General features: G+C 59.4%; 54 protein-coding genes and 2 pseudogenes (1 of these 56 cut by a window edge). 28 read left to right on the forward strand and 28 right to left on the reverse strand.

The window, feature by feature from the left end; all coding sequences use genetic code 11:
- Window positions 1-26: 26 nt before the first annotated feature.
- Together ACNAZS_RS24690 and ACNAZS_RS24695 are read left to right on the forward strand one after the other, a co-directional pair.
- Window positions 27-966 (forward strand): annotated as a pseudogene (locus tag ACNAZS_RS24690) (FAD:protein FMN transferase); the annotation flags it as partial.
- Between the two features lie 19 nt (window positions 967-985).
- A complete protein-coding gene (locus ACNAZS_RS24695; protein WP_415793192.1) occupies window positions 986-2,371 on the forward strand; it encodes a sulfite reductase subunit alpha in 1,386 nt (461 codons plus the stop codon).
- Between the two features lie 60 nt (window positions 2,372-2,431).
- On the opposite strand, the gene ACNAZS_RS24700 is transcribed toward ACNAZS_RS24695, so the two are convergent.
- Window positions 2,432-3,445 carry a zinc-dependent alcohol dehydrogenase family protein gene (locus ACNAZS_RS24700; protein ID WP_415793193.1) on the reverse strand — a complete coding sequence of 338 codons (1,014 nt, stop codon included), beginning with the start codon at window positions 3,443-3,445 and terminating at the stop codon, window positions 2,432-2,434.
- A gap of 93 nt (window positions 3,446-3,538) precedes the next feature.
- Here ACNAZS_RS24700 and ACNAZS_RS24705 point away from each other — a divergent pair, with 93 nt between their 5' ends.
- The gene (locus ACNAZS_RS24705; RefSeq protein WP_415793194.1) at window positions 3,539-4,396 is read left to right on the forward strand and encodes a LysR family transcriptional regulator; all 858 of its coding nucleotides are present in this window, start codon (window positions 3,539-3,541) and stop codon (window positions 4,394-4,396) included.
- A gap of 192 nt (window positions 4,397-4,588) precedes the next feature.
- Here the strand turns inward: ACNAZS_RS24705 and clpB are convergent, their stop codons facing one another.
- Complete coding sequence (gene clpB, locus ACNAZS_RS24710; RefSeq protein ID WP_415793195.1) at window positions 4,589-7,186, reverse strand: ATP-dependent chaperone ClpB; 2,598 nt, start codon at window positions 7,184-7,186, stop codon at window positions 4,589-4,591.
- 262 nt (window positions 7,187-7,448) lie between these two features.
- Here clpB and ACNAZS_RS24715 point away from each other — a divergent pair, with 262 nt between their 5' ends.
- Together ACNAZS_RS24715 and ACNAZS_RS24720 are read left to right on the forward strand one after the other, a co-directional pair.
- Window positions 7,449-8,177: a helix-turn-helix domain-containing protein gene (locus ACNAZS_RS24715; RefSeq protein WP_415793196.1), complete on the forward strand. Its 729-nt coding sequence runs from the start codon at window positions 7,449-7,451 to the stop codon at window positions 8,175-8,177.
- Window positions 8,174-9,352 carry a hypothetical protein gene (locus ACNAZS_RS24720; RefSeq protein ID WP_415793263.1) on the forward strand — a complete coding sequence of 393 codons (1,179 nt, stop codon included), beginning with the start codon at window positions 8,174-8,176 and terminating at the stop codon, window positions 9,350-9,352. The genes ACNAZS_RS24715 and ACNAZS_RS24720 overlap by 4 nt, the downstream gene beginning before the upstream one ends.
- Here the strand turns inward: ACNAZS_RS24720 and ACNAZS_RS24725 are convergent.
- The 5 genes from ACNAZS_RS24725 to ACNAZS_RS24745 form a co-directional block, all read right to left on the reverse strand.
- Window positions 9,336-9,590: a DUF3820 family protein gene (locus ACNAZS_RS24725; protein ID WP_415793264.1), complete on the reverse strand. Its 255-nt coding sequence runs from the start codon at window positions 9,588-9,590 to the stop codon at window positions 9,336-9,338. The genes ACNAZS_RS24720 and ACNAZS_RS24725 overlap by 17 nt on opposite strands.
- Entirely contained in the window at window positions 9,571-10,170 is a 600-nt protein-coding gene (locus ACNAZS_RS24730; protein WP_415793197.1) for an NUDIX domain-containing protein, read from the reverse strand. The genes ACNAZS_RS24725 and ACNAZS_RS24730 overlap by 20 nt, the downstream gene beginning before the upstream one ends.
- Before the next feature lie 66 nt (window positions 10,171-10,236).
- On the reverse strand, window positions 10,237-10,563 hold the full coding sequence (locus ACNAZS_RS24735; RefSeq protein WP_415793265.1) for a hypothetical protein: 327 nt from the start codon (window positions 10,561-10,563) through the stop codon (window positions 10,237-10,239).
- Window positions 10,564-10,631: 68 nt separating this feature from the next.
- Window positions 10,632-10,823: an oxidoreductase-like domain-containing protein gene (locus ACNAZS_RS24740; RefSeq protein WP_415793198.1), complete on the reverse strand. Its 192-nt coding sequence runs from the start codon at window positions 10,821-10,823 to the stop codon at window positions 10,632-10,634.
- A 3-nt stretch (window positions 10,824-10,826) separates the two neighbouring features.
- A complete protein-coding gene (locus ACNAZS_RS24745) occupies window positions 10,827-11,249 on the reverse strand; it encodes an organic hydroperoxide resistance protein (protein WP_415793199.1) in 423 nt (140 codons plus the stop codon).
- Between the two features lie 209 nt (window positions 11,250-11,458).
- On the opposite strand from ACNAZS_RS24745, the gene ACNAZS_RS24750 reads away from it, so the two are divergent.
- The 5 genes from ACNAZS_RS24750 to ACNAZS_RS24770 all read left to right on the forward strand — a co-directional run bounded on the left by ACNAZS_RS24750 (window position 11,459) and on the right by ACNAZS_RS24770 (window position 15,854).
- Window positions 11,459-11,713: a hypothetical protein gene (locus ACNAZS_RS24750; protein ID WP_415793200.1), complete on the forward strand. Its 255-nt coding sequence runs from the start codon at window positions 11,459-11,461 to the stop codon at window positions 11,711-11,713.
- Between the two features lie 12 nt (window positions 11,714-11,725).
- Window positions 11,726-12,142, forward strand: coding sequence for a DUF2946 family protein (locus ACNAZS_RS24755; protein ID WP_415793201.1), 417 nt, complete (start codon window positions 11,726-11,728; stop codon window positions 12,140-12,142).
- A 56-nt stretch (window positions 12,143-12,198) separates the two neighbouring features.
- Window positions 12,199-13,602 carry a PepSY-associated TM helix domain-containing protein gene (locus tag ACNAZS_RS24760; RefSeq protein ID WP_415793203.1) on the forward strand — a complete coding sequence of 468 codons (1,404 nt, stop codon included), beginning with the start codon at window positions 12,199-12,201 and terminating at the stop codon, window positions 13,600-13,602.
- A gap of 149 nt (window positions 13,603-13,751) precedes the next feature.
- The gene (locus tag ACNAZS_RS24765; RefSeq protein ID WP_415793205.1) at window positions 13,752-14,864 is read left to right on the forward strand and encodes a porin; all 1,113 of its coding nucleotides are present in this window, start codon (window positions 13,752-13,754) and stop codon (window positions 14,862-14,864) included.
- A gap of 111 nt (window positions 14,865-14,975) precedes the next feature.
- Window positions 14,976-15,854 (forward strand): spermidine synthase, encoded by an 879-nt coding sequence (locus tag ACNAZS_RS24770; protein ID WP_415793206.1) that lies wholly within the window; start codon window positions 14,976-14,978, stop codon window positions 15,852-15,854.
- A gap of 105 nt (window positions 15,855-15,959) precedes the next feature.
- On the opposite strand, the gene ACNAZS_RS24775 is transcribed toward ACNAZS_RS24770, so the two are convergent.
- Window positions 15,960-16,856, reverse strand: a complete 897-nt coding sequence (locus tag ACNAZS_RS24775) for a DMT family transporter (protein WP_415793207.1) — start codon at window positions 16,854-16,856, stop codon at window positions 15,960-15,962.
- A gap of 71 nt (window positions 16,857-16,927) precedes the next feature.
- On the opposite strand from ACNAZS_RS24775, the gene ACNAZS_RS24780 reads away from it, so the two are divergent.
- The gene (locus ACNAZS_RS24780; RefSeq protein WP_415793208.1) at window positions 16,928-17,866 is read left to right on the forward strand and encodes an MBL fold metallo-hydrolase; all 939 of its coding nucleotides are present in this window, start codon (window positions 16,928-16,930) and stop codon (window positions 17,864-17,866) included.
- 149 nt (window positions 17,867-18,015) lie between these two features.
- On the opposite strand, the gene ACNAZS_RS24785 is transcribed toward ACNAZS_RS24780, so the two are convergent.
- Both ACNAZS_RS24785 and ACNAZS_RS24790 read right to left on the reverse strand, forming a co-directional pair.
- On the reverse strand, window positions 18,016-19,419 hold the full coding sequence (locus ACNAZS_RS24785; protein ID WP_415793209.1) for a HipA domain-containing protein: 1,404 nt from the start codon (window positions 19,417-19,419) through the stop codon (window positions 18,016-18,018).
- Window positions 19,416-19,772: a helix-turn-helix domain-containing protein gene (locus ACNAZS_RS24790; protein ID WP_415793210.1), complete on the reverse strand. Its 357-nt coding sequence runs from the start codon at window positions 19,770-19,772 to the stop codon at window positions 19,416-19,418. The genes ACNAZS_RS24785 and ACNAZS_RS24790 overlap by 4 nt, the downstream gene beginning before the upstream one ends.
- Before the next feature lie 296 nt (window positions 19,773-20,068).
- On the opposite strand from ACNAZS_RS24790, the gene ACNAZS_RS24795 reads away from it, so the two are divergent.
- From ACNAZS_RS24795 to ACNAZS_RS24810, 4 genes are all read left to right on the forward strand, one after another.
- On the forward strand, window positions 20,069-21,571 hold the full coding sequence (locus ACNAZS_RS24795) for an ABC transporter substrate-binding protein (protein WP_415793211.1): 1,503 nt from the start codon (window positions 20,069-20,071) through the stop codon (window positions 21,569-21,571).
- Window positions 21,572-21,591: 20 nt separating this feature from the next.
- Window positions 21,592-23,391, forward strand: a complete 1,800-nt coding sequence (locus ACNAZS_RS24800) for a gamma-glutamyltransferase family protein (RefSeq protein WP_415793266.1) — start codon at window positions 21,592-21,594, stop codon at window positions 23,389-23,391.
- A 239-nt stretch (window positions 23,392-23,630) separates the two neighbouring features.
- Window positions 23,631-25,664, forward strand: a complete 2,034-nt coding sequence (locus ACNAZS_RS24805; RefSeq protein ID WP_415793212.1) for a hydantoinase/oxoprolinase family protein — start codon at window positions 23,631-23,633, stop codon at window positions 25,662-25,664.
- Between the two features lie 29 nt (window positions 25,665-25,693).
- Complete coding sequence (locus ACNAZS_RS24810) at window positions 25,694-27,415, forward strand: hydantoinase B/oxoprolinase family protein (protein WP_415793214.1); 1,722 nt, start codon at window positions 25,694-25,696, stop codon at window positions 27,413-27,415.
- Here ACNAZS_RS24810 and ACNAZS_RS24815 read toward each other — a convergent pair.
- On the reverse strand, window positions 27,373-28,296 hold the full coding sequence (locus ACNAZS_RS24815) for a LysR family transcriptional regulator (RefSeq protein ID WP_415793215.1): 924 nt from the start codon (window positions 28,294-28,296) through the stop codon (window positions 27,373-27,375). The two genes, ACNAZS_RS24810 and ACNAZS_RS24815, sit on opposite strands and share 43 nt — an antisense overlap.
- A gap of 116 nt (window positions 28,297-28,412) precedes the next feature.
- Here ACNAZS_RS24815 and ACNAZS_RS24820 point away from each other — a divergent pair, with 116 nt between their 5' ends.
- From ACNAZS_RS24820 to ACNAZS_RS24835, 4 genes are read left to right on the forward strand one after another with little or no spacing between them, the layout of a single operon-like run.
- Entirely contained in the window at window positions 28,413-29,402 is a 990-nt protein-coding gene (locus tag ACNAZS_RS24820; RefSeq protein WP_415793217.1) for a Bug family tripartite tricarboxylate transporter substrate binding protein, read from the forward strand.
- 44 nt (window positions 29,403-29,446) lie between these two features.
- Window positions 29,447-30,577, forward strand: coding sequence for an NAD(P)/FAD-dependent oxidoreductase (locus ACNAZS_RS24825; RefSeq protein WP_415793218.1), 1,131 nt, complete (start codon window positions 29,447-29,449; stop codon window positions 30,575-30,577).
- Complete coding sequence (locus tag ACNAZS_RS24830; protein WP_415793219.1) at window positions 30,570-30,878, forward strand: (2Fe-2S)-binding protein; 309 nt, start codon at window positions 30,570-30,572, stop codon at window positions 30,876-30,878. Before ACNAZS_RS24825 ends, ACNAZS_RS24830 begins: the two co-directional genes overlap by 8 nt.
- A complete protein-coding gene (locus ACNAZS_RS24835) occupies window positions 30,875-32,329 on the forward strand; it encodes an FAD/NAD(P)-dependent oxidoreductase (protein WP_415793220.1) in 1,455 nt (484 codons plus the stop codon). The genes ACNAZS_RS24830 and ACNAZS_RS24835 overlap by 4 nt, the downstream gene beginning before the upstream one ends.
- A gap of 31 nt (window positions 32,330-32,360) precedes the next feature.
- Here ACNAZS_RS24835 and ACNAZS_RS24840 read toward each other — a convergent pair whose 3' ends face one another.
- Entirely contained in the window at window positions 32,361-33,170 is an 810-nt protein-coding gene (locus ACNAZS_RS24840; protein WP_415793221.1) for a hypothetical protein, read from the reverse strand.
- 182 nt (window positions 33,171-33,352) lie between these two features.
- On the opposite strand from ACNAZS_RS24840, the gene ACNAZS_RS24845 reads away from it, so the two are divergent.
- Window positions 33,353-33,934 carry a TetR/AcrR family transcriptional regulator gene (locus ACNAZS_RS24845; RefSeq protein ID WP_415793222.1) on the forward strand — a complete coding sequence of 194 codons (582 nt, stop codon included), beginning with the start codon at window positions 33,353-33,355 and terminating at the stop codon, window positions 33,932-33,934.
- Window positions 33,935-33,973: 39 nt separating this feature from the next.
- Here the strand turns inward: ACNAZS_RS24845 and ACNAZS_RS24850 are convergent, their stop codons facing one another.
- Together ACNAZS_RS24850 and ACNAZS_RS24855 are read right to left on the reverse strand one after the other, a co-directional pair.
- Window positions 33,974-34,906, reverse strand: a complete 933-nt coding sequence (locus ACNAZS_RS24850; protein WP_415793223.1) for a PhzF family phenazine biosynthesis protein — start codon at window positions 34,904-34,906, stop codon at window positions 33,974-33,976.
- A gap of 122 nt (window positions 34,907-35,028) precedes the next feature.
- Entirely contained in the window at window positions 35,029-35,733 is a 705-nt protein-coding gene (locus ACNAZS_RS24855) for a GntR family transcriptional regulator (protein WP_415793224.1), read from the reverse strand.
- Window positions 35,734-35,837: 104 nt separating this feature from the next.
- Between ACNAZS_RS24855 and araD the strand changes: the two genes are divergently transcribed.
- The 4 genes from araD (at window position 35,838) to ACNAZS_RS24875 (ending at window position 40,120) form a co-directional block, all read left to right on the forward strand.
- Window positions 35,838-37,571, forward strand: coding sequence for an L-arabinonate dehydratase (gene araD / locus ACNAZS_RS24860; RefSeq protein WP_415793226.1), 1,734 nt, complete (start codon window positions 35,838-35,840; stop codon window positions 37,569-37,571).
- Between the two features lie 51 nt (window positions 37,572-37,622).
- Complete coding sequence (locus tag ACNAZS_RS24865) at window positions 37,623-38,342, forward strand: ribonuclease activity regulator RraA (protein ID WP_415793227.1); 720 nt, start codon at window positions 37,623-37,625, stop codon at window positions 38,340-38,342.
- A gap of 140 nt (window positions 38,343-38,482) precedes the next feature.
- The gene (locus ACNAZS_RS24870; protein WP_415793228.1) at window positions 38,483-39,472 is read left to right on the forward strand and encodes a Bug family tripartite tricarboxylate transporter substrate binding protein; all 990 of its coding nucleotides are present in this window, start codon (window positions 38,483-38,485) and stop codon (window positions 39,470-39,472) included.
- 159 nt (window positions 39,473-39,631) lie between these two features.
- Complete coding sequence (locus tag ACNAZS_RS24875; RefSeq protein ID WP_415793229.1) at window positions 39,632-40,120, forward strand: VOC family protein; 489 nt, start codon at window positions 39,632-39,634, stop codon at window positions 40,118-40,120.
- A gap of 60 nt (window positions 40,121-40,180) precedes the next feature.
- Here the strand turns inward: ACNAZS_RS24875 and ACNAZS_RS24880 are convergent, their stop codons facing one another.
- Window positions 40,181-41,017 carry a class II glutamine amidotransferase gene (locus ACNAZS_RS24880; protein ID WP_415793231.1) on the reverse strand — a complete coding sequence of 279 codons (837 nt, stop codon included), beginning with the start codon at window positions 41,015-41,017 and terminating at the stop codon, window positions 40,181-40,183.
- A 132-nt stretch (window positions 41,018-41,149) separates the two neighbouring features.
- Window positions 41,150-41,572, reverse strand: coding sequence for a VOC family protein (locus tag ACNAZS_RS24885; protein WP_415793232.1), 423 nt, complete (start codon window positions 41,570-41,572; stop codon window positions 41,150-41,152).
- A 182-nt stretch (window positions 41,573-41,754) separates the two neighbouring features.
- Between ACNAZS_RS24885 and ACNAZS_RS24890 the strand changes: the two genes are divergently transcribed.
- Window positions 41,755-42,801 carry an NADP(H)-dependent aldo-keto reductase gene (locus tag ACNAZS_RS24890; protein ID WP_415793233.1) on the forward strand — a complete coding sequence of 349 codons (1,047 nt, stop codon included), beginning with the start codon at window positions 41,755-41,757 and terminating at the stop codon, window positions 42,799-42,801.
- Window positions 42,802-42,862: 61 nt separating this feature from the next.
- On the opposite strand, the gene ACNAZS_RS24895 is transcribed toward ACNAZS_RS24890, so the two are convergent.
- Complete coding sequence (locus ACNAZS_RS24895; protein ID WP_415793234.1) at window positions 42,863-43,585, reverse strand: haloacid dehalogenase type II; 723 nt, start codon at window positions 43,583-43,585, stop codon at window positions 42,863-42,865.
- 169 nt (window positions 43,586-43,754) lie between these two features.
- Here ACNAZS_RS24895 and ACNAZS_RS24900 point away from each other — a divergent pair, with 169 nt between their 5' ends.
- Window positions 43,755-45,368 carry a thiamine pyrophosphate-binding protein gene (locus tag ACNAZS_RS24900; protein ID WP_415793235.1) on the forward strand — a complete coding sequence of 538 codons (1,614 nt, stop codon included), beginning with the start codon at window positions 43,755-43,757 and terminating at the stop codon, window positions 45,366-45,368.
- 88 nt (window positions 45,369-45,456) lie between these two features.
- Here the strand turns inward: ACNAZS_RS24900 and ACNAZS_RS24905 are convergent.
- The 6 genes and pseudogenes from ACNAZS_RS24905 to ACNAZS_RS24930 form a co-directional block, all read right to left on the reverse strand.
- The coding region (locus ACNAZS_RS24905; RefSeq protein WP_415793236.1) for an Ldh family oxidoreductase at window positions 45,457-45,886 on the reverse strand (430 nt) is incomplete at its 5' end.
- Between the two features lies 1 nt (window position 45,887).
- A pseudogene (locus ACNAZS_RS24910) lies at window positions 45,888-46,467 on the reverse strand (Ldh family oxidoreductase); the annotation flags it as partial.
- 27 nt (window positions 46,468-46,494) lie between these two features.
- Window positions 46,495-47,424 carry a hydroxyacid dehydrogenase gene (locus ACNAZS_RS24915; protein ID WP_415793237.1) on the reverse strand — a complete coding sequence of 310 codons (930 nt, stop codon included), beginning with the start codon at window positions 47,422-47,424 and terminating at the stop codon, window positions 46,495-46,497.
- A 63-nt stretch (window positions 47,425-47,487) separates the two neighbouring features.
- Window positions 47,488-48,501: a Bug family tripartite tricarboxylate transporter substrate binding protein gene (locus ACNAZS_RS24920; RefSeq protein ID WP_415793239.1), complete on the reverse strand. Its 1,014-nt coding sequence runs from the start codon at window positions 48,499-48,501 to the stop codon at window positions 47,488-47,490.
- An 88-nt stretch (window positions 48,502-48,589) separates the two neighbouring features.
- Entirely contained in the window at window positions 48,590-49,765 is a 1,176-nt protein-coding gene (locus tag ACNAZS_RS24925) for a UxaA family hydrolase (protein ID WP_415793240.1), read from the reverse strand.
- A 43-nt stretch (window positions 49,766-49,808) separates the two neighbouring features.
- A complete protein-coding gene (locus ACNAZS_RS24930; protein WP_415793241.1) occupies window positions 49,809-50,090 on the reverse strand; it encodes a UxaA family hydrolase in 282 nt (93 codons plus the stop codon).
- A 172-nt stretch (window positions 50,091-50,262) separates the two neighbouring features.
- On the opposite strand from ACNAZS_RS24930, the gene ACNAZS_RS24935 reads away from it, so the two are divergent.
- Complete coding sequence (locus tag ACNAZS_RS24935; protein ID WP_415793242.1) at window positions 50,263-51,021, forward strand: GntR family transcriptional regulator; 759 nt, start codon at window positions 50,263-50,265, stop codon at window positions 51,019-51,021.
- 42 nt (window positions 51,022-51,063) lie between these two features.
- On the opposite strand, the gene ACNAZS_RS24940 is transcribed toward ACNAZS_RS24935, so the two are convergent.
- The 3 genes from ACNAZS_RS24940 to aceA all read right to left on the reverse strand — a co-directional run bounded on the left by ACNAZS_RS24940 (window position 51,064) and on the right by aceA (window position 54,298).
- The gene (locus tag ACNAZS_RS24940; RefSeq protein WP_415793243.1) at window positions 51,064-51,825 is read right to left on the reverse strand and encodes an ABC transporter permease; all 762 of its coding nucleotides are present in this window, start codon (window positions 51,823-51,825) and stop codon (window positions 51,064-51,066) included.
- A 2-nt stretch (window positions 51,826-51,827) separates the two neighbouring features.
- Entirely contained in the window at window positions 51,828-52,748 is a 921-nt protein-coding gene (locus ACNAZS_RS24945) for an ABC transporter ATP-binding protein (RefSeq protein ID WP_415793244.1), read from the reverse strand.
- Between the two features lie 224 nt (window positions 52,749-52,972).
- Window positions 52,973-54,298, reverse strand: coding sequence for an isocitrate lyase (gene aceA / locus ACNAZS_RS24950; protein WP_415793245.1), 1,326 nt, complete (start codon window positions 54,296-54,298; stop codon window positions 52,973-52,975).
- 403 nt (window positions 54,299-54,701) lie between these two features.
- Between aceA and queF the strand changes: the two genes are divergently transcribed.
- Complete coding sequence (gene queF / locus ACNAZS_RS24955; RefSeq protein ID WP_415793246.1) at window positions 54,702-55,523, forward strand: NADPH-dependent 7-cyano-7-deazaguanine reductase QueF; 822 nt, start codon at window positions 54,702-54,704, stop codon at window positions 55,521-55,523.
- Between the two features lie 19 nt (window positions 55,524-55,542).
- Here the strand turns inward: queF and ACNAZS_RS24960 are convergent, their stop codons facing one another.
- Window positions 55,543-56,835: an MFS transporter gene (locus ACNAZS_RS24960; RefSeq protein WP_415793247.1), complete on the reverse strand. Its 1,293-nt coding sequence runs from the start codon at window positions 56,833-56,835 to the stop codon at window positions 55,543-55,545.
- Window positions 56,835-56,944, reverse strand: partial view of a CDP-diacylglycerol--glycerol-3-phosphate 3-phosphatidyltransferase gene (pgsA, locus tag ACNAZS_RS24965; protein WP_415793248.1) — the end only. 463 nt of this gene lie beyond the right edge of the window; only the last 110 of its 573 coding nucleotides appear in the window; its start codon lies beyond the right edge, outside the window — the gene reads right to left on this strand; its stop codon occupies window positions 56,835-56,837. Before pgsA ends, ACNAZS_RS24960 begins: the two co-directional genes overlap by 1 nt.

Genomic DNA, 56,944 nt, shown 5'->3' on the forward strand with positions numbered 1-56,944 from the left:
GCGGCNGCCTGCCTCACGACCCCCGNGGCGCTGGCGGGCGCCACGATGGGGACCACGTGGTCGGTGCGGTTGGCGCTGCCCGCTCAGATGACAGCGGACGCTGCCCGCGACGCCATCCAGCAGGCCCTGGACAAAGTCGTCGCGCAAATGAGTACCTGGGACGAAACATCTGACCTGTCGCGCTACAACCGATCGACATCATCGGGTTGGGTCTCGTTACCTGAGGAGTGTCTCTATGTTCTGCGGCACGCCTTGCAACTGGCCGCCGACACGCGGGGCGCCTATGACCCGACCATCGGCCCACTCGTCAACGCCTGGGGATTCGGACCACCGCCCTACGCCAGCGAGCCTCCCTCCGAGGACACCATCCGGACGTTGCAGCAACGCTGCGGCTGGGAGCGTATCCGGCTGGACAACGCAACCGGACGCGCCTGGCAACCTGGCGGCGCCTATCTGGATTTGTCCGCCATCGCCAAGGGCTACGGGGTGGATCTGGCCGCCCAGGCCCTGAACGCGCTAGGTATCGAGGACTACCTCATGGAAGTCGGGGGAGAACTTCGTGCCCGTGGCCAACGCCCGGACGGACATCCCTGGCGCGTCGCGATCGAGGTCCCCGACGGCACCGACGATCACGCCCTGTCATTGATCCTGTCGGATCGCAGTATCGCCACATCGGGAGACTATCGACGCTATCGCGACAGTGACACACGCCGATACGCGCACACACTGGATCCGCGCACGGGACGCCCCATCATCAATGGCGTGGCGTCGGTAACCGTCATTCACGCACACTGCATGCAAGCCGACGCGCTGGCAACGGCCCTGACGGTATTGGGCGAACGCGATGGCCTGGACTATGCGCGCCGCCACGGCTTGGCGGTGCTGTTCATCTTGCGCGATGGGCAGCACCTGCGCCTGGCCGCCAGCGAAGCCTTTGCCGCGTTTGCGGCATCGGCCAACCAATAGCGCAGCGGTCCCTATCGTCATGTCCCTTTCCCCCACCCATCGCCTGCTGTGTGCCTGCTGCCTCATTGCCGCCTGGCTACTGCTGTGCCTATGGGCATGGCGCCAGACCCGCCAACGTCACGCGCAACAAAATCAGGCGGTCCGCGATCTGGCAGCGCCGATCACAAACCGAACCATCCTGGTCGCCCACGCCAGCCAAACCGGACAGGCCGAGGCACTGGCCCATCAGACCGCCGAGGCCCTGCGCCAGGGCGGCCTGCCAACACGCATCGCTGCCCTGGGACAGTTGAACTTGCCCCTGTTACGCACCTATCCCAGCCTGCTGATCGTTGCCAGCACCTACGGCGAGGGAGACCCACCTGACAGCGCGGCCGCTTTCGTGGACACGCTCATGACAACCCGTGGGGCAGACGCGCTTGAAGGCCTGAATTACGCGGTACTCGCGCTGGGCGACAGCGAATACCCGCATTTCTGCGGTTTTGGCCGCGAACTCGACACTTGGCTGCGCGATTGTGGCGCCACGCCGCTCTTTGACCGGGTCGAGGCCGACAACGCCGACTCGGCGGCCCTGCGGCACTGGCAACACCATCTCGGTCTGCTCACTGGCCGCAGTAACCTGCCCGACTGGGAAACGCCCAGCTATCGCCCGTGGCGGCTCACGCAGCGCACCTTGCTCAACCCAGGTAGTCAGGGCGACCCGTGCTTTCACCTGATCCTGACCCCGCCCGACGGCACCGATGCGCTGTGGCAGGCCGGCGATATTGCCGAGATCGGCCCACGGGACGCACGCGGCGGCACGCTGCTGCCTCACCGCGAATACTCCATCTCTTCTGTACCCACCGATGGCGCCGTTCATCTGCTGGTGCGGCAAATGCACCATGACGATGGCCGCCTGGGCCTGGGCAGCGGCTGGCTCACATACCTCGCGCAACCGGGCGATGTCATCGATCTGCGACTGCGTACCAATAGCAATTTTCATCTGCCCGCCGATGACCGTCCCTTGCTGCTGATCGGCAATGGCACTGGCCTGGCCGGGTTGCGCGCCCTGCTCAAGGCTCGCATCGCCGCCGGCCATCATCGCAATTGGCTGATCTTTGGAGAACGGAACGCGGCGCATGACTGGTTTCACCGCGAGGAAATCGAAGGCTGGTCGAACGCCGGCAAACTCCAACACCTGGACGCGATCTTTTCACGCGATACCCCGTCCCGAAAGTACGTACAGCACCACTTGCTCGAGGCAAGCGGTGCTGTACGGGATTGGGTTCAAGCCGGCGCCAGCATCTACGTGTGCGGCAGCCTGCAAGGCATGGCCCAGGGCGTCGATGAAGCGTTGACCGATATCATCGGTGTACAAGGATTAGCCACGTTACGTCACGACAACCGATACCGACGCGACGTGTACTAAGACCACTGACAGGCACCGCCGCGATGCTACGAGCACTTATCGATGTCACACGTAGTTGACTTAGTTGTGAATCAAACCGATTTTCCCAAAATGAGCCCCGGCTTCTAAATAACGAATTGCTCCTGCAACATCAGTCCAAGGGAAAGTACGATCGATCACCGGATGTAGGTCATTTGCTTCAATCGCGCGATTCATCGCCTCAAATGATTCACGTGAACCAACCGGAATGCCTCTAACCACAATCTGCCTTGTAAAAATGTCAAGTGGATTGATGCTTCCTTCTTTCCCGCCAAGATAACCAATAACGTTGATTTGACCACGTCTTGCACATGCCTTCAGTGATTGCTGAAAGCTGCGTGGCCCGCCGACTTCAATTACGTGGTCAACACCACGACCTTCAGTCACCTCAAGAACGGCCTCGCTCCACTCAGGGCTTTTCCGGTAATTTATTCCCACAAAGGCGCCAAGTGCTGCAGCACGCGTCAATTTTTCATCACTGCTAGATGTGACAATGACCCGAGCACCGCTCGCATGAGCAAACTGCAGCGCAAAGAGCGAAACTCCCCCCGTTCCTTGCACTAAGACCGTATCACCCGCCTTGATCGCCCCTTCCGTCACGAGAGCATGCCACGCAGTAACGGCTGCACAAGGCAAAGTCGCGGCCTCCACGTCCGTAAGATTCTTAGGTGTAAAAACCGCTGCCTGCTCATCAAGCACTGCATATTCGGCAAGTAACCCATCGACCGGACCGCCACGCTGGTAAGACGCCTCCGCCATGCGGAAAGAGCCACCCACCCAACGTTGCCAGAACGTACTGCAGACCCGATCTCCAACCTTAAAGCGCGTGACATCGTCGCCAACCGCTACCACCTCACCGACACCATCCGACAGAGGGACAAGCGGCAAGTTAAATGCAGTGTGATAGGTTCCGTTGGCAATCTCGACATCACGATAGTTCAGCGCTGTAGCGCCAACGCGAACAAGGATTTCCTGTCGACGCGGGGTGGGTATCGGCCGCTCCACGAGCGTGAGATTGTTAAGACCAGGGCTATTCTGAAGCACGATCGCTTTCATCAAGACCTCTCAGTGAGTTCGATACCCAAAGTATCGCCTTGCCCTAAAAAATATCCTAATGCATAATTAAATACATAATTATGCGAGTTATGCATGTTTGACGAATTACGGACATTCATCCTATTTGCTGAAGAAGGCTCCATCCAGAGGGTGGCACAAAGGATCCCACTGACGCAGCCCGCAGTCAGTCGTCAGATCCAGAGGCTGGAGCAAACGCTTGGAATTCAGCTATTAGATAGACGGCAGAAGCCATCGACACTCACGCCGATGGGGAAGGAGGTTCTGAGCCGAGGCAAGGAGGTACTGGAGTCTTTCGAAAAACTGAAGGCCATTGCTGCGCCCCCCGAACCTGAGGGTGTATTTCGGCTTGGCCTCGCCAATGGCCTCGCACATGAAGGATTGGCAGAAAGTTTCGCCGCGGTCATTTCGCAATTTCCTCGCGTCTCACTTCGTCTGAAATCCGGATGGAGTGATGAACTTGCCGAGCAACACAAACGGGGACGCCTTGATGCCGCCATTGTCCTATCCGATACGGCGTGCTTCCATGACGCTGAGCAGATAGGAGAAGAAGAATTGATTGTGGTGGGATCAAGCGATCTCGCTACCGGTGCAGAAGAAAATGCGCAACTCGGCTGGATATTAAGTCCAGAACCTTGTGATGCTCGGCGCTGCCTCACTGGTAAATTAGCTCAAAATAAACAATCACTGATCATTGCAGCCGAAATCGAGCATGCAGGACTACAAATGGGACTTATACGCCAAGGGCTCGGACTCGGGCTGATGCCAAAGCGTTTTCTCGATCAAATAAAATTATATGGACTCAAAGAAATCGATGTAGGTATTGGCAATCTTCATCTCGGCATATTGATACTGCGTTCGCCACATCCCAGCGCAATGTCAAAAGTGGAAAATGCGATTGCAGACAGAACTCGAGGTTTCATAACAAAATAACTAACCGATAAATACCAACTACGAGGGGCACCTGGGAATGTGCCGCATTTCTACCTGCGGACTTGGTCAGTTTGATTTTGGTTGTGACGGACTTCAGCATAGACCAGCCGAACTCAGTGGCGGAGTCGGCAAGAAATAAAAAAGGGCAACGCGAAACCACGTTGCCCTTTTTCACTACAACGATTTAAACAATCATTGCAGCGTCCGTGTAAACACGAACTTGCCGTCTTGCCAATCCACTGGCACCACATCGCGTGGCCCGAACTCACCTTCGAGAATCAGCTTGGCGACCGGGTTTTCGATCTGTTGCTGGATCGCGCGCTTCAAGGGTCTAGCACCGAACACGGGATCAAACCCGGCACGAGCCAACTCGGTCAACGCGGCGTCGGTGACTTCCAGGCGCATTTCCTGACGCTCCAGGCGATCCGCCAAGCGTTTGAGCTGAATCCGTGCGATCGACTCAATATGCTGAGCCTCCAGCCCGTGGAACACCACGACCTCGTCGATACGGTTCAGAAACTCGGGGCGGAACGACTGCTTCAACTCGTCCCAGACCACTTCCTTGATCACCTCGTAAGGCTGACCAGCCATGCTCTGAATGTGTTGCGAACCCAGGTTGGACGTCATCACGATCACCGTGTTGCGAAAGTCCACGGTACGCCCCTGGCCATCGGTCAAACGGCCATCGTCCAACACTTGCAACAACACGTTGAACACATCAGGATGCGCCTTTTCGACCTCGTCCAGCAAGATGACGCTATACGGTTTGCGACGGACAGCTTCCGTCAAATATCCACCTTCTTCGTAGCCCACATATCCGGGGGGGGCACCAATCAAGCGAGCGACCGAGTGCTTTTCCATGAACTCACTCATGTCGATACGAATCAGGTGCTCTTCGGAGTCGAACAGGAAATCCGCCAACGCACGCGTGAGCTCGGTCTTGCCCACGCCCGTGGGGCCCAGGAACAAGAATGAACCATAGGGACGTGAGGGATCAGCCAGACCGGCGCGTGAACGGCGGATCGCATCGGACACCAACCGTACCGCCTCGTCCTGGCCCACCACGCGCTTGTGCAAATAGTCTTCCATTTGCAGCAGCTTTTCACGTTCGCCCTGCATCATCTTGGCGACAGGAATACCCGTTGCACGTGACACCACCTCGGCGATTTCCTCGGCGCCCACTTGCGTGCGTAACAAACGCGGTTTACTGGCATCCGATGGCTCGCCTTGTTGCTCGGCCGTGTTCGCTGCGCTCAAACGCGCCTCAAGCTCAGGTAGTTTGCCGTACTGCAGCTCAGCCAACTTGTCGAACTGCCCCTTACGTTGCAGCTCTGCCATCTCGGCGCGCACATGATCGATTTCTTCCTTGATTGCCTGCGTGCCTTGTACGGCTGCCTTTTCCGCTTTCCAGATTTCCTCGTAGTCGTTGTACTCGCGTTGCAATTTTTCCAGCTCTTCTTCGATGGCGGCCAGACGGCGCTTGGAACCATCATCGGTTTCCTTGCGCACAGCTTCGCGTTCGATTTTCAGCTGAATAATGCGGCGATCCAGGCGATCCATCACCTCGGGCTTGGAGTCGATCTCCATGCGGATGCGCGCACCGGCCTCATCGATCAAGTCGATGGCCTTGTCGGGCAAAAAGCGGTCCGTGATGTAGCGATGCGACAACTCGGCCGCCGCGACGATGGCCGGGTCGGTAATCTCGACGCCATGGTGAATCTCGTAGCGCTCTTGCAGACCGCGCAAAATAGCGATGGTCGACTCGACATCCGGTTCGTTGACCAGCACCTTTTGAAAACGACGCTCCAGCGCGGCATCTTTCTCGATGTATTTGCGGTATTCGTCCAGTGTCGTCGCGCCAATGCAATGCAGCTCGCCACGCGCCAAGGCCGGCTTGAGCATATTGCCGGCATCCATGGCGCCTTCGGCCTTGCCCGCGCCCACCATGGTGTGTAGCTCATCGATAAAGACGATGTTTTGACCATCGTCGAGCGAAAGCTCTTTCAGTACGGCTTTCAGACGCTCTTCGAACTCGCCACGGAACTTGGCCCCGGCCAACAGCGCCGCCAAATCCAGCGACAGCACCCGCTTGCCCCGCAGGGTCTCGGGAACCTCGTCATTCACAATACGTTGGGCCAACCCCTCGACGATGGCGGTCTTGCCCACACCGGGCTCGCCAATCAAGACGGGGTTATTTTTGGTGCGGCGCTGCAGGATCTGAATAGTACGGCGGATTTCATCGTCGCGGCCGATTACGGGATCCAGCTTGCCCTCTCGGGCACGCTCGGTCAGATCCATCGTGTACTTGGCCAGGGCCTCACGGTTGGACTCGCCTTCGGCGCCAGACACGTTCTCGCCGCCGCGCACGGCGTCGACGGCGGCCTCAAGGGCCTTTTTCTGCAGGCCCGCATCGCGCAGAATCGTGCCCGTCTGACCTTTGTCGTCGGCCAGCGCCAACAAAAACAGCTCGCTGGCAATATACGTATCACCACGGCGAGCGGCTTCCTTGTCCGTACGCGTAAGCACGGCTTGGAGATCGCGGCTGATTTGCACGTTGTCATTGCCCTGCACCTGCGGCAACGACTTCAGCGCGCCCTCCAGGGCGGCCGTCACACGGTTGACCGCCACGCCGGCGCGCGCCAGCAGGCTACCCGCACCGCTGTCCGTATCGGATAACAGCGCCGAGAGCACGTGTACCGGCTCGATATAGGGATGATCATTGCGGGCGGCCAGGCTTTGCGCGTCGGCCAATGCCTGCTGGAATTTCGTAGTAAGTTTGTCGAATCGCATAACAGTCGTCATTTAGGCTTAGAGGGGAGCCTGACCGAAACAGATGCGCGGCGGGCTCGATGACCTACATATGCTGACGCCAGGAGGTTTTTTCAAGATGAGACAGTACAGTATGTAACAATCATCGTGAATAATCCCGTACAGACCATTGCAGCCGGCCGGAAATCAGCGCTTCGTTCGCGAAGCCTACAATACCAAGTCCAGCAGTCGTTGTGCACCGTCATCGTTTCACCGTATCTGGCCGCTGGCCAGCCTGACCCTTATGCAAAAACGTGTCCTTGTGTCGCCAGAATCACCCAACTGCTCGACATGCGTGCTCGGTCATGTTTGCGTTCCCATCGGAATGGCGGCCGCCGATGTCAAACAACTGGATGACCTCGTCGAGGAGCGCCTGCGCCTGCCCAAAGGCGCGTCGCTGTATTCCCCGACAGAGCCGCTTGATGCCATCTACAGCGTGCGCTACGGCAGCGTCAAAACCCAAACCGAAGACGCCGCCGGTCGTATACAGATTACCGGCTTTAACCTGCCGGGGGAAATGATCGGCCTGGACGGCATGATGGAAGGCCAACATGTCTCGAGCGCCCTGGCTATGGAAGACTCCGAAGTCTGCGTCATCCGCCTCGCGCAAATCGACCACATCGCCAGCCACTTGCCCTCATTACAGCATCAGATGCGCCGCTTGATGAGCCGTGAACTCGGCCGGTCATACCAGGTACTGGCCTCACTGGGCAGCATGCGTTCCGAGCAACGGCTCGCGGCCTTTTTGCTCAACCTATCCGAGCGCTATGCCACACTGGGCTATTCGTCGACGGAATTCGTGCTGCGCATGAGCCGCGAAGAAATCGGCAACTATCTGGGCCTGACCCTCGAAACCACCAGTCGCGTATTTTCGAGGCTTTCGCGTGAAAACCTGATCAGTACCCACCAGCGGGAAGTCCGCCTGTTGGATATCCCCGCCCTGAATCAGATAGCGGGGCAAAAAAGTTGCTGAGCCTGGCGCGCCCTTCACGCCGCCTTGTCGGTGGCTCTCGCCTGCCGAAGGTTGCCGCGGGCAGCCTGGCGCTGGCCCTGTCCTTGCCCACCGCTAACGTCGTTGCCCAGACACCGCTGCCGCCGCCGTATAACTACGACGAGCCGCTGCCCAAACCCCCCAGCCCCCTGCCCGACTGGCAAGCGCTGATATTGGGCTCGACCCGGCAAAGCTACCGAATGCCGGTCTACGCCAACCGCAACCTGGCCGACGGCCTGAAAGACATCCGGCGCGTCATCGTGGTGTTGCCCAGCGCCCGGCGCAAGGCCGGACAACACTACCAAGATATCGCCCCCCTGGTCACCCGCGACCCGGATCGCAAGGCCGACACGCTGATCCTGGCGCTGGAATTCCCGACGTCGATCGATGCTTCCTTTACGGGGTTTCCGGCCTGGCGCAAAGCCAGTTGGGAAACAGGCGGGGAAAGTGTGCAGTCCGCGGACCGGCCCGCACCGATGAGCGCCTTTCAAGTGCTGGACGATATCGTTCTGCGACTCACCGACCGCCAAGAACTGCCCGCGCTAACCGACATCGTACTGGCGGCGCACGGCAGCGGCGCGCAATTGCTGCAACGCTATGCCGTGTTAAATGACCTGGACGGCATGGTGCGCCGCCACGGATCCGGGCTGCGTTACGTCGTGGCCAACGCGCCTTCCTATCTGTATCTCACCGACGAACGGCCGCGCCGTAATCGCGCGGGCTACGCGCCCTATGAGCGCGGCATCTGCCCCACCTATAACCAGTATCCGTACGGGCCTCAGCAGCTCCCGCCCTACGCACAGGATCCCGCTTCGGCCAGCCTCTACGTACGCTACGCCGCCCGCGACGTGGTCTACTTGCTGGGCAGCGCTGATAACAATCCCGAAGGGCGCGGGCTGGACAAGCATTGCGGCGCCATGGCCCAGGGGGCAACCCGGTTGTCGCGCGGGCAGGACTATCTGCGCTACGACCACCTGCTAGCCAACCGCGGCAATCAGCCCATCAAACTGATGCATGTTCAACAACACGTCATGAAAGTAGGGCACGACGCGGCGGGTATGTTCCGTTCAGAGTGCGGCACGCGCGCTTTATTGGGTGATGATGCCCAAGCGGCGGATCGCGCCGCCACCTGCGAAACCATCACGCCGTTGCCTTGAGCGGCACACGGGGTTTGCCGCCCGCGGCCTGTTGCCGCAAAGGCTGCAGCAACCCTGTCAGGCCGTTGTGATCCAACTCGTGCATCAAGGCCAGTAAACGGCCCATCTGACCTGGCGGAAACCCCTTGCGGGCAAACCACGCCAAATACGGCCCCGGCAGATCGGCAATCAGCCGACCCTTGTATTTGCCGAATGGCATCTCCAGCGTGACCAGACGCTCAAGGTCTTGCGCGTTCAACATTATGCTGCCAATCCAGCGGCCATTGTCCGGCCAGCACATTTTGCAACCACAGCGTACATGTCAGCGTCTTGGCGTCCGTGACGCCGCCCGCTCGGCAAGCCTCGAGCAGCTCGTCAGGCGTTGCGGTGCACACCTCCAAGAACTCGTCCTGGTCCAGTTGAGCAGGCCCTGCCACCAAGTCTCGCGCAAAATAGATATGGAGAATCTCGGTGGAATAAGCGATCGCCAAATGAATGACGCCAGCACGAGCCCACTGTCTGGCCGTATAGCCGGTTTCTTCGAGCAACTCGCGTTGCGCGCAAGCTAGCGGGTCTTCACCTGGATCGAGCTTACCCGCCGGGAACTCGGTCATGACCTGCCCCACCGGATAACGAAACTGCCGCTCCATCAAGACACGGCCATCATCGAGCAGCGGAATAATCACGACGGCGCCCGGGTGCACGATGTACTCGCGTGTCGACGTACCACCGTCAGGCAGGCGTACCGTATCCCGACGCGCCTTGAGAAAACTCCCCTCACACAGAGACTGACTATCGACCAGCGTTTCGGTCAGGTGCACATCATCAGAAGCATTCATGGGCGGCAAAAAGTAAACAAAGGGAAAACGGATCGCGTCGCGTCCCGGAGCTTAGCATTCGAAGGGTTACTGTTGACGACGCGTCTCAAGCTCGCGCAAGCAGGCTGCAACCTCGGTCTGCAGTTGCACATTGCTGATCGCCTCGCGGTCAGCCTTGCTGCGGCATCGCTTGTACTGATCCAGGCTTTCGGGCGTATCACGGACCGCCCCCGACGACGCGGCGCCGGCAGCGGGCTGCTCGGTAATGCGCAGAGTGGAAGGCGGCGAAGAACTGCTTTCGTGCGAGGGGAAACTGTATTCCTGAGTCTGAGCCTGAGTCTGCGCTTGCGCCATCCCCATTGCCCCCATCAGGCATGCCAAAGCCGTCAAACCAGACGCCGCCATCGTTTTCATCATGATGTCATCCTTATCGGTTTTCCTGCGGGTGCCCGCATAAGCCTCCGCAAACGTCTATCGTACCGTCAAGCCGCCGAGTGCCGCGCGCGCCAGGCGCGCAGTTGTTCGCGGTACTTGTCCATTTCGTCGTTGTACAAATCGTAAATGCACGGATCACAACCGCTTTGACAACACTCGTAGGGTTCCGGAGCGATGGGAGGGATCGGCTCCGGGTCGTCAACGGGCGCCGTCGGCAATACGGGATCATCGACGGCCACTATTTACACCACCGTCAGCGTGACATCAATGTTGTTGCGGGTGGCATTGGAGTACGGGCACACGATATGGGCCCGTTGCACCAGGTCTTCGGCCTGCTCGCGGGCCATGCCGGGCAAGGAAATCTTGAGTTCCACCTCGATGCCGAACCCGTCTGGGATCTGGCCGATGCCGACTGTACCGTCAATCGACACGTCCGACGGGATCTCGATCTTGTCGCGGTTAGCCACGAACTTCATGGCCCCCAGAAAGCAAGCGGAATAGCCTGCGGCAAAGAGCTGCTCGGGATTCGTGCCCCCGCCCGCGCCACCCATTTCACGCGGCACGGCCAGTTTGACATCCAGAATATTGTCCGACGACACGGCGCGGCCATCGCGGCCACCCGTTGCTTTGGCATGAGCACGGTAAACGATTTTTTCAATAGACATGACAGGTCTCCTTTCAGGAATCAAAGATAAGAAAAACACGGATTTCATCAACCCACTGCGCATCGGGCATCGCCGACCGTGCACACCGTCTGCACCGCGATCGCCCACTACGCTCACAACCGTTCTACCCTACTACAAGAACATTGCACATCCGTAAAATAGACGGATCCTTCACCTTACCCCTTTTTTTACTTTCCGAAAGGCATCCCATGGAAACTGAACTCGACGGCCGCTTGCTTGCTCTGCGCCAGACGGTTGCACTGGCCCTGGCACTCTCGACGCGCAGCAATCCGCAGGCGACGGAACTGGCCCTGGAAATCCTGGCCGACTTCAGGGCCGCCACCGACAATGCCCCGACCGACAGCCCATTCGATCAGCCGCCCTGGACAGCGGGCGCGCAAGACGAACTGGACCAGATCGCGCACCTGGTGCGCGCATTCACGCAACAGACGGGTAACGAGTAACATTACAACATTATGCGTCCCGCCAACCGTGCCCTCACATCGATACGCTACCGCGCCGCCATCTGGTTGGCGTTGTGCGTATTCGCGTTAAAGGCACTGGTTCCGCAAGGATTCATGCCGGGATCCGATCCCAGTACGACGCTCATCCAACTCTGTTCGGCAGCCGGCCCGATCTGGATAGCAGATCCGTCCGTCTCCGGCCACGATCATCACCCGCCGCACCAAGACGCTCAGCACGCGGAGCAATCCGCCGTCTGCGCGGTGGGCGCCGCTCTGGCTGCGCTGCCTCTGCTATCCTCCCCGCAGGGCTTGATTCCCACGAGCACCGTCACGCGACGTGCCGTCGCGCGTGCCCCGCCCCCATTTGCCACCGCTTCTGCCCTTAGTGCACCGCTCGGTGCACGCGCCCCGCCGCTCTACCTCAGTTAGTGCTTGACACCCCATCGCTCCTGGCGATGGCCCAGCCCTTTCTGCCGAGAGTTCCCATGCCCTCCCTTCCCGACACGATCCGTCATGTCGACGCCTATCGCGCCGTCTGGCGTTGGCATTTCTATGCCGGCCTCCTGGTACTGCCCTTTCTGATTTTGCTAGCTATCACCGGGGGGCTATACCTTTTTCACCAAGAAATCGAAAACGCCTGGTATCGCGACCTGAAACAAGTGCAGGTCGCCACCACGCCGACGTTAGCGCCTTCAGCCCTGACGCAGTCGGCCCAGCGAGCCTACCCCGGCACGCTGGCCAAATACCTGCCACCCGCCGCCCCCGATAAAGCCGCACAGGTGGTCATCAAGCCCGACACGGGCGACAGCCTGAGCGTCTATGTCAACCCCTACGATGGCCATGTCCTGGGCGCGCTCCCCGAGCGCGGTACCCTCATGTGGACCATACGCCGGCTGCACAGCCTGGATTACTTTGGCCCCATCGCCAATGGAGCCATCGAGATCGCCGCCGGCTGGAGTGTTCTACTGGTCCTGACCGGCCTGTACCTCTGGTGGCCACGCGGACGCAAACAGGGCGTGATCAGCATACGCGGCACACCGGCCAAACGCGTGTTCTGGCGCGATACGCACGCCGTCACCGGCGCGGTCGCGGGCTTCTTTATTCTATTTCTGGCGGTCACCGGCATGCCCTGGTCACTGGTCTGGGGCGCCAAGGTCAACCAATGGGCCAACGGTAACAACTTCGGTTATCCCGCAGGCGTGCGCGTGGCCCTTCCCATGTCCGACGAGCACCTCGCGCACATGGGCCAGACCTCCTGGTCGCTAGAACAAGCTCGCATGCCCGAATCTGCCCCCTCACACGCCATGGGCGAGCCTATCGGGCTAGATGCCGCGGTCCGTGCGTTTAACCGGTTGGACTTGGCGCCCGGCTACGCCATCAACGTACCGCAGAGCCCCACAGGCGTTTACACCGCGTCGGTCTATCCCAACGACCTCGTCCGTCAACGTGTCGTGCATCTGGATCAATACAGCGGCCAACCCCTGCTGGACATGAGCTATGCCGACTATGGCCCTTTGGGCAAGGCGCTGGAATGGGGCATCAACGTACACATGGGGCAAGAGTTTGGCCTGGCCAACCAACTGATCCTGGTTGCCGCTTGCCTCGCCATGGTGTTGATGAGCATCGCGGCGGCGGCGATGTGGTGGAAACGGCGACCGACGGGCAGTCTTGGCATTCCGCCCATGCCGGCCGCGCGCGGCGCACTGCGCGGTGTGATGGTCTTGATGATTATTGGCGGGGTTATTTTTCCGCTGGTAGGCGCCTCGCTGCTGGTGATGTTGGTGCTCGATCTCATCGTGCAGCGCCTGACGCGCCGCGATACCCGACGTGTCCCCAGCGCACCCGTCGAGTCTGCCCTTGAACATCGGCCGTCACGTTCCAATTCGTGAGGGATGACTACTTTTAGCTGCAAAATCCGCTGTTTAAAGAATCGGTAAGTCCCCTTGCTTTACCATGGGCGCACCAGAGATCACTCGCAAAGCAGCCCGACCGCTCTGCGTCGTCATCTCTGTTTTCTAATTCAACGGAGAATCCCCTTATGAAGAAAAAGACGCTACTCGCCACGGCCCTGCTGGCAGCTTTCGCAGGCGCCGCCCAGGCAGAGACGTCGGTCACTCTCTATGGTGTCATCGACACCGGTATCGGCTACAACAAGATCAAGGGACCGGGTTATAGCGGCAGTCGCATCGGCATGATCAACGGCATCCAGGCTGGTTCGCGCTGGGGTTTGCGTGGCTCCGAAGACCTGGGTGATGGTCTGCGAGCCATCTTCCAAGTGGAAAGCGGCTTTGATTCAAGCGACGGCAACAGCGCACAAAATGGTCGACTGTTCGGCCGCCAGGCTACCATCGGCTTGGCCAACGACAGCTGGGGCAGCCTGGAATTCGGCCGTCAGACCAACATGTCCTCCAAGTACCTGGCTGACATCGATCCTTTCTATACCAGCTACACCCAATCCAACCTGGGCCTGGGCTTTAGTGCTGCCAACACCACACGTTGGGACAACATGGTGATGTACCGCACCCCATCGATGAGCGGGTTTGAACTGGGCGTGGGCTATTCGTTCAACGTTGACGACAACAACAGCGACCAGACCGGCTTTCGTACCGCCGACAATACCCGCGGCATCACCGCTGGCCTGCGCTATCTGAATGGTCCGCTGAACGTCACCCTGACTTACGATCAACTCAACGGCAGCAACAGCAGTTCTAGCATCGACAATGACGCGACACCTCGCCAGTATGCGGCCGGCATCACGTACGATTTCGAAGTCCTGAAACTGGCAGCCGCCTACGGCCGCACCACCGACGGCTGGTTCACCGGGCAGGACTTGGACTCCGGCACGCCGTTCAGCAATGAGTTGGGCTCGAACCGCTTCGTAGACGGCTTCAAAGCCAATTCGTACATGGTTGGCGCGACCGTGCCCATTGGCGGCGCCAGCAACGTGTTTGCTTCGTGGCAACGGGTGGACCCGTCCAATGATCGCCTGACCGGAGGTGACTCCACCATGAACGTATGGAGCGTGGGTTACACCTACGATCTGTCCAAGCGCACCAACCTGTATGCCTATGGTTCGTACGGTAAAGACTATGCCTTCATCGACGGTCTGAAGAGCACGGCCGCAGGTGTCGGCATTCGCCACCAGTTCTAAAGCGGCATAGGCATCACGAGGAGCCTATCTCGCCACGCGGCATGAGGAGATGGATCGCCAACCGCCCAAAGCGTCTTATGATGAGACGAATTCCCCTGGTCACACCCTATCATGCCAAGCGCTTGTCCCCTCCTCGTCTCACGCCTCATAACCGGGTTCGCTGCGCTGCTGCTCTCGCTAGCGGTGTACGCCGAACCCCGGTTATTGCATAGCGAGCCATCGCCTTTCGGCAAAATCCTGGTCTTCGAAGACAATGGCGAACGCTGCCTGAATTTCAATTCCGTCACCGACCTGGGCCGACAAACCTGCATGGATATACGGCACCCTGATGCCTTGGTATTTTCCTACACGCGCATGATGATCAGCGCGTTGTTCGTCCATCCCAGGCCCCAGCACATCCTCATCGTCGGTTTGGGTGGCGCCAGCCTGCAAAAAACATTAGCCAAGCTCCTGCCCGAAGCCACCATCGACACCGCGGAAATCGACCCTGGCGTCGCACGCGTGGCCAAGGAGTACTTTGACTATCGTCCCGGCCCCAAGCAACGGCTATTCCTGGAGGATGGGCGCCTTTTTATCGAAAACGCCCATCGGACAGGACAACAATACGACATGGTTCTGCTGGATGCCTTTGATGTCGACTACGTTCCACGGCACTTGATGACGGTCGAGTTTCTGGAGCATGTCAAGGCCATTCTAAAAATCGATGGCGTCGTCGTCGCGAACACGTTCACAAACAGCGACCTATACGAACAAGAGTCGGCAACCTACGCTCACGTATTCGGGCCGTTCTTCAACCTGCGGCAAGGCAATCGCGTTATCGTGGCTACCCGCGAAGCGTTACCCGATCCGGCCACGCTTAAAGATAATGCCCGCGCAGTGAAGGACAAGCTGGTTCCCTTTTCTGTCGACGTGGAACGAGAGCTCGACAGATATGCGCACATTCAAACCCAAGGCACGGCAAAAGTGATCAGAGACCCTGCGCGTGAGTAAACCATGCTGGCGGAAACTATGCGCTTACTGACCGACAGTACGACTGAACACCCATACTGCACCTTTTTTGAGAGCCGATGAACACGCAAAACAGCAGGAAGCAATTTAAGCGTTTCGCTTGTTGATTGGCCGGGTTTCACGCCACGCGATATACAACCCGCTGCCGACGATGAACGCCGCCCCGAGGCTGTCGTGGACATCGGGGGTATCTTGCCACACCATCCAACCCAGCAAAGATGCCCACAACAATCCGGTGTAATCAAATGGGGCGACCACCGATGCCGGCCCGATGCGAAAACCTTGCGTAATAAAGGTAAGGCCGAGCGTGCTAAATAGCGCGATTCCCGCAAAGTACGGCCAATCAGACCACTGCGGCGGCGTCCAGAACGCGGGCACCACAACCGCGCTGCAGACCAGTTGACCGACCACGATATACAACGTAGTCGTGAGCATGCTTTCGGCTGCCCCAATCGCTCGAGAGGTCAACATCATGACGGCATACAACGCCGCCGTCGCCAGTGGCAGCAGCGCCGCCACCTGAAAGCTGGCCGCACCGGGGCGAACAATCACCAACACCCCGGCAAAACCCGCCGCGACCGCCAACCAACGAGCTCCGTCCACACGCTCCTTTAATACCAGCACTGATAGTGCCGTGACAAATAATGGCGCGGAAAATGCGATCGCGATTGCCTCGGCCAAAGGCAGCGATTGCAAACTCAGATAGAAAAACGACGCCGAAATAATATTGATCGCGCCACGCACCAGATGCAGTCCCAGATGACGCGACCGCAGCGCACGTCGTCCGCCCAACGCCACGACCAGTACGAAAACCACCGGAAAAGCGATCGCCGCGCGTAGAAACAGGAGCTGTACCGGGCTGTAATACTGTCCGACCCACTTGGCCAGCGCATCACTGCAGGTCAAAAACAGAATACCCACGGACACGCAGGCGATACCGGCCAGTGGCGTTGCGTTAGTTGAGGCGCTGCGGGGGAACTGCATGAGGACATCTCGGTGTTAGGGTGGCAAAATCAGGCAATAATGGCTATCCGTCAACTCGCGGGGGCAGAAAAATGACGACCCGAATCCTGGATGACGCGCTGGATATCGCAACTGCGATCGTACAGCGTACGCTGCGTGGTGAGATACCGCGCCCGGAGATCCATTCTTTTTTTGATCCCGATACCTACACCGCCAGCCACATTGTGCGCGACCCAGGCGGCAATGCCTGCGCGATCATCGACAGTGTGCTCGACTTCGACTATGCCAGCGGTCGCACGACCGAGACGTCTGCCACGCGAATCGCCGACTATGTCACGGCGCACGCTCTGCAAACGCAGTGGGTGCTAGAGACGCATGCCCACGCGGACCATCTCTCCGCCGCACCCCTGCTTGTCGAACAGCTGGGAGGTCGACTGGCCATCGGGAAACACATCATCACGGTACAAAATGTGTTCGGCAAAATCTTCAACGCGGGGTCCGAGTTCGCTCGCGATGGCCGGCAGTTTGACCTGTTATTCGAGGACGGAGGCACGTTCGAAATTGGTGGCCTGCAAGGCATCGCTTTGCACGTCCCCGGCCATACACCCGCATGCATGGCCTATGTGATCGGCGATGCCGTCTTCACCGGCGACACCCTGTTCATGCCGGACTACGGGACTGCGCGTTGTGATTTCCCCGGCGGAGACGCCACGACGCTTTATCGATCGATCCAACGCCTTCTCGCGCTACCCGATGCCACCCGCGTCTTTGTCTGCCACGACTACAAAGCGCCGGGACGGGACGAGTACGTCTGGGAAACCACCATAGCGGCGCAGCGCGGCGCAAACATCCACGCCCATGAGGGCATCGACGAACAGACATTCGTAGCGATGCGTGAAAAACGCGACGCCACACTGTCTATGCCCAAACTACTGATTCCGTCCATTCAGGTCAACATGCAAGGCGGGCGATTACCCCCACCGGAAGACAATGGCGTTCGTTACCTGAAACTGCCGTTGAATATGTTGTGATCTGATCGCCCAGGCTGAGCTCAGTCTTTTTTCACTACAGCGCGAGCGCCTGGTCACCCAAAAACGGCGCCCCTTGCGGGACGCCGTGTGCGGGTACGGAACTCAAGCATCCAAATGGAGCTGAAAATACCTGGACTCGCATGGGCTGGTCACTCACGCAACAACGCCGTATTGACCTTCGGAATTTCCTGCGCTATGGCCATCAGACGCTTCGCTTGATTTACGATGAACTCGGAAATTCTTTGCACCAAATCACATTCCTCGCCAACATAGACGTCAGACTTGGCAAGCTGCGGTGCCAAGCGCATTGCAGAAGACGCGAGACGCCGAATCTCGCGCACCAGCTGCAAGGCAGGCGTATTGGTCCTATAAGCAAAATCTGCCAGGGAAAAAGGCATGATGTCCTCGATCCGAAAATCGTCCCCATAGGCCATCGCTAACTCATGAGAGATGGATTTCTCATCATACGTGCAGACAGAGACCAGATCGTAAAGCGGTGCAGGCGCGAGGCCGGAGGGCCGGACAAAAAATGAAAGATTCTTTCCGTGCGCGTCGCTATTGCCGAGCAACAAGTTCAGCACAGCCCAGCGCAGCATAAACTGGCGTGCCTCGGCGCCAGCACTCACCACCATCTTGCTATCGGCAGTGGTTTTGTCCAGTAAAGCGAATAGGCGAGCAAAGCTGACGCCCTCCCGGATATTCCGCACATCCCGATTGCTGCCGAAGTTGCGTTCATATTTGTAGTCGACGGGCAGATCGACTGCCTGACATCCATCGATAACATGCTGCCGCAAGACTGCTTTCGCCGTATTCGGCCTGTCCTCGTTCCACACGATTTTCCGGTCGAATCGCTCTATGAGCAAGATAGGGTCCGGGATGCGCCGAATACTGACTGGTGCGACGGGCAGCGTCATCAGCCGCGCCAGTGTCATGCAGAAATGCTCATTGGCCACTAGATGAGGAGTATTGGGATTTAGTGACTCCGGCTTGAGAAGATGAGATGAGTTCAGCGAGCCATCTACCAGCGAGAGACTGTCACCTTCGACCAACACCTGCAGTTTGTCCTGATAGCCTGCCAGGGATAGCCTGACCTTGCCGTCCCAAATAGGAAATGGCATCAGATCACGTTTTCTTATACGATCACTCAACTCGTCATCGCAGACAGGACGACGTACTGCCTCTTGCTGCTGCGCCCGGATTTCGCGCGTCAATTGTTCCTCGTCAGCATCGAGTGCCATGAAACTAAAGGCGCCTACGGGTTCTTTGCCCAATGCCCGAATCAGCCCAAAAATATTGCTCTTAGAAATCTGCTCGGTAGCTGAGATGATGTCTAAAACGCGACCTTCGGGTAGAAGATTCCCGAGGAAGCGTTGCACAGACCCTGGGTTGTCCGGCTCACGATCTAGCGCAATAGCAGGAGACAAGTAGAACCTATCTCGAGATGCCATCCAAGATGGATAATAGCGAAAACCGTAGCGGTTCTCGAGTGGGTCGAACGTGAGTTGCCCTACCGGGCTGTCCTGTGTACAGACGTGGAGGATGTGCTGCGTCATGGTTTACCCCCCCGGATAGGGGACGGGTACGATTTGAAATAACTCACCGCGTCAGACCACGATTGGAAACTTTCCGCTCGACCGTCGGGCGGCAGGAGTACCGTTTCATCGTTCGTGGCCACTGCCATCGTCAACCCCAACCCAGCCAGAATGCGAAGCAGGCGATCCGTACCGACAGCGCCACCATTTTCCAAGCGTGACAGCACACTGGGCGCAACACCACACGCGTGCGCCGCATCGTCAATCCGCAGAGCCAGCGTTAGCCGACGGTGGCGAATGAGTGTGCCAAGCGCCCGCAAGTCATTGACTTGCGGGCTAGGCCGAGCTCCGGGTACCGACAGCGAACGTGCCATAGTTTCTTTTGGGAAAATTTCCGAATAAGGAAATTTTTAGAGCAAAAACGATCAAATGTCAATAATTTCCCAATTAGAAAACAATACCGTCGCCCGCAGCCGTAAGGCCATTTATTACCGAATAAAGAAATAATCGATGACCGAGTTGATTGCAGAGCATGGGGAGACGGTATCGCACAATGGCCGCTTGCCCCCCCCGTCAGAAGTAGAATCTTCTCATTCACGACATCGCCACGACTGGGTACAGACTCACTCGATTCGGCGTCCTGTTGGTATCACTCAATAAAGGACTTTCCATGCGTAGCCTCTGTCTCGCCCTGGTCGCCGCCGGCTTGTTTGCCAGCACTGCCGCCACCGCTCAAACCACGATGCGCATTGGGCTCCAAGATGATCCCGACGTACTGGACCCGGTCCGCGCCCGTACATTTGTCGGTCGTATTGTGTTTGCGTCCCTGTGCGACAAACTCGTCGATATTTCCCCCGATCTGAAAATCGTGCCGCAATTGGCCGAGTCATGGAAAACCAGCGATGATGGTTTGACGCTGACGTTTACGCTGCGCAACGGTGCTTTCTATCATGACGGCACGCCCATCGATGCCGCATCGGTCAAGGCGAATCTGGATCGCGCCATGACACTGCCCGACAGCAACCGCAAGAGCGAACTCGTCTCGGTCGCCAGCGTAGAGGCGCCCGACGCGCGTACAGTCGTGCTGCGCCTGAAACAACGCGATGCCTCGCTGCTATCGCAGCTCTCTGATCGCGCGGGCATGATGTTGTCGCCGGCGACGTTTGATAAAGAACCCGGCCGCAATCCCGTTTGCTCGGGGCCCTACAGGTTCAAGGAGCGTGTCCAGAACGACCGAATCGTGCTCGATCGCTTCGACAAGTACTGGGACAAAGACAATTATCATTTTGATCAGGTCGTCTTCACGCCGATGCCTGACACCACCGTACGCCTGAATAATCTGCGCTCGGGGGGGCTGGATATCGTCGAACGTATCGCACCCAGCGATACTCAAGCAGTGAAATCAGATACGAACTTGCGACTGGCGCCGGTAACAGGCCTGGGTTATCAGGCCATCTCGATCAATATTGCCAACGGTGCGCGCGCCAACAATCCGTTAGCCAAAGACAAACGGGTGCGGCAGGCGCTGGATCTGGCCATTGATCGCGACGTCATCAACCAGGTCGTCGGCGAAGGCATGTTTCAACCGGCTTATCAGCCGTTTCCGCCCGCCAGCTTTGCCTACGACAAGAGCATAGAGCGTACCGGCCGCGACCCAAAGAAAGCACAAGAGTTACTAAACCAAGCCGGGTACGACCGCGTCAAATTTGAATTGACCTTTGGCAACAACACCACCATGCAGCAAGTTTTTGAGCTGGTGCAAGCCATGGGGGCCGAGGCTGGCTTTGACATCTCGCTCAAGCCCCTGGAATTTGCCTCACTGCAATCCGCATTGCCACAAGGCGACTTCGAGGTTGGACAAACGGGCTGGTCCGGTCGCGTCGATCCCAGTGGCAACATCTACCAGTACATCACCTGCAAAGGCAGCTTGAACGATGGCAAGTACTGCGACGCACAAATGGACAAACTGATGGACGACGCGCGCAGCGTGGCCGACGAAGCCAAACGCCGCGAGTTGTATGCGCAGGCCATGCAAAAGATGCAGGAAGACGATCCCCGTATTTATCTGTTCTACCTGCCCTGGATCTTTGGTACGCAAGCCAAGGTACAAGGCTTCATCCCCTACCCTGACGGTCTGATCCGTCTGAAAAACGTGAAGATCGCAACCAAATGAGCATCGATTCTGGCTACCGCATGTTCACCACCCGCCCCGAGATCATGGGATCATTTGGGGTGGTGACGTCGACGCACTGGCTCGCCAGCAGCGCCGGGATGTCATTACTGGAACGCGGGGGCAACGCGTTTGATGCCGCCGTCGCCGCAGGCTTTGTCCTGCAAGTCGTCGAGCCCCATCTGGTCGGACCCGCCGGCGAAGTCCCTGTGATTTTTCATTCAGTTCGCACGGGACGTACCGAGGTACTGTGCGGCCAAGGTCCGACACCGGCAGGCGCGACGCTCGCGCATTATCAGTCGCTAGGCCTGAGCCTGATTCCCGGCAATGGCCTGCTACCCGCGGTCATTCCCGGTGCTTTCGATGCCTGGATGCTGATGCTGCGCGACCACGGCACGCTGAGCGTGCGCGATGTGCTGGAGCCGGCGATTTACTATGCCGACCAGGGGCATCCCCTCATGCCACGCATCGCCAATACGATCACGCGCTTGAAGGATTTTTTCACCACGCACTGGCCCACGACGGCAGAGGTGTACCTGCCTGGCGGCGTCGTGCCTCAAGCGCGCAAGGGCTTTCGCAATCCTCGTTTGGCAGAAACCTGGCGACGCATATTGCGCGAAGCCGAGGCCGCGGGCAATGACCGAGAACGCCAGATTGATGCGGCACGCAATGCGTTTTATCGCGGCTTTGTCGCGGAGGCGATCGACCAGTACACGCGCAACCATGACGTCATGGACGAAAGCGGCACGCCGCATCGTGGCGTCCTGACCGCGCAGGACATGGCGAGCTGGTCGGCCAGCTACGACGCGCCGGCGACCTATGACTATCACGGCTATACCGTTGCCAAGGCGGGCGCCTGGAGTCAGGGGCCGGTATTTTTGCAGACTCTGGCGCTGCTCAAAGGACTCGACCTGCGGCAAACCGGCCCGAATAGCACCGAGTTCGTTCATCTCGTGACCGAAGCCATGAAACTGGCCTTTGCGGATCGCGAGGCCTATTACGGCGACCCGTCTTTTGTAGATGTCCCACTAGGGCACCTGCTGTCGGATGCTTATAACGATGAACGTCGCATGTTGATCGGGAAAATGGCCTCGCACGAACTGCGGCCAGGACATGTTCCCGGCTTCGACGCACAGGTGAATCGGGTCATGGCGGTCTTGTCCCGCCTGTCCAAGATCACCCCCGTGGGCTCGCCAAGCAGTGAACCCACACTGGCTGACATGCAAGCCTCGGTCAAACGCGGCGACACGACGCATGTCGATGTGATTGATCGTTGGGGAAACATGGTGTCGGCCACGCCATCGGGTGGCTGGTTCCAATCATCGCCAGTCATTCCGGAGCTGGGATTCCCACTGAACACGCGCGCGCAAATGTTTTGGCTGGAGCCGGATTTGCCCGGCACGCTGGCCCCGGGCAAACGCCCCCGCACGACATTGACGCCGTCGCTGGCCTTGCGAGACGGCAAACCCTATATGGTGTTCGGCACGCCAGGGGGAGATCAACAAGAACAGTGGCAACTCTTGATGTTCCTGCGTCATGTCCATCATGACTTGAACTTGCAAGAAGCCATTGATCAGCCCATGTCGCACACGATGCACTTTCCGTCATCGTTCTATCCGCGTGATCGTAAACCGGGGCATCTGGCCGTGGAGACTTCGTTCGGCGCGGATGTCATCGCAGCGCTGCGAGAACGTGGCCACGTCATCGAGGAAGAACCTGAATGGTCAACCGGACGGTTGACTGCCGCGTCGCGCGATGAGGATGGTTTGTTGCATGCCGCGGCGACAGCCCGGTTAATGCAGGCGTATGCCGTAGGGCGATAACCATGCGGCTCACCAGAAACCTGCCGAGTCAGTAAGACAGATACGGGTTATTACGCCTATGCGTAGCATGGGCGTAATAACCCGTCCCGCCTCAGAGGACAAGTACACAAAAGCTTTTGTACGCGCACAGATCCAGCATAAGCCTTGCATATGACGTCATAAGCCGCACCCTATTCTCTTGGCTCCCCTCGACTTCTACCATCAAGTCCTCTTTAGTTGTCGTAGTAAGGACTCAAAGCATGTATAGAATCGGTATAGACGTCGGAGGCACGTTCACCGACTTCACGCTGGTGAATAGCCAAACCGGCGAGGTCGCCTTCTTCAAGGTCCCGTCGACACCGCACGATCCATCGGAAGCCATTCATCAAGGCATCGCGGGTCTCATGGATAAACATAGCCTAGAGTCGGACCAGATCGAGCATATCGGCCATGGTACGACGGTGGCGACCAATCTCATCATTGAACGAAAAGTCGCATCTTGCGGGCTGATTACCACTCGTGGCTTTCGCGACGTACTCGAAATCGCTAGACAAATTCGCCCCCATCTTTACGACTATAGTGTGACGCGCCCCACGCCGCTCGTGCGTCGCGCCTTACGTCAGGAGGTTCCTGAGCGCATCTCGCCGCAAGGCGAAATCCTTGAGCCCTTGGACGAAACCGCCGTACGTACCGCCGCTGAGGTCCTGCGTACCGCCGGCGTACAAGCGGTCGCGATCTGCTTTCTGCACGCGTACCGCAATCCCGATCACGAGCGCCGCGCCCGTGACATCGTGCGCGAGATACTGCCTGATGTCTATATCAGTCTGTCCAGCGATGTACTGCCCGAATTCCGGGAGTACGAGCGTCTGTCCACCACGACGCTCAATGCCGCAGTGGGACCTCGGATGGAGCGTTATCTGCAACGATTTTTGGAGCGCGTCGCCGACATTGGCATCCGTCACGAGCCCCATACGATCCATTCCAATGGCGGTCTCATGTCGGTGCAAACGGTACGCCAGTTTCCCGTACGCACCTGTCTGTCCGGCCCCGCGGCTGGCGTGGTAGGCACGGCGGTGCTGGGCCGCACCGTGGGCTTTCCCAATGTGGTCACCTTTGATGTGGGCGGCACCAGCACCGACGTTTCCCTGATTGTGGGAGGACGCCCGGCATTCACATCCAGCCGTTCCGTGGCGGGCTACCCCGTGAAAACGCCGATGGTGGACATCCATGTGATTGGTGCGGGGGGTGGCAGCATTGCCTGGATCGACGAGGCCGGCTCCCTGAAAGTAGGTCCCCATAGCGCAGGCGCCGCACCCGGACCGGTTGGCTACGCGCGTGGCGGTACCGAGCCCACCATTACTGACGCGATGCTCACGCTACAACGCCTGAACCCGCTCACCCTGCTTAAGGGGCGCATGAAAGTCGACGCGGCTGCCGCGCGCGAGGTCATCGCCCGCCGTATCGCCGAGCCATTGGAACTGAGCGTAGAGGCGGCAGCCGAAGGCATCATCCGCATCGCCAATGCCAACATGGCTCGTGCCATTCGCTCGGTATCCACGGAGCGCGGTCACGAACTCTCGAAGTTTGCCCTCTGCGCGTTCGGCGGCGCGGGCCCCCTGCATGCGCTAGATGTCGCACGTGAGTGTGGTGTACCCACTGTCATCATCCCTCAAGAGCCCGGCACATTATGTGCACGTGGCATCCTGTTGACGGACGTTTCTTTCGATTTTGTCGAAAGTGAAATCGCCATCATCGAGCCTGATAGATGGTCACGCGTGCTCGCTCGCCTGGACCGACTGCGCATCGAAGCCAACAACTGGCTCGAGCAAGAGGGTGTAGATACGGCTAACCGCGATTACGAAGTCGTGATCGATGCACGCTATGTCGGGCAGAATTTTGAAGTTCAGGTCGCATTGCCCGCGCACGAGACGGCCACGTTTGAAGCCTTCCATCTCGGCTTTGCTAAAGCGCACATGCGCGAATATGGCTATGAGGTTCCCGATCGCGCCATTGAGATCATCAATTGCCGAACCAAAGCCATCGGCCGAGTCACCAAAGCACCGTTACGTCGCTTAGCCGAGCAGGCCATCCCCGAACCTATTTCACATCGTCTCATCCATTTCGGCCAGGCAATCGGCTGGTGCGAAACCAGCGTATACGACCGTGATCAATTGGGTGCTGGCGCTAGTTTTGAAGGCCCAGCGGTATTCGAGGAGATGAGTTCGACAACCGTCATCGCCCCCGGCCAATCGGCACGTGTAGACGAATTCGGCAATATCGTGGTGCGGGTTTGAGCCCCACCGCTGCTTCCTAGGACAATTTCATGACGATTCTCACCCCTGCCCTGCGTGACCCCATTGAAATGGAGGTCTTCGTCAATCGCCTACTTTCGATCACCGAGGACATGAACAACACGCTCGTGCGTTCTTCGTTCTCGACCAATATCAAGGAGCGTAAAGACTGCTCGGTTGCGCTGTTTGATGCCACTGGCAGACTCGTTGCTCAAGGGACGCAGATTCCCTTGCACTTAGGCTCACTCAATGGCGCTATGCAGGCGGTACTTGATCAATACCCCGCCGCACAGATTGAACCGGGTGACGCCTTCATCAGCAACGATCCGTATCTGGCGGGTGGCAGCCATCTGCCTGATATCAACATCGTGACGCCCGTTTTCCATGAGGACAAGCTCGCATTTTTCACTGCCAACGTAGGTCATCACGCGGATGTGGGGGGATCGGTACCAGGCTCTATCGCAGGCAGCCTGCGCAGCGTCTTTGAGGAAGGCATACGGATTCCTGTCGTTCGAATTGCCCAACGAGGCGAAATTCAGGAAGACCTGCTGCGACTCATCTGCAGCAATACGCGCGACCCGGAGGAACGTTGGCTGGACCTGAAGGTGCAAGTTGCCACCAATGAACGCGGTACCGTGGCAGTTCAGGGCTTGCTCGCACAAATGGGCCTGGAACGCGCGCTAACCGCAGTGGAAGACTTAATTCAGTACACCCGTGCACGCCTGGAACGTCGAATCTCCGAACTTAACCCTGGCACGTACTCCTTCATGCACATGATGGACGACGATGGCATGGGCGGTGGCGAACCCGTCCCGTTGCAAGTCGCGGTCACCGTTCTGGACGCACGCCTGCGTTTCGATTTCTCGGGGTCAGGCGCTCAAGCACGTGGCGCGATGAATTTGCCTGAAAGTGCCCTAAAGGCATGCGTTTACTACGCCGTGAAAGCCCTGCTCGATCCCGAACTAGCGGCAAACTCCGGCTTGTTTGCCCCGCTGGAGATTGTCGCACCACCAGGCTCGATCGTGAGTCCCGTCGCACCGGCCGCAGTGGGTGCGCGCTCGCTGACAGCGCAGAAAGTCGCTGGCGCCATCTTCGGCGCCTTTCGCCAAGCCCTGCCGCAAGCACGCATCATGGCGTCGGGCAACGACGTCTGCCCCGCGATCGTGTTCTCCGGTCGATTGCCCAATCGGCCCGGGGACTTTGTCTACCTGGAGACGGTCGCGGGTGGATCTGGCGCTCGCGACGACATGGACGGCATGGACGGCGTCCATGTACACATGACAAATTCCTCGAACCTACCTGTGGAAGCCCTGGAAAACGAATACCCCTTACGCGTCGAACGCTACGCCTTGATACCCGACTCTGGTGGCGTAGGCCGTCAGCGCGGGGGCATGGCAGTCGTGCGCGAGGTACGCGCACTGGCCGATGGCATCATTTTCTCGGCACGTTCGGATAACCATGTCGCTGGCCGCGCCACTGGGGTGCTAGGAGGCGGCGACGGGCGACAAGCCAAACTGGTCTACAAACGTGCGGATGGTAGCGAAGAAATTTTATCTTCGAAAACCTCCAGCTTACGTCTGTCGTACGGTGAGAGTGTGTGTCTTGAAACATCGGGCGCCGGCGGTTTCGGCGAACCTCAGGCACGTGCCTTGACCGCGTTGGCCGACGATCTGCGCGACGAACGCGTTTCGCCCACTGTTGCCCGCCAAGCCTACGGTGATCTCGTTGAACGAGCGCTAGCGTCGAAAGCTTGACCCATCCGTTGGCGCAACCAGGCATGAGCGTCGTCGCTCTGATAGCGCTCATGCCAATACAGCGACACGCTCAGCGGTGGCAAAGGTAATGGTGCCGGCAACAATTCAATGTCTGCTGCGCTCTGCAATTGACTGGCAACACTTAGTGGCAGGGTAGCGATCATGTCGGTCTGAGCCACCACAAATGGCGTCGCCATATAGCTACTTAACAATACCGCGACATTGCGTTGCAACCCCTGTGCACGCAAGGCGGCATCGACCTGAGCATTAAAGTAGTTGGCGTAACCCGAAGCGTTGATATGCCCGTACTGAAGATACGTATCCAGATTCCAGGCGCGGGCCAAAGCGGGATGCCCCTTACGCACCAGACATGTACAAGCCTCTTCAAACAGAAAACGCGCCCGTAGGTTGTCCGGCGGATTGGGATAGTGACCGATGTAGAGTTCGACGTAATTTTCTGCCAACATCTCCAGCGCACCGCCCAACTTAGGAGGTAAACACCTCAGACCGATTCCGGGTCCCTGAGCCTGCACAGCCGACAAGACCCTAGGGAAAACCGCTAATTGCAAGTAATCACTGGCACAGATAGTAAAGACTCTTTGTGTGGTCGCGGGATCAAACTCCGTATCACGCGAGGTGCTACGGCGCCATGTTTGCAGCAGGGGCTGGAAGCTGCGATGCAACTCAAGTGCCCGAGGCGTGGGCATCCAGCGATTGCCTTGCCGCTGTAGCAACGGATCACTGAACAGGTAGCGCAAACGACTCAGCGCCGAGCTCATCGCGGGTTGGCTGATCCCAAGCAACTCCCCCGCTTGAGACACACTGTTGCAGGTCATCAGCGCATCGAAATGCACCAGCAGGTTCAAATCGGCGGATTTCATAGCGTGCGCTTTATAGGCTTATAAGTTTCACCCTGTCGACGCTCTCAGGCATCGTCCCTACTATTTAAGCACACTCCCCCAAACGTAGGCGGGAGACAAAAAATTCAGGGGAATACATGTTACGCATCAACGAACGCCTCGCTTGCCTCTTGGCTTTGGCAATCCCGACACTTTGTGTCGCCCCTATCGCACAAGCCGCAGAGAGCTGGCCGGGCAGCAAACCCATACAACTGATTGTGCCCTATGCAAATGGTGGATCGACCGATCTTGTCGCACGGCAACTGGCTGACGCCGTCAGCAAGAAAACCGGCGGACATGTGATCGTAGAAAACCGCGCTGGCGCCTCGGGCATGATCGGCTCGTCATACGTGCACCGTCAACCTGCTGACGGCTACACGCTGTTGTTAGGTACGGTCACCAGCCACGCCATCGCCCCCAGCGTCACCGCGAATCTCCCGTATGACATCGTCAAGGATTTCACGCCGATCACCACGATCGGCACCATTCCCGATCTGATTGTGGTCAACCCCAATTTAGGGGTAAGCAATTTAAGCGAGTTCATTAAGCTGGCCCAGTCACGCCCGGAAGAGATTTCGTATGCGTCGGCGGGAACGGGCTCCTCTAGTCATCTGGGTGGGGCTTACTTCGCGGCAGAAGCGGGGTTGAAACTGAATCACATTTCTTATCGCGGATCGGGCCCCGCACTGATCGATGTGCTGGGCGGGCATGTAGACATGATGCTCGACGTGGTCATGACGTCGCTTGAACCCGTCAAAGCGGGCCGCCTGAAAGCCTTGGCCGTGACGTCGAAAGAACGCTCTGCGTTGCTACCCGATGTACCGACGGTACAAGAATCCGGTATCGCGGGATTTGAAGCCATCATCTGGTTCGCCCTATTCGCTCCCGCCAACATGGACCCAGCGTTACAAACACGTATCGCACAAGCCTTCGATGAAACCATTCAAGAGCCGCAGATGAAAGAACTCCTGCTGCGTCAAGGCATCACAGCCACAGGCACGGGTCCCGCAGCCCTGGCCGAGACAGTGCGCCAGGACACTGAGAAGTGGCGCGACATCGCCCAGAAGGCGGGAGTCAAGCCTCAGTAAGTGACGTCGTCTGCGGACCGCAAGATCGATTGACCGGAAGAAAAATGCAGCAACAACAGAAAAAAATGCCAGCCATTTACGACGTCATCGTCGTAGGTGGCGGCCTAGTGGGCGCAGCGATTGCCTACGGCCTACGAGCACATGTCGGCACGATGGCGGTATTGGACGAGGACGACACCGCGTTTCGAGCCTCGCGCGGCAATTTCGGCTTGGTTTGGGTGCAGAGCAAAGGCATGGGGTTTCCTGCTTACGCCCGCTGGACGATAGCCTCGCAGCAACGTTGGCCGGAACTGGCTGAAAAACTGCAGACACTGACGGGTCTAGACCTGCATCTCGAGCAGCGCGGCGGCCTCAACATTCTCCTGAGCGAGGAGGAAGTACAGGCCCGCAGCGCATTCATGCAGAAACTGCATGCGCAGTCCGGCATGCCCCACTATCCCTATCGCATATTGGACCGACATGAAACGGCAGCGCTGATGCCTGGTATTGGCCCGGATGTGCGTGGCGCAAGCTGGACCCCCGTAGACGGCATTGTCAATCCCCTTAAACTCCTGCGTGCACTGCATATTGCATTCGATCGCTTAGCTATCGACTATCGGCCATTACACCCCGTATCCCGCATCACCGCGTCGGACAATGATTTCAGGTTAGAGACTCCACAAGGCACATTGCGCGCGCGCAAAATCGTACTCGCCTGTGGCCTGGGCAATCAAATTTTGGGGGAACAAGTCGGTATCAATATTCCCGTACGCCCACAAAGGGGGCAGATACTCGTGCTGGAACGTACTCGCCGGTTGCTGGACCTACCCTTGGTCAGTTTGCGACAAATGGACGAAGGCACGTGGCTAGTAGGGGATTCGCAAGAAGAAATGGGCGTTGACGACCGAATGACCAGCTTGCCGGTGATGGCCACGTTGGCCGAACGCGCAATACGTACGCTTCCCGCATTACGTGACGTGCGCATGGTGCGCTCCTGGGCCGCATTGCGTGTGCTTTCTCGGGATGGCTTTCCCGTGTACACGCAGTCGGCGTCTCACCCTGGTGCCTTTGCCGCCACCTGCCACAGTGGCGTAACGCTAGCCGCCGCCCACGCGCTGCAACTGGCGCCCATGATCGCCCGTGGCCACATCGACAACACACTCGCTGACTTTTCCCCCCGGAGATTCGATGTTTAAACCATCGCCAGAGGCATCGCGCCCCGTCGCGTCAACACCTGTCACGTTCACCTTCGACGGTACACCGCTACAGGCTGCACCTGAAATCAGCGTTGCCGCGGCACTTTTTCTACACGGTGTCGACGCCTGTCGTGACACCCCCGCCGGCAACGTGCCACGTGGCCCATTTTGCATGATGGGCGTGTGCTACGACTGTCTCGTCACGATTGATGGCCGCCCCAATCAACAGGCTTGCATGACCCGCGTCTGTGAAGGGATGCGAATCACACGTCAACAGGGTGCTCGTGAGGTTCAAGCGTGAACACTGTCTCGACAAAATCCCCGGATTGCGAACTACTGATTGTGGGCGCTGGCCCCGCGGGCCTCGCTGCGGCAGCACAAGCTGCCGAACTGGGTATTGATGTGTTGCTGTTAGATGAACAGCCCACGCTAGGCGGCCAGATCTACAGAGCCATTACTTACACCCCCCTGTCCAAGCCCGAAGTGCTAGGCGCCGACTATTGGCACGGCACGACACTCGTAGAGACCTTCCAGCGCTGCGGGGCTCGCTATCAGCCCAATGCCACGGTCTGGGCCATGGTTCCCTTAGAGGATAACGCCGGCTACGAAATCGGCTATTCGATTGGCGGAAATGCACAGAAAATCAACGCTCGCAGCGTATTGTTAGCCACGGGTGCACAAGAGCGTCCTTTCCCGGTGCCTGGTTGGACCTTGCCCGGCGTGATGGGAGCCGGCGCCGCACAGATCCTGCTAAAACAAGCGGGTGCTATTCCTGAGGGCGGGCTGGTGCTGGCCGGAGGCGGCCCACTCCTGTACTTGCTGGCCTGGCAATACCTGAACGCCGGCGCACGGATCGATGCGCTGCTCGAGACCGTACCCAGCGGCCGATTAAAGCAAGCACTGCCGCATGCTTGGGACTTTTTAAGATCGCCATACCTACGCAAAGGCCTACAGTTAATGCGTAAGGTGCGTGCACAAATCCCCATCGTGCGCAACATAGAGGCGCTAGAAGCGATAGGCCAAGAAGGCAGGCTGGCAACCGTGCGTTATCGCGTCGCAGGTAGCGCCGACATGATCGACTTGCCGACCCGCTATTTATTGCTGCATCAGGGCGTGGTGCCGAACCCCAATTTAAGTCGCGCCCTGGGTCTGGCTCACGATTACGACGCGGAGCAGCTTTGCTGGCACACGCGTGTGGATGAATGGGGTGCATCGTCGTCGGAAGGCGTGTTTGTCGCGGGCGATGCTGTAGGTATCGCCGGCGCACTGGCGGCTGAACACCGAGGTCGGTTATCAGCCCTGGGCGCCGCGCGGCAATTAGGCCGTATCAGTCAAGCACAACGCGATGACGCCGCCAAACAGGCACGCGCAGCCCTGTACCGCGCCTACCGCGGTCGCCGCTTTCTGGATACGCTGTATCAACCTACGAAAGCGATGCGTCGCCCCCAGGGCGACACGATTGTCTGTCGATGCGAGGAAGTCACTGCCGCACAAGTGCGCGAAACAGCCCAGTTAGGTGCAACTGGCCCAAACCAAATGAAAGCCTTCTTGCGTTGCGGCATGGGCCCTTGTCAAGGGCGGTTCTGTGGGTTGACCGTCAGCGAACTCATTGCCGAGGTACGAGAGGTCCCTGTTGCCGAGGTCGGTTACTACCGTCTGCGTTATCCCACTAAGCCACTGACCCTGGGGGAAATGGCCTCCATGCCGCAGACGGACGCCAGCCGAAAAGCGGTTATTCGGATCAAAAAATAGCCCTTGGCAATGGCCGGCCTGCGATGCGATGCTAGCGGCGTGAAATTCTTTTCCCAAAGATGATTACCACCGTAATCGACATCGAAGCCACCAGTGCAACCCCCAATGCCGTATGTGCTGTCAGGTGCTCGATGGCATTTGCCAGCACCGCGCAGAATCCGGCAAGACTGATCGTTCCAAGTAGCGCTGAATGCAGCATGGCGACAACGCTCGCGGCGCCCATCTTCTGGTGGATGGTTACCGCGACGACGGTATAGCCGATGGGGAACGCGAGTAGTAGTCCGGCCCCTGTCGATCCGAGTAGATGATGTGCGCTCGTCACAACGGCAACCAGTATGCCGGCAAGAATGCCTCGCACGATGAGTAGGCCAAGTCCTGCGCTTACCCTTGTCGAAGCCTCAGGCACAATGAACCGCCGGCCTATACGCCGACAAACCCCGGTTGCCACGATGAACATGAAGACGCCAACGATTGGTTGTGCTGGCAGAAACTGGAGTACGAGCGCGGCCACCAGCCAAGCCCCCACGGCGTATGCCAAGCACACCCACGGCGGTTGTTTTCCTGCCATCGCAATGTAGGCCAGCACGAAGAACTGCGTGGCACACAACGAAAGCAAGGCATACGACGCAGCCTGCGCGACGAACGCCGTTGGGGTCTGTGCTGCCAGGAAATAGAACCCTGGCCCGAGAATAATCGGAAGCCCCGCCAATGCGCCACCAACCACCGGACCAAAGGCGCCCACCGCCCAAGAAACAGCCATCACGACAAATGCCGTGGTGAGCATTCTTACGGCGAGCGCATCCAGTGGTATGTCGAAGAAAAGCGTTCCCATCGTCGTCATGCCTTGTGCCCAAGAGACCGCAAACTGGCAATACGGTGTTTGTCCGCCTCAATGCGAGGCATGGGTGCACCTGGCACCAGCGTCTTCTACAGCGAGACGATGAACGATCTGATTGTTCTTGACGCTCCAGAAGCTGCATCGTACATTATTTGGAACGATCATTCCAATTAGGCGGGATTGCCATGCGTACCAAAGCGTTCGAGCCTGACGAGATTGCTGATGCCGCCATGAAGATCTTCTGGCAGCGTGGCTATGCCGCGACCTCGATTCAGCATCTCGTCGAGGGCACCGGCCTGTCGCGCAGCAGCCTTTACAACACATTCGAGAACAAGCAGGGGCTTTATCAGCAAGCGCTTCACCGTTATCTGGCCATGACCACCGCTAATGTGGCATTGGTGTCTAGCCCGGGCGCTCCCAAGGATCTGATCAGACAATTGCTGATGCGTATCGTCGAGGACGAGTTGGACGACCCGCAGCGGCGCGGCTGCTTGGTCGCCAATGCCACACTGGAGCTGGCAGGCCAGGACGATGCGGTTGCCGAGCTGGTGGCGTATAACTTCCAGCGGTTGCAAAAAGCGTTGGAGAAACTGATCCAGCGGGGACAGCAATCGGGTGAACTCGCCGCCGGCAAGAGCCCGCGAGCGTTAGCCCGGTTCTTCGTCAACACCATGCAGGGGCTGCGGGTGTTAAGCAAAGGCAGTCCCTCACAGCAACGCCGCCAGTGCTTGCTGGACGTGGTCCACGTGGCGCTCGATACGCTGTAGCCGTTCATCGACCTGACGTGCAGCGCGAGCGCCTGGGGCTTAGTGTTGCATCGGTACCTGCCGCGGTTCTACCGCCAAGAGGACACCTTCCATCACTATCACTGCCCCGCCGGCAACACCTGCCCATACACCATCAGAACGCGGCTCGGCATGCGCCAGAAGCAAACTCGCACGCCCCATATCTACACCCTGCCCGACCCGTAGGCGCAATATGCCATCGTCGCGTAATGCCGCGCGCAGCGCAGTGGCCGCAGCCGTCGCGCTACCCGTGGCGGGATCCTCGGTCATTCGACCGGTGAACATCCGGGCCTGTATATCCGTCGGACTGTCCGTGGTGTCTGAACTCGTGTCTGTGGTGTAAGCGTAAATTGACTTCGCGCCATCCAGCGGAAACAAGGCCGCATAGCCACTGGCATCCGGAGCGGCACGTCGCAGCGCATCGCGACTCGCGAGCTGAACCACCAAAAACGCGAGACCTACGGAAACCACTTGAGGAGCGTGCTCAGAGACGTCGATATCCGACACATCCAGCCTCAGCGCATGCGCCACCGCCTCAGCCGATGCCTCACTACCGCGAGATAGCGGCTCCGGCGCCAACAACTCAGCCCCTTCAACACCCTTCGCACTCGTCACGAGCGACAGCCGCACTAATCCCGCGGCCTCTTCAAATACAAACTGATCGGGTACCGTCTGGCCCGCCAACGCCAACTCGCGCGCTAGCACCACCGCCGTGCCCACATTCGGATGACCTGCGAACGGTACTTCGCGGTCTGGCGTAAAAATTCGAACCCATGCCGTGTGTTCGGGGTCCTTAGGTGGCAAGACAAAACTGGTCTCGGAATAATTGAACTCCCGAGCAATCGCCTGCATCTGTTCGGTGCTCAAGCCCTGAGCATCCAATACCACGGCCAGGGGATTGCCGCCATAGGCTTGGCTGGTGAATACATCGGCAGTAACGTAGCGGTAGTGCATGCGGTTGTCTCGCTGGATTGGAACAACGGATCAATATATTGGGAACGATTGCACTGCGATAGATACAGGCGTCCTGAATTTGCACCGTAACAGCATCGCGCATGCCCAGATCGCAAAGCACCCTACTCTACCCGTACGTAATCCGGATAGCGCTCGCAGATTTCTGTGATCTGGCTCAAGGTCCCCGACAAATGCTCACGCAGTGCAGCCTGGGCGCCGGCCACGTCTTGCTGAGCGATGGCGTCGACGATGCGCTGATGATCGCGCAGGATGCGATCGACTTTACCGGCCTCGGGCAGATGCAAACGACGCAGTCGATCGACGTGGCCGCTATAGCGTTGCTCTAGCTCCCACAACGCTCCCACGCCAGCGGCCAGATGCATCTCTTGATGAAAAGCCTGATCGGCGGCCATAAAAGCGGGATGGTGCTCTGCGCCACGATTGGCTTGCTGCACATCGATGTGTGCTTGCAGCCTGTCGATCAATGCCGGATCGTCACGCTCGGCGAGCATGCGCACGATTTCCAGCTCTAGGGATCGGCGCAGAAAATGCGCCTGGCGAGCTGCGGCAATATCGATACGGCTGACCGCTGTCGTGTGCTGTGGATAAATGTCGACGAGCCCTTCGTCGCGCAATTGGCTCAGCGCATCCCGAATCGGCGTTTGGCTCAAGCCAAAAGCCTCGGCCAACTCGGCACGCGCCAGCGGCGCGCCGGGCTGTAGCTCCATCGACACGATCAGGTCGCGCAGCTTTTCAAATACCTGCGGCGCCGCATGACGGGAGCGGTCCAATCGCAGGTCGGCAGGCAGCGTTGACAGCTGAATCATAGGCGGATTAATAACGTGAATAGGCCGGATTGTACCGGTCATGAGGTTCATTGACGTACTAATATATTAGTGTTTTAATCATCAAAACACCACCGGAGACTTGCATGACCCGCTCTTATAAAGACTTGCGCAGTGCGCGCTGGATGGCACACGACGACCTGCGCTCGTTTGGCCACCGCTCGCGCATGATGCAAATGGGTTATGGCCCGCAAGACTGGGCCGACCGTCCGATCATCGCCATCATCAACACCTGGTCGGATCTCAACCCCTGTCACAGCCACTTCAAGCACCGCGTCGATGACGTCAAGCGCGGCATTCTGCAGGCGGGCGGCTTTCCGGTGGAGCTCCCTGCGATTTCCGTGTCGGAATCGTTCGTCAAACCCACCACCATGCTCTACCGCAACTTTCTGGCGATGGAGACCGAAGAACTGCTGCGCAGCCATCCGGTGGACGGTGCCGTGTTGATGGGCGGCTGTGACAAGAGCACGCCTGGATTGCTGATGGGCGCCTTTAGCGCCAACCTGCCCTGTGTCTACCTGCCGGCCGGCCCGATGCTGCGCGGCAACTGGAAAGGCAAAACCCTGGGCTCGGGCTCCGATGCCTGGAAGCTCTGGGACGAACGCCGTGCCGGCAACATCACCAAAGCGGACTGGACCGAGGTCGAAGGCGGCATTGCGCGTAGCTACGGCACGTGTATGACGATGGGCACAGCCAGCACGATGACGGCGATTGCCGAGTCCATCGGGATGACGCTGCCCGGCGCATCGTCCATCCCTGCGGCCGATGTGAGCCACATGCGTATGTCCGCCGAATGCGGCCGCCGTGTGGTCGAAATGGTCTGGGAAGACCAGACGCCGCAAAAAATCCTGTCGGTCGCTTCGTTCAAGAATGCCATCAATGTCGCCATGGCCATGGGCTGCTCGACAAATGCGATCGTGCACTTGGTCGCCATGTCGCGCCGCGCGGGCTGTGCCGTGGATCTGGCGGATTTCGACGAAGCAAGCCGCAAGGTGCCGGTGATTGCCAACATCCGTCCCAGCGGCGACAAATACCTGATGGAAGACTTCTACTACGCGGGCGGCCTGCCAGGCCTGATGTCGCGCCTGGCGAAAGATCACCTCGACCTGTCGGCCATGACGGTTTCCGGCCGCACATTGGGCGAGAACATCGAGGGTGCCGACGTGTACAACGACGACGTGATTCGCCCGCTGGACAACGCCATCTATGACGAAGGCGCGCTGGCCGTCCTGAAAGGCAATTTGGCGCCTGATGGCTGCGTGATCAAACCCAGCGCCTGCGCTCCGCAATTTCTGCAACACACGGGTCCGGCCCTGGTGTTCGACGACTATCCCAGCATGAAGGCCGCGGTCGACGACGAGAACCTCGACGTCACCGCCGACCACATTATGATTCTGCGCAATGCCGGCCCGCAGGGCGGCCCTGGTATGCCGGAATGGGGCATGCTGCCCATCCCGACCAAGCTGGTCAAACAAGGCGTGCGCGACATGCTGCGTTTGTCTGACTCCCGGATGAGCGGCACCAGCTACGGCGCCTGCATTCTGCACGCCGCTCCCGAGTCATACATCGGCGGCCCGTTGGCGTTGGTACGCACGGGCGATCTCATCACGGTGGATGTCCCCGCTCGCAGTATTCATCTGAATATCAGCGACGAGGAAATGGCGGCACGCCGCGCGGCGTGGACGCCTCCGCCCAAACGCTATGAGCGTGGTTACGGCTGGATGTACTCCCAACACATCTTGCAGGCCAATGAGGGCTGCGATTTTGATTTCCTGGAAACAGGCTTCGGCGCGCCAGTGTCTGAACCCAGCATTTTCTAACGCGTCCCGTCTGTTCCCTCGCCATTGCATCCAACCTGATTCGAGACATTCATGAGCACCTTATCCGATACCGCCCGCGCCCGCCTGTCGGCCGTCAGCACCGCCACACTGTGCACTGCCTTGTTCAAGCGCGGCCTGCGCAATCAATTCATCCAGGACGTGCATCCGTTGAATCCCAGCCTGCCCAACATGGTGGGCCCGGCTTTCACGTTGCGCTATATCCCCGCTCGCGAAGACCTGAACACGATCAAGGTATTTGAAGACCGCGGCCACCCCCAGCGCGTGGCCGTAGAAACCTGCCCCGAAGGCGCGGTGATGGTGATCGACAGCCGCAAGGATGCGCGTGCCGCGTCGGCCGGCTCCATCCTGGTCACCCGCCTGATGAAGCGCGGCGTGGCCGGTGTCGTCACGGATGGGGGCTTTCGCGATTCGCCCGAGATCGCCAACCTGGACATCCCGGCCTATCACAACCGTCCGTCGGCACCGACCAACCTGACACTGCATCAGGCCCTGGACATCAATGCCCCTATCGGCTGCGGCGACGTGGCCGTTTTTCCCGGCGACATCGTGGTGGGTGATGGCGAAGGCGTGGTGATCATTCCCGCGGACATCGTCGAAGAGATCGCCGACGAAGCCCACGAAATGACCGCCTTCGAAGACTTCGTTACCAGCGAGGTCCAGGGCGGGCGCAGCATCCTGGGCCTGTATCCGCCCACCGACCCGCAAACCCGCGAGCAGTTCACAGCGTGGCGGACAAAAAACGGGCGTTAAAGGTCCGGAAGATTTTTTTACGGTGAAAACGGCGTGGCCTTGCGATGAGCAACCCACGCTTTTTTTTACTCGAGTAGGCCCCATCGGGGCAACAGCAAACCCTCGAACGCATCAATAACAATCTTTACAGAGACAACGCCATGAATCCGATCCGACGCCGCCATCTGGCATTGACCTTGGCCGCAGCCACCCTGGCGGCCTGCGGCTTGCCCGCCCATGCCGCAGACTGGCCCGCCGACAAGCCCATTTCCTATGTTGTGCCCTTCACGGTAGGCGGCTCGACTGACGTAGTCGGTCGCCTGTTGGCACAAAAACTGGGCGAACGCCTCAAACAAAACGTCATCGTGGAAAACAAACCCGGCGCCGCCGGTGCGATCGGCGCCACCTATGTGGCCAAAGCCGCGCCCGATGGCTACACCCTGTTTGGCGGCACGATCAGCACGCATGCCATCAACGCCAGCCTATACAAGAACCTGCGTTATGACCCGGTCAAGGATTTCGAGCCCGTCTCGCTGGTCGCCACGCTGCCAAACGTGTTGCTGGTGGATCCCAATCTGGGCGTGAACTCTGTCGCCGAACTGATTGAGGTGCTCAAGCGCGATCCCGCCAAGCGTACCTTCGCCTCATCGGGACCCGGTACGTCGACCCACTTGGCCGGTGAGCTATTCGCCGACAAGATCGATATCCCCCTCACCCATATTCCCTACAAGGGCACGCCGCCCGCCATGGTGGACGTATCCTCGGGCGCCGTGACCTTTATGTTCGACCAGATGACAGCCGCCCTGCCCTTGCTCCAAAGCGGCAAACTCAAGTTGCTGGCCGTCACCACACCGGAGCGCATTGCGCTGGCGCCGGATACCCCCACGATGGAAGAATCCGGCGTAAAAGACTTCAAGATGGCCTCCTGGCAAGCGGTGTACGCCCCCAAAGGCACGCCCAAGGCCATCGTTGACCGCCTCTCGCAAGAGATCGCCGCCGTCCTGCAAGAACCCGACGTCCAGGAAAAACTGGGCAAAACCATGGGCATGCAACTGGTAGGCAGCAGTCCCGAAGCCCTGCGCGACCTGATGGCCACCGAAATCCCGCGCTGGGCTGAGGTCGTCGAGAAATCCGGAGCTAGCGTCGACTAAGCAGGAGCAAGGGCGCGGCCGATTTTTTTGTGCCGCAGCCCTTAAAAGTACCGGTCCGACAAAAAATATCCATCGCACTTGTCGATTTGGGTCAGCCTCAACCGTCGTGAGAATAGAGCGCCCTGCCATTGTGGCGGGCGCACTTTTCAGGAGCCCCTCATGGCCACCGTAAAACCGATTCCCGATGGTATGTATACGCTGACGCCCCACCTGATTTGCGACGGAGCGGCCGAGGCGATTGATTTTTATGTCAGGGCCTTTAACGCGGTAGAGCTGGCCCGTTTGCCGGGCCCGGACGGCAGGATCATGCACGCGATGGTGCAAATCGGAGACTCCAAGGTCATGCTGGCCGACGCGTTTACCGAATGCGGCGCCATGAGCCCCAAAGGGCTGCAGGACTCGCCGGTGTATCTGCATCTCTATGTCGAGGATGTCGACGCGGCGATGGCCCAGGCGGAAGCCGCGGGCGGCAAAGTAACCATGGCGCCGATGGACATGTTTTGGGGAGATCGTTACGGGCAGTTGACCGATCCCGTGGGCCATCGCTGGTCAATCGCGACGCACACGCAAGATCTGACGCCCGAACAGATTCAGGAAGGCATGAAGGCCTGCTTCGCCCCGAACGAAGGCGGCCAGGCGCCTGCCTGATCCGACATCCCCCCATCAGTCTCGCGGTATGGGGGGCGTGGCGCGTGGACGTCCTGACGCTTACAACCCGCCTGGCACAAAGGGGAAATAGTTGACCTCCCCTTTGTGCGCGATGATTGCGGTGGCCTCGGGCACCTCTTGCCAGACGCCCGGCAATTCGGTCAGCGGTTCGGATAGCAACATGTACGTATCGTCCCCCAATGCGGCAATGCGTGGCTCGTCGGGATATAGGTGCTTCAGATGCCGCACATCGGTGTTGTGGAATAAGGTTCGCGAATTGGCTTCGCTCGAATAGCGCACCGCGATCAGCCGTTCACCATCGAGAATGCACACCGTCATGTTCAGGGGAGATTCGACCGCGTAGCGATGCCCGACCTCTTCGACTGCAGCTGCCATGCGCTCCAGTGCCGGCAGCGGATCCTTTTCCAAACCAAAGCTCAAGGCCAGCAGGAACATCACTTCGGAATCGGTGGAACCCTCCAGTGAAAGAAAATATTGGGGGTCCACCTGCATCAGCAAGTCACGCCGCAGGAGGGGGTAGTTCCGAATCGAGCCATTGTGGACGAATAACCAGCGATTATGGCGAAACGGATGACAGTTCGTTTCCTGAGCGGGGGTATCCGTGGCCGCGCGGATGTGCGCCACGAACAGCGGCGACTTGATGGCGCGAGCGGCCTCTCGTAGATTGCGATCATTCCACGCGGGATGAATACTGCGATAACGAAATGGCATTTCATTCGGATCACGGCCATACCATCCCACGCCAAAACCGTCTCCATTCGTCGTCGTGGCCCCCAAGCGCGAGTGCAGACTCTGATCGATCAGCGAATGCTGGGCCTTGAACATCACCATATCCAACTGCAAGGGATTACCGGAATACGCCATCCAGCGGCACATAGCATGCTCCTGCGAAGTCGTTCGTATTATTTATAAGGAATACTAATCTGCGACCAAGGCCCTAAAGGCCCCCACGCCGCGCCTTCGGCGTTTTTGCCTTGGGGCGGCCCGGCGGCAAAAAAGGGCCCGCCATCATTCCTGCGGCAATGCCTGCGGGTTCCAGGCAACCTCCCATAAGTGTCCATCCGGATCCTGAAAATGCCCTGCATAGCCACCCCAAAACGTGTCTGCAGCGGCTTTGAGAATCCGGCCGCCAGCCGCGCCCGCCTGCTGCATCACCAGATCGACCTCGGCTTTGTCGCTCACATTGTGGGCGAGCGAAAACTCCGTCGCACTGCGGGGCCCTAATTCCAGACCGACTTCATGCGCCAGACTCGCGCGTGGCCAGAGCGCCAATATCAACCCGGGTTGCATTTCAAAGAATGCAACCGCGCCATGCTCGAACTCGGTACCGACAATACCGGCCGTCGATAAGCCCAAGCCATCCCGATAAAACCGCATGGCACGGTCCAGATCATCCACACCCAAAGTGATAAAACTGACGCGAGGTTTCATTCTGGCTCCATAGTGTGCAAACGACAATCCCTGCGCCAGGCCTTCGCAAATGCAGAAACTTGCCCGGCAAGGACCATCAATGACCAGCGTTCGACAACGCCGAAGAAACATCACCTATTAAATCACTCTGACACACGCAGGAGTAAGATCGATCCGTTTTCTTCTCTACTCGGAGCTTTTCCTTGAAATACCGAAAACTTGGCCGCACCGACACCGAAGTCAGCCTGATCGGCCTGGGCACCATGACCTGGGGCGAACAAAATACCGAAGCCGAAGCCCACCAGCAACTGGACTACGCCCTAGAGCGCGGCATCACGCTGGTCGACACGGCGGAAATGTATCCCGTGCCACCGAAAGCCGAAACGCAGGGCCGTACCGAAACCTATATCGGCACCTGGCTCGCTAAAACAAAACGTCGCCAGGACATCGTGCTGGCCAGCAAAGCCGCCGGCCCCGTTCGCGACGCCAAGCGTCCGGGCCACATCCGTGACGGCAAGACCTTTCTGGATCGCAAGAATCTCACCGAGGCCCTCCACACGAGCCTCAAACGTTTGCAGACCGACTACCTGGACCTGTACCAGTTGCACTGGCCCGACCGCAGCACAGCCACCTTTGGCCGCGGCTACCCCTGGTTCACCGACGAATACACGGTACCCGTCCAGGAAACGCTCGAAGTCCTGCAGGATTTCGTGCGCGCCGGCAAAGTCCGTCACATTGGCGTATCAAACGAAACTCCCTGGGGTGTCGCACAGTTTCTCAAGCACGCGGAAAACCAGAATCTACCGCGCATCGCCACCATCCAAAACCCGTACAGCCTACTCAACCGCACCTACGAAACCGGCCTGTCCGAATTCAGCCACCTGGAACAAGTCAGTTTGCTCGCCTACTCCCCCCTGGCAATGGGCGTGCTCTCGGGCAAATACCTGAATGGCGCTCGCCCCGAAGGCGCGCGAATGACGCTATTTACGCGTTTCACGCGCTATAGCAACGAGCAAAGCGAAGCGGCCACAGAGCAATACGTGAAATTGGCACGCGATCATGGTTTATCACCGACGCATCTGGCCCTGGCCTGGGTTAACCAACAGCCCTCCGTGGTCAGCAACCTGATCGGCGCCACGACGTTGGAGCAACTCAAGGAAAACATCGACAGCGTCGACGTGACCTTGTCCGACGAGATACTCAAAGCGATCGACGCGATTCACGCACAGCACCCTAACCCTGCACCTTAAGGTTATCGGGCGACGCTCAGTCATCCTCAAGGTGCATGGAGTGTCGCCCCGCGGCTGAGGGTCAGCCTAACAACTGATCCGCCAACGCGGCAAAATCCTCGACGACCGCGTCCCAATCCTGCTGAGCTTCCAAATCGGTGGTTTGCTGTGGCCCATGCTCGGTCGCGCGGCGCACAAAAGCGGTCTTCAAGCCGCACTGACGAGCGGCAGCCAAATCGTTGTTGTGGGCCGCTACCATGCAGATTTCGTCAGGCGCCAAACCCAGTACTTCGGCGGTGCGCAGATAGGCTTGCGGCGTGGGTTTGTACGCTTGGGCGACTTCCGCTCCTAAAATAGCATCCCAGGGCAGGCCTGCTCGCTTTGCCATATCCAGCATCAGTCGGATATTGCCATTAGATAACGGCGCAATGATGTAGCGTGTTTTCAGGCGAGTGAGACCCGCCACGGCATCCGGCCAAGGGTCTAACTTGTGCCAGGCGAGGTTCAACCCGTCCAACGCCGTCGGCGGTATCTCATTTGGATCAATGCCCAATTCGCGAAGTGCTTTTTCCAAGTTTTCGCGATGCAGCACATCCAGCCGCACAAAGGGACGCGACCCGTTGCGCACCGGCTCCATGGATGGCCCATATTGCCGGCGCCACGCATCAGCCAACGCCAAAGGCTCTACGCGTCCCTGTCCATACTGTGCCAAAAATGGCGCGGCGTCGCGAGCCACGCCGCTGCGCCAATCGACGACCGTACCGAATACATCGAAGACCAACGCCTGAACCTTGTCCCATGCCATGATGCCTGCCTCCATTCAATCAAAATCGATAAATACGCCGCATCGGAAGATCATAGGATAATCGGGTCTTCAGGCGATACCCTGTCTTGAATATCCACCGCACGGTGATCAAGGATCACGGCCAGGAACACCAGTGTCATACTCAGGTTGATAGACCAGGAGTTTTTCGATGACGGTTTCTTCTCGCGGCGCCGATGCGCTGGCGCGCTCTATCAAGGCGGCAGGCATCAGCCGTCTGTTCACGCTATCGGGCAATCACATCATGCCCGTCTTCGATGCGGCGCTGTCGGCCGGCATCGAACTGGTGCACGTACGCCACGAAGCCGCGGCCGTGCATATGGCCGACGCATGGGCACGCCTGACCGGCGAGCCCGGCGTGGCACTGGTGACGGGCGGCCCGGGCCATGCCAATGCGGTGTCCGCGCTATACACCGCGCAGATGTCCGAATCGCCCGTGGTGCTGTTGTCGGGTCATGCGCCCAATGGACAGGCCGGTTGGGGCGCGTTTCAGGAAATAGACCAGGCCGCCATGGCGGCGCCTGTGACCAAGGCGTCGTGGGCGGTAGGATCCGCGGCAGCCATGGCGACCGATTTTGCGCGAGCGTGTCGCGTCGCGCGCAGCGGCCGGCCCGGGCCGGTGCATCTGAGCCTGCCCACTGATGCCCTGGAGCATCCCGCCGACGAAGCGCTGCCTGACGCGCGCGACTACGCGCCGATACTGATGCCGTTGGATGCCGGGCAAACGACCGCCCTGGTAACGCGGCTAAGCAAGGCCCAGCGGCCCCTGGTACTGGTGGGACCGACCGGCCTGACCGATGCCGGGCGCGCTCGCGTAGCGGCGCTGCAACAGGCTTGGGGCATACCCGTCGTCGCCACGGAAAGCCCGCGCGGCGCCAACGACCCGGCGTTGGGGGCCTTTGCGCCGATACTGGCGCGTGCCGACTGCGTGCTGCTGCTGGGCAAGCGCCTGGACTTCACCTTGCAGTTCGGCAAGGCCTTCGATGTGGCCTGCGAATTTATACAAATCGACGCCGATGCGCATGAATGGACGCGCACACGTCGCGCTGTGAGCGAACGACTACAGGAAACCCTGCTGGCCGACAGCGTCACCGCCCTGGAAAGCCTGGCGCAACGGTCCTTGCGCGGCACGCCGGACTGGTTGGCGCAGGTAGAAACCGCGCTTGCTTACCGCCCGCCCGCCTGGCGCGAAGCCGTCGGCAATGGCGCTGGCCTGCATCCGGCCGAGCTGTGCCGTGCGGTGCAACAGGTGCTGGATTCGCACGATGATTCGGTGCTGATCTGTGATGGCGGCGAGTTCGGCCAATGGGCCCAAGCCTGCCTGCGCGCGCCGCACCGTGTCATCAACGGCGCGGCCGGTGCCATCGGCAGTGCCTTGCCCATGGCGCTGGCCGGCCGGTTGGCGCATCGCGACGCACCGGTGGTGGCCATGATGGGCGACGGCACGTTTGGCTTTCATTGTGCCGAGCTGGATACAGCGGTGCGCTACGGCCTGCCGTTCATCTGCGTGGTAGGCAACGACGCGCGCTGGAACGCCGAATACCAGATCCAACTGAATAGCTACGGCGCCGAACGCCTGGTGGGCTGCGAATTGCTGCCGACTCGCTACGATCGCGTAGCCGAAGGCTTCGGCGCCCATGGCGCGTGGGTGACGGAAGCGGCCGCGCTGGCGCCCGCCTTGCAGACCGCGGCACAAGCCAGGCTGCCCACCTGTGTCAACGTGGCGCTAGCCGGCCTGCCCGCCCCGGTGGTGCGGCAAGGCTGACGCGCGGCGCCCGGTGTGACGCTGACGATAGCGGGAATGCGCGCTGTTTAGTGCACGTCTTTCTAGAAGTAATCGGAGGCGTGGCAGACTAAGCCTGCCCCGTCGCCAACTCGCGCAACTGCGCCAACAAGGTATCCGGAATCTCGACGCCCTGTTCGCCGGCCTGCTTCTGCAAGCCAGCACGGCGCGCACCCGGCAAACGTACGTCGCTGTCAGCCAACATGGCGGCTACTAGCGTTTCCACGCGCTCCAGATACACGTCGCGCCCGGCCAGCGCCCCCGGGTCGATGACCAGGAACGCCTGGCCGATGCGCGCCTGATTGCCTTGCTCCGAAAAAAACGAATCCGCCTCGAAACCGAAATGCGCACCCGTCAGCGCACAAGCCAGCAGTTCGACGATAAGCGCCAGCATGGCCCCTTTGACGCCGCCCATGGGCAACATGCTGCCCGCCAGGCCGGCCTTGGGATCAGTGGTAGGGTTGCCTTGGGCGTCCAGCGCCCAGCCCAACGGAATCTCGNGGCCCTCGCGCGCGGCCACCATCAGCTTGCCGCGCGCCACTTCGGACAGAGATAGGTCGATGATCAGCGGATCGGCGTCGCGGCGCGGGAAGGCCGCGGCAATGGGGTTGGTGCCGAACAGCGCACGCTTGCCGCCCCAGGCCGGCATGGCTGCGGGCGAGTTGCCCAGCGCCAGGCCGACCAGCCCTTGCCGCGCCAGCGCGTCCAAATGATAGGCAGCCACACCAAAATGATGGCTATTGGTGACACCCGCGAACGCCACCCCATGCGTCTGCGCGCGCGACACGGCTTCGTGTACCGCCAGGGCGCAGGCGGGGAAAGCCAATCCCGCGCCGGCATCAATCAGCACCGCGCCGCCGCGCTGTTGCGCAATGTGGGGGACGGCATCGCCCACGGCGCGGCCATTGCGCACATGTGCCGCATACGACGGCACGCGCGACACACCGTGCGAGGCCAAGCCCTGCGCGTCGGCATAGACCAACGCGCGCGCCGTGCTGTCGGCCATGTCAGGGTGGGCGCCAGCGCCACGCAGCGCGGCGCCGGCCAGATCATGCAAGGACTTCAGATCTACGGTTGCCATGGAAGACTCACAAGGAAAGAAACAGGCTCAGCGGCCTTGCAGGGCTTGCGCGACGCGTTGCGCCACCATGCTGGAGACACGCGTATTGGCTTCCTGAGTCAGGCCAGCGATGTGCGGCGTCAGCACCAGATTGGGGGCATCGGCCAGCGGGCCGTCGGCGGGCAAGGGCTCGTCCTGGAACACGTCGATGGCCGCGCCACGCAGGTGACCACTACGTAGCGCCCGGGCCAGCGCTGCCTCGTCGACGATGCCACCGCGCGCGGTATTGATCAGCACCGCGCCGCGCTTCATCGCGGCCAGTCGATCGGCATTCATCAGGTTGCGCGTGGCGTCGGTCAGTGGAATATGCAGGGTCAGCACATCGGCGCGGGCCAGCAGGGTGTCCAGCGCCAAGGGCTCGACGTCCGCCTCGCGCCAAGCCGGGTCATCGTCGCGCAGCAAAGGATCATGGGCCGCAACCCGCATGTCCAGCCCTTGCGCCAGGCGCGCCGTCAGGCGGCCGATGCCGCCGAAACCCACGATACCCAGCGTGCGAGTTTCGGCCTCCAGCCCGTTGGACAAGTCGGTGCGCGGCCAGGCGCCGGCCGCCACCTGGGTACTGTGATGATACGCGCCACGCAGCAGCAGCAGCGCCGCTGCGATCACATACTCGGCGACGGCACGTGCATTGGCGCCGGTGGCGGGCAGCACGGCAATGTCGCGCGCCTGGCAGGCCGGCACATCGATGTTGTCCAGGCCTACACCCAGGCGGCCTACCGCCTTGAGCTTCGGGCCGACCGCCAACAGGGCGGCATCGACCCGGGTGCGGTTGCGCACGATCAGCGCATCGGCGCTGGGCAACGCGGCCAGCAGCGCGTCGCGCCGGTCAACCAGATCAGGTTCGTAACGCACGTCGAAATCGGCGCGCAGCGCGGCAATGGCCGCTTCGTCCATGAACTCGGAAATGAGAATGTGCATCGGGCTTCTTCAATGGAAATGGGGCCGGGCCGATCGATACCGGCCCGAGTGGAAAAGAGTCGGCTAACCGACCTGGATATTCGCTTCACGAATGATTTTGCCCCAACGGTCGACTTCGCTGTCCAGATATTGCTTGAAGGCCGCCGGGCCGCGCGGTTGCGGCACAAAACCCAGGCGTCGAAAAGCCTGCTGCATATCGGGCTGCGACATCTGTTTCTCGATGGCGCCGCCAATGCGCTGCACCAACGCGTCGGGCATGCCGGCCGGAGCCAGCACGCCAGTGAAGTTCTCGACGATAAGGTCCGGGATGCCGGCCTCGGCCACAGTGGGCACATCAGGCAAGTCGGGGCTGCGCTCGTGGGTGGTCAGGGCCAGGGCACGCAGGGCGCCGCTCTTGACATGCGGCAGCGACTCCGGATAGTTGGAGAAAATCACATCCAACTGGCCGCCGAGCAGGTCGGTGAGCGACGGCGTGCCCCCCTTGTAGGGGACGTGCAGCAACGACGCGCCGGTCAGTTTCTGGTACAGCGCCAGCGTCAGGTGGGGCGGCGTGCCGTTGCCGCTGGACCCGGCCGATAGCGACTGGGCCTTGGCCTTGGCCGCACGGGTCAGCTCGTCCAGGGTGCGGATGGGGCTCTTGGCGTTGACCACCACCATCATCGGCGACGACGCGAGGCCCGCCAGCGGCACCAGGTCTTTTTTCAGGTCATAGCCGGCCCTGCCGGCAAACAACGTGACGTTGGCCGCGTGCGTCATGGTAATGGCCAGCCAGCTGTAGCCATCGGGGTCGGCGCGCGCCACCAACGTAGCGCCGATATTGCCGCTGCCGCCGGGCCTGTTCTCGACCACCACGTTCCAACCTTCGCCTGTAGACACAGCCTGACCGACCTGACGGGCGGCCACGTCGGTCAGGCCACCCGGCGGAAACGGGACGATGTAGCTGATGGGCCGCTGTGGCCAGTCTTTTGATGCGGCCAGCCCCCGTGACCAGGGGGCCAAGGCCAGGGCACCTGCCCCCAACAGCCCCAGCGCGTTGCGGCGCTGGACATCAGGACAGGCGTGACGATCATTGCGCATTGCTCTTCTCCTTTGGTTCAGGTCGCCGCCGACTGCGCGGCCAGTCATTGCTGCATTCCCCTCCTGCGGATGGTGTGCCGCGTCGCGATCAGGCGCTTTCGTACAAGCGCGTCAGTACGAATTCGCGATGGCCCAGGGCTTCTGCGGCCGTCCAGCGGCCGTTAGCGGTGGCCAGCATGCATTCCAGCAACTGGTCGCCCGCCTGGTCCAGGTCGATGTCGCGTTGCAGCAGCGCCGAGGTATCCACGTCCACGTGTTCGCCCATAGTGCGCACCGTACGCGGGTTGGCGCAAATCTTGATGACGGGCAGGATGGGGTTGCCTATGACGTTGCCTTGGCCCGTGGGGAAGAAGTGCACCGCATAGCCCGAGGCCGCACACAGCGTCACCATCTCGGCCGCCGCCGACGAGGAATCCATGAACCACAGGCCTTTGTCAGTAGGCGTCTCGGCCTTATCCAGCACGCCGTCGACGCGGCATTTCTTGCCGATTTTCTGGATATTGCCCAACGCCTTTTCTTCAATGGTGGTCAAGCCGCCGGCGATGTTGCCCTTGGTGGGCTGCGATTCGGACAGGTCGCTGGTCTTCCAACGATCGATCACTTCTTGGTAGCGGTTGAACATGAACATGAAGCGCTCGCGTACCGCGTCGTTGGCGCAGCGCTCGGCCACGATGTGTTCGCCGCCCGTGAGTTCGGTGGTTTCGCCGAACACTAGCGTGCTGCCTAGCTCGTATAGCTTGTCGAAGGCATTGCCCACGGTGGGGTTGGCACCACAGCCCGAGGTAGTGTCCGACTCGCCGCACTTGGTGGACACCCACAAGTCGGATATGGGGCATTCGGTACGCTGCAGCGCAGTCGCGTAGTGCACAAAGTCTTTGGCTTGACGCGAGGCCCGCATGATGGTGTCGTGGTCGCCGTGCAGTTCGATGCTGAAGCCCGCCACGGGCTTGCCGGTAGCGGCGATACCGTCGACCACGCGCTTAGTCCAGCCTTCTTCGATGCCGATGACAATCACGGCGGCGACGTTGGGGTTGCTGCCGGTGCCTATCAGCGTGCGAAAGTGCAGCTCCAGGTCTTCACCGAACTGCAGGCGACCGTAGGGGTGAGGCAGAGCCATGGTGCCCTTGATATTGTTGGCGACGGCTTCGGCGGCTGCATTCGAGATATCGTCCACGGGCAGGACGATGACGTGGTTGCGCACGCCGACACGTCCGTTATCGCGACGGTATCCCTGGAACGTGGTCGAGGCATTGATGATGGCCATAGCGGTTTCCTATGTAGGTAATCTGTGATGGGGACGCAGCCGCTTACCAGCGTTTGGTCTTGATGTTGTGAACGTGGGCGTGTTGACCGACCTGGATGGGCGCGACCACCTTGCCGATATCGGTGCCGTACTTGAACACGGTGTCGCCTACCGCCATGTCTTTCAGGGCCACCTTGTGGCCGATAGGAATGTCTTGCAGCGCCTTCAAATGGACGATTTTGTCTTCATCCATGATCCAGGCATTCAGTTCAGTGCCTGCTGTCAGGCCTTCCACGACGGCGACCGCCACCGTGTCCTTCGCATCGTGCAATACGGCGTGAATCATAGTTTTCCTCTCTGGAGTAATAGCCGTCCGGGGCCGCTCGGTCCGGCCGGGTTCATCACATCTTAGGCGCGACTAAAATCATAGTCAACTAAATCATATGTATGAGTTGTATGATTTAAGTTGCGATAACGTGCGCCGCTATAATTCGCCCTCTTTCATCGCCGGTATCACCATGAGAAACACTTCGACCACGACTGTTCCCCTAGGCAGCCCCCTGTACACCCAGGTCAAGCAGGAGGTGCTTGCGGCGCTGGCACGCGGAGAATGGAAACAAGGCGAGGCGGTGCCCCCCGAGAAAACCCTGGCCGAACGGTTCGGTGTCTCGATTGGGACGCTGCGCAAGGCCATCGATGAACTGGCGGCGGAGAACATCTTGGTGCGACACCAGGGACGTGGCACGTATGTGGCAGTGCATACGCGCAACCATCATTTCTTCAAGTTCTTCCGCATCGTCCGCCAGGACGGCCACAAGTCCTATCCCGCGACGCAGCTGCTGCGCTTTCGCCGCGTGCGGGCCACGGCCGCGGTGCGTGAACGCCTGGCGCTGCCGGCAGGGGCGTATGTGTTCGAATTCTCGAATGTGCTGTCGCTCAATGGCGATGTGGTGATGGTGGATGACATCAGCCTGCCCGAGTCACGGTTTCCGGGCATGGCGGAATATCATCTGCGCGAACGGCCCAGCACCTTATACGCTCTGTACCAGGACGTGTTTGGGGTAAACGTCATTGCGACCGACGAGTGGCTGCGGGTTGGCCTGGCCGATGCCACTCATGCCCAATGGCTGGGAGTGACGCAGGGCACGGCATTGCTGGAAATCCGGCGGGTGGCTTATTCGTATAACAAGCAACCGGTGGAGTGGCGGGTTTCCCGGGTCAATACAGCGGCTTATGAATATCTGGGCCAGGAGGCGGGCGGGGTGCTGGGCGCATGAGGGGTGTAGTGTGGAGCGCGGGTTATTGCCAGCACCGAAGGCTCAGGTCTTTAACCGATACCCCGTCTTGAATATCCAACGCACCGTGATCAAACAGACGATCAAGAACGCCAACGTCATACCCAGGCTAATCGACACACTGACATCCGACACACTATAGAAGCTCCAGCGAAATCCACTGACCAGGTACACCACCGGATTAAATAGCGTCACAGCCTGCCAAAACGGGGGCAGCATATTGATCGAATAAAACGTACCGCCCAGAAAAGTCAGGGGCGTAATAATCATCAGCGGGATGATCTGCAGCTTTTCAAAGCCATCGGCCCAGACCCCGATAATGAATCCAAACAGGCTGAACGTCACTGACGTCAAAATCAAAAAGCCCAGCATCACAAAAGGATGCTGAATATCGAACTCCACAAACAGGCGAGCTACCCCAAGCGTGATCAGTCCCAGGATCACGGACTTGCTCGTCGCCGCCCCCACATAGCCCGCCACAATCTCGATATATGAAATGGGCGCGGAATGGATCTCGTAGATCGTGCCTGAAAAACGCGGCATATAAATGCCAAAAGAAGCATTCGCGACACTCTGCGTCAACAGTGACAACATAATCATGCCGGGGACAATAAACGCCCCATAGCTGACGCCCTCGATCTCAACCATATGAGAGCCGATCGCCGAGCCGAACACCACGAAATACAGCGCCGTCGATATCACAGGCGAGGCCACACTCTGCATCAGCGTGCGGCGCGCGCGCGCCATTTCAAAAAGATAAATGGCGCGAATAGCGTAAAAATTCATAGTCAGGCACTCACCAAACTGACAAAAATGTCTTCTAGCGAACTTTCGGAAGAACGCAGATCCGTGAACTCGATCCCTGACTCATCCAATTGACGCAGCAGACGGGCGATCTCGCCGCCGCCTTCTTGATTGTCATAGGTATAGACAAGCTGATAGCCGTCGTCCGAGAGATCCAGACCGTATTCGGTCAGCGCGGCAGGCATCGCGTCCAACGCCGTCTTGAGCGTCAGGGTCAATTGCCGTTTGCCCAGCTTTTTCATCAAGGCTTGTGTCTCTTCGACCAGGATAATCTCGCCCTTGCGAATCACCCCGATTCGATCGGCCATCTCCTGGGCTTCCTCGATATAGTGCGTGGTCAGAATGATGGTGACCCCGTTCTCGCGCAAACGCCGCACCATGTCCCACATGCCCCGGCGCAACTCTACGTCCACCCCGGCTGTCGGCTCATCCAGAAACAAGATATCGGGCTCGTGCGATAGCGCCTTGGCGATCATGACGCGACGCTTCATCCCGCCCGACAGCGCCATGATACGCGTATCCTTCTTGTCCCATAGGGATAAGGCACGCAAGATTTTTTCGATATAGACGGGATTGGCGGGCTTGCCAAAGAGGCCGCGACTGAAATTCACCGTATTCCAGACGTTTTCGAAAGCGTCCGTGGAAATTTCCTGTGGTACGAGTCCGATACTCGAACGCGCCGCCCGATAGTCAGTCACGATGTCGTGGCCATCGGCCAAGACACGTCCCTGCCCTGGCGTGACAATGCCGCACAGGATGCTGATCAGCGTCGTCTTGCCCGCGCCATTGGGGCCCAGCAAGGCAAAGATCTCGCCACGCTGGATATCCAGGTTGATGTTTTTCAGCGCCTGATGCCCCGACGCATAGGTCTTGGACAGGCCCTGCACGGAAATAACGGGTTGCACGCGAACCTCTGCATAGCTATTGACCCGCTCATTCTACTTGTTCGACTCCTGCGCACCATTCAATCTATGCATCAACATTATTCCATTATCCGAGTCTAATCAGGCCAGATAAAAAGAGGGATGCCCGTGGGCATCCCTTTAACCACCCTACTACTACAGCAAACAACCCTTCAAAAACTCAGGCTCGCCAAACACAACAGGCGTGCTGCACCTGTGACGCCGCATTAAGCGGCACGCACGGCCGCGGGCTCCTCGTGATGGAACTGCGCTTCTTCCGTCGATCCGGTCAGCGCCGTGGTGGAGGACTTGCCCCCCTCGATGGCCTGTGTCACGGCATCGAAGTAACCGGTGCCCACTTCGCGTTGGTGCTTGACGGCGGTAAAACCCAGATCGGCCGCGGCGAATTCCTTCTGCTGCAATTCAACAAACGCGCTCATCTGACGACGGGCATAGCCGTGCGCCAACTCGAACATGCCGTAGTTCAGGGCATGAAAGCCCGCCAGCGTGATGAACTGAAACTTGTATCCCATGGCGCCCAATTCACGCTGGAACTTCGCCACCGTGTCATCGTCCAGATTCTTTTTCCAGTTAAACGACGGCGAGCAGTTGTAGGCCAGCATCTTGCCCGGGAATTGATGATGAACGGCCTCGGCGAACTTGCGGGCGTATTCCAGATTGGGGGTCGAGGTCTCGCACCAGATCAGGTCGGCATAAGGGGCATAGGCCAGGCCGCGCGAAATGGCTTGATCAATGCCAGCCCGGGTACGGAAGAACCCTTCCACCGTACGCTCGCCCGTGATGAACTGGCGATCGTTCTCGTCCACGTCGCTGGTCACCAAGTCCGCGGCATCGGCATCGGTACGGGCCAGCAACACCGTCGGCGTGCCCATGACATCGGCCGCCAAACGTGCCGACACCAGTTTGGAGATGGCTTCCCGCGTGGGCACCAGCACCTTGCCCCCCATGTGGCCGCACTTTTTCACAGACGCCAGTTGATCCTCAAAGTGCACGCCCGACGCGCCCGCTTCGATCATGGCCTTCATCAACTCAAACGCGTTGAGCACGCCACCGAATCCGGCCTCTGCATCCGCCACGATCGGAGCGTAATAATCGATATAGCCCTCATCGCCCGGATTTTTTCCTTCCATCCACTGGATCTGGTCGCAACGCGACAGGGCATTGTTGATGCGGCGAACCACTTGCGGAACGGAATTGACGGGGTACAGCGATTGGTCCGGATACATCTCGCCGGCCAGGTTCGCGTCGCCCGCCACTTGCCAGCCCGACAGGTAAATGGCCTTCAGGCCGGCCTTGACCTGCTGCATGGCCTGGTTGCCCGTCAGGGCGCCGAGCGAGTTCACAAAGGGCTCGCTGTGCATCAGGTCCCACAAACGGGTCGCCCCGCGGCGTGCCAGCGTGTGCTCCACCGGCACTGAGCCACGCAGACGCACGACTTCTTCGGCGCCATAGCCGCGCTTGATACCTTGCCACCGAGCGTTTTCGGCCCAGTCTTTTTGCAGATTACGGATTTCGGTTTCGCGATTGCTCATGACATACTCCAGAAAGACAAAAGACACTACGAGAGAAGAAAAAAGGAATACCGGGGAAGAATCCTGATTCGGTAGCGGGAGGCTTTTGGCGCCGATCCGAAGGTGCAATGTGAGGAAATTTTTTTTGCCTCGTTCGATAAAAGTCTATGCCTATGCTGCAAAGCAATGTGCGCTTTGATCCTCTACAAGACTAAAAATATTTTTCCTTTAAATCATATAGTTATAATTTTAATTTCATATTACGGAACAAAATTACCCGCTATGAAATGCTGTCACGCTGCTCTGCAACAGCGGCTTTCATATGACGCAGATATCATTTCACAATACGAAAAACACCAAACCCTACACGGCCTAAAATAGCAATTCCGAACATCGCCTCAACGCAGCCCTACACTGCCCGCTCATGTCTTTATCTAATGCCCCACTGGGCCAGCCTGTTGATTACCCGTCGCAGTATGACCCCGGCCTGCTGTTTCCCATCGCACGCTCGCACAATCGCGCGGGATTGAATCTCTCGACCTCCCTGCCCTTCATGGGCGTCGATATCTGGAACGCCTACGAGTTGTCGTGGCTCGACGCCAAGGGCAAGCCCCAGGTTGCCATGGCGACGTTCAGTGTTCCGGCCGAAAGCCCAAATATCATCGAATCCAAGTCGTTCAAGCTCTATTTGAATTCGTTCAACCAGACGCGGTTGGATAGCGCCCAGCAATTAAGCGATCACTTGGCATGCGATTTATCTTCTGCTGCGGGCAGCACGGTTGGCGTGGATCTGATCTTGCCCGCGCGCTTTGCGCAATTGAGACTCGGTGAGCTCGAGGGGGAATATCTGGACGATCTGGATATCGACGTCGGTGTCTATACGCCCGATGCCTCGCTATTGCAGCGAGCGGCGGGCCCCATCGTGTCGGAAACGCTGGCGTCGCGCCTGTTGAAGTCAAACTGCCCCGTCACCGGCCAACCTGATTGGGCCAGCCTGCAGATTCGCTATCGCGGCCAGTCGATCGATCGCGCCGCGCTGCTGCGCTACATTGTGTCGTTTCGCAATCATGCGGAGTTCCACGAGCACTGCGTGGAGCGCATTTTTACCGACATCATGACGGCGTGCCAGCCCGAGCAATTAACAGTTTATGCTCGCTATACACGGCGCGGGGGTCTGGATATCAACCCCTGGCGCAGCAATACGGACGAACCTGTGCCGAGCGACGTGCGAATGGCGCGTCAATAATTCGCGCCCCGGCACCGTGTCAACGTGCGACTGACATGGCTGGCGAGCTGACCTTGCGCGCCTGAATGGCGATCCATTGTGCGAGGACCGCCGCCAACGCAAATGCCACGCCAGCGCCAATCCAGGGGCCATGGTTCATCCCGGCGTCCAGCAGCAAACCGAACCCCAGCGGCCCCAACGCCGACCCCACATCCATGCCCGAATAGACCAGGCCATACACCGACCCCGTTGAGCCTTTAGGGGTAACGCGCCGGATCAACATATCGCGCGACGGCGCGGCAACACCTGAGCAAAAGCCGGCCAGCCCCACGACCAACGCGGCCCAGCCCGGTGGAACGAGCCCCAGCGCCAGCACCACCAGGGTCAGACCCGCCAAGAGCAATGCCACCGTGACGGTCAGTTCGGTTCGCGGATTTGCCGAGACCAAGAAGCCCCCCGCGGCCATGCCTATCGCCGACGCCACCATGTAGCCCGACAGGGCCGAACTCGCAACCACCTTGGACAGGTCGTAGAGCTCGCCCAACAAGGGAATCGTGTAGTTTTGTACGGAAGACAGTGCAATGGACGTGCACGCAAAGAACAGGAAAGCGCCCCATAACGCCGGCTTGGAAAGCAACGTCATCAGCGTGGTGATCACGGACTCTTGTGGCGCCTGAGCCATCGAGGCGGCGGCCTTGCCCTGAACGCTATCGGCCGTCGCCGGCACGGCGCCGCCCAACAAATCCCGGCCGAGTACGGCTAATAACAGTATTACCGCGACCAGACCCGCGGCACTAAAGGCTGCCACACGCCAATCTGCCAAGAGCGTAATCGAAGTCATAAAGACCGGCGTCAACGCCCAGCCTAGATTGCCGGTCAACCCGTGCGTACTAAAGGCATGGCCCAAGCGTGCCGGGCTGATGCGATGATTAATGATGGAATAGTCGGCCGGGTGAAAGACCGAGTTGCCCACACCGCCGATCACGGCCGCCACCATCAACATGGCGTAGCCATTGGCCGAACCGATCAACACCCCCGACAGCACGAAACAAGACAGGCCAAACCACAGCACCGGCCGTGCGCCGATGCGATCCACCACAAAGCCCGAAGATGCCTGGCCGATACCCGATACGACGTAAAACGCCGATACCAGCAGGCCCAGCCGGGCAAAGTCCAGATCGAAGGTACTGCCCAGCGAGACATACAGCGAGGGCAGCACCAGTTGGAAGAAGTGCGACGACGCGTGCACGACGCCAATCAACAAAATCGTCAGCCAGTCGCGGCGACGCAGGGCCGCCGACTCGGGTGTGACAGTCTCTACAGCGGGACGCATTACTGAGATTTTTCGCGAATAGCCGGCCAGGCGCGTTGGAGGTAATACAGCATGGACCAGACGGTGAGGACTGCGGCAATGACGATCAATACCGCCCCCAGGATACGGC

The organism is Bordetella tumulicola, assembly GCF_965138755.1.
GTDB lineage: Bacteria > Pseudomonadota > Gammaproteobacteria > Burkholderiales > Burkholderiaceae_B > Bordetella_A > Bordetella_A tumulicola.

Coding starts and splice junctions, on each gene's coding strand:
- ACNAZS_RS24695 (WP_415793192.1), top strand. CDS start 986: ATGTCCCTTTCCCCCACCCATCGCCTGCTGTGTGCCTGCTGCCTCATT.
- ACNAZS_RS24700 (WP_415793193.1), bottom strand. CDS start 3,445: ATGAAAGCGATCGTGCTTCAGAATAGCCCTGGTCTTAACAATCTCACG.
- ACNAZS_RS24705 (WP_415793194.1), top strand. CDS start 3,539: ATGTTTGACGAATTACGGACATTCATCCTATTTGCTGAAGAAGGCTCC.
- clpB (WP_415793195.1), bottom strand. CDS start 7,186: ATGCGATTCGACAAACTTACTACGAAATTCCAGCAGGCATTGGCCGAC.
- ACNAZS_RS24715 (WP_415793196.1), top strand. CDS start 7,449: ATGCAAAAACGTGTCCTTGTGTCGCCAGAATCACCCAACTGCTCGACA.
- ACNAZS_RS24730 (WP_415793197.1), bottom strand. CDS start 10,170: ATGAATGCTTCTGATGATGTGCACCTGACCGAAACGCTGGTCGATAGT.
- ACNAZS_RS24735 (WP_415793265.1), bottom strand. CDS start 10,563: ATGAAAACGATGGCGGCGTCTGGTTTGACGGCTTTGGCATGCCTGATG.
- ACNAZS_RS24745 (WP_415793199.1), bottom strand. CDS start 11,249: ATGTCTATTGAAAAAATCGTTTACCGTGCTCATGCCAAAGCAACGGGT.
- ACNAZS_RS24750 (WP_415793200.1), top strand. CDS start 11,459: ATGGAAACTGAACTCGACGGCCGCTTGCTTGCTCTGCGCCAGACGGTT.
- ACNAZS_RS24755 (WP_415793201.1), top strand. CDS start 11,726: ATGCGTCCCGCCAACCGTGCCCTCACATCGATACGCTACCGCGCCGCC.
- ACNAZS_RS24760 (WP_415793203.1), top strand. CDS start 12,199: ATGCCCTCCCTTCCCGACACGATCCGTCATGTCGACGCCTATCGCGCC.
- ACNAZS_RS24765 (WP_415793205.1), top strand. CDS start 13,752: ATGAAGAAAAAGACGCTACTCGCCACGGCCCTGCTGGCAGCTTTCGCA.
- ACNAZS_RS24770 (WP_415793206.1), top strand. CDS start 14,976: ATGCCAAGCGCTTGTCCCCTCCTCGTCTCACGCCTCATAACCGGGTTC.
- ACNAZS_RS24775 (WP_415793207.1), bottom strand. CDS start 16,856: ATGCAGTTCCCCCGCAGCGCCTCAACTAACGCAACGCCACTGGCCGGT.
- ACNAZS_RS24780 (WP_415793208.1), top strand. CDS start 16,928: ATGACGACCCGAATCCTGGATGACGCGCTGGATATCGCAACTGCGATC.
- ACNAZS_RS24785 (WP_415793209.1), bottom strand. CDS start 19,419: ATGACGCAGCACATCCTCCACGTCTGTACACAGGACAGCCCGGTAGGG.
- ACNAZS_RS24790 (WP_415793210.1), bottom strand. CDS start 19,772: ATGGCACGTTCGCTGTCGGTACCCGGAGCTCGGCCTAGCCCGCAAGTC.
- ACNAZS_RS24795 (WP_415793211.1), top strand. CDS start 20,069: ATGCGTAGCCTCTGTCTCGCCCTGGTCGCCGCCGGCTTGTTTGCCAGC.
- ACNAZS_RS24800 (WP_415793266.1), top strand. CDS start 21,592: ATGTTCACCACCCGCCCCGAGATCATGGGATCATTTGGGGTGGTGACG.
- ACNAZS_RS24805 (WP_415793212.1), top strand. CDS start 23,631: ATGTATAGAATCGGTATAGACGTCGGAGGCACGTTCACCGACTTCACG.
- ACNAZS_RS24810 (WP_415793214.1), top strand. CDS start 25,694: ATGACGATTCTCACCCCTGCCCTGCGTGACCCCATTGAAATGGAGGTC.
- ACNAZS_RS24815 (WP_415793215.1), bottom strand. CDS start 28,296: ATGAAATCCGCCGATTTGAACCTGCTGGTGCATTTCGATGCGCTGATG.
- ACNAZS_RS24820 (WP_415793217.1), top strand. CDS start 28,413: ATGTTACGCATCAACGAACGCCTCGCTTGCCTCTTGGCTTTGGCAATC.
- ACNAZS_RS24825 (WP_415793218.1), top strand. CDS start 29,447: ATGCAGCAACAACAGAAAAAAATGCCAGCCATTTACGACGTCATCGTC.
- ACNAZS_RS24830 (WP_415793219.1), top strand. CDS start 30,570: ATGTTTAAACCATCGCCAGAGGCATCGCGCCCCGTCGCGTCAACACCT.
- ACNAZS_RS24840 (WP_415793221.1), bottom strand. CDS start 33,170: ATGACGACGATGGGAACGCTTTTCTTCGACATACCACTGGATGCGCTC.
- ACNAZS_RS24845 (WP_415793222.1), top strand. CDS start 33,353: ATGCGTACCAAAGCGTTCGAGCCTGACGAGATTGCTGATGCCGCCATG.
- ACNAZS_RS24850 (WP_415793223.1), bottom strand. CDS start 34,906: ATGCACTACCGCTACGTTACTGCCGATGTATTCACCAGCCAAGCCTAT.
- ACNAZS_RS24855 (WP_415793224.1), bottom strand. CDS start 35,733: ATGATTCAGCTGTCAACGCTGCCTGCCGACCTGCGATTGGACCGCTCC.
- araD (WP_415793226.1), top strand. CDS start 35,838: ATGACCCGCTCTTATAAAGACTTGCGCAGTGCGCGCTGGATGGCACAC.
- ACNAZS_RS24865 (WP_415793227.1), top strand. CDS start 37,623: ATGAGCACCTTATCCGATACCGCCCGCGCCCGCCTGTCGGCCGTCAGC.
- ACNAZS_RS24870 (WP_415793228.1), top strand. CDS start 38,483: ATGAATCCGATCCGACGCCGCCATCTGGCATTGACCTTGGCCGCAGCC.
- ACNAZS_RS24875 (WP_415793229.1), top strand. CDS start 39,632: ATGGCCACCGTAAAACCGATTCCCGATGGTATGTATACGCTGACGCCC.
- ACNAZS_RS24880 (WP_415793231.1), bottom strand. CDS start 41,017: ATGTGCCGCTGGATGGCGTATTCCGGTAATCCCTTGCAGTTGGATATG.
- ACNAZS_RS24885 (WP_415793232.1), bottom strand. CDS start 41,572: ATGAAACCTCGCGTCAGTTTTATCACTTTGGGTGTGGATGATCTGGAC.
- ACNAZS_RS24895 (WP_415793234.1), bottom strand. CDS start 43,585: ATGGCATGGGACAAGGTTCAGGCGTTGGTCTTCGATGTATTCGGTACG.
- ACNAZS_RS24900 (WP_415793235.1), top strand. CDS start 43,755: ATGACGGTTTCTTCTCGCGGCGCCGATGCGCTGGCGCGCTCTATCAAG.
- ACNAZS_RS24915 (WP_415793237.1), bottom strand. CDS start 47,424: ATGCACATTCTCATTTCCGAGTTCATGGACGAAGCGGCCATTGCCGCG.
- ACNAZS_RS24920 (WP_415793239.1), bottom strand. CDS start 48,501: ATGCGCAATGATCGTCACGCCTGTCCTGATGTCCAGCGCCGCAACGCG.
- ACNAZS_RS24925 (WP_415793240.1), bottom strand. CDS start 49,765: ATGGCCATCATCAATGCCTCGACCACGTTCCAGGGATACCGTCGCGAT.
- ACNAZS_RS24930 (WP_415793241.1), bottom strand. CDS start 50,090: ATGATTCACGCCGTATTGCACGATGCGAAGGACACGGTGGCGGTCGCC.
- ACNAZS_RS24935 (WP_415793242.1), top strand. CDS start 50,263: ATGAGAAACACTTCGACCACGACTGTTCCCCTAGGCAGCCCCCTGTAC.
- ACNAZS_RS24940 (WP_415793243.1), bottom strand. CDS start 51,825: ATGAATTTTTACGCTATTCGCGCCATTTATCTTTTTGAAATGGCGCGC.
- aceA (WP_415793245.1), bottom strand. CDS start 54,298: ATGAGCAATCGCGAAACCGAAATCCGTAATCTGCAAAAAGACTGGGCC.
- queF (WP_415793246.1), top strand. CDS start 54,702: ATGTCTTTATCTAATGCCCCACTGGGCCAGCCTGTTGATTACCCGTCG.
- ACNAZS_RS24960 (WP_415793247.1), bottom strand. CDS start 56,835: ATGCGTCCCGCTGTAGAGACTGTCACACCCGAGTCGGCGGCCCTGCGT.